This is a genomic window from Amycolatopsis sp. NPDC004169 (assembly GCF_040610315.1).
Classification (GTDB): Bacteria; Actinomycetota; Actinomycetes; order Mycobacteriales; family Pseudonocardiaceae; genus Amycolatopsis.
In genome coordinates this window covers 1-57,070 of the sequence record NZ_JBEXMD010000020.1, presented here as the reverse complement: position 1 = coordinate 57,070, position 57,070 = coordinate 1, and the positions used below count along the sequence as shown (strand labels likewise).

At 73.3% G+C, this 57,070-nt stretch carries 49 protein-coding genes and 1 pseudogene (1 of these 50 cut by a window edge); 25 read left to right on the top strand and 25 right to left on the bottom strand.

All coding sequences use genetic code 11. The annotated features are described in order from the left end of the window. Positions 1-2,214, top strand: the 3' portion of a protein-coding gene (locus tag ABZX11_RS25760) for a BTAD domain-containing putative transcriptional regulator (protein ID WP_354917248.1). The gene continues 630 nt to the left of window position 1, outside the view; 2,214 of the gene's 2,844 nt are visible here — the last part of the coding sequence; its start codon lies off the left edge, out of view; it ends in the stop codon at positions 2,212-2,214. Between the two features lie 128 nt (positions 2,215-2,342). On the opposite strand, the gene ABZX11_RS25755 is transcribed toward ABZX11_RS25760, so the two are convergent. The 4 genes from ABZX11_RS25755 to ABZX11_RS25740 form a co-directional block, all read right to left on the bottom strand. Next, on the bottom strand, positions 2,343-3,611 hold the full coding sequence (locus ABZX11_RS25755; protein ID WP_176176875.1) for a nucleotide disphospho-sugar-binding domain-containing protein: 1,269 nt from the start codon (positions 3,609-3,611) through the stop codon (positions 2,343-2,345). A gap of 228 nt (positions 3,612-3,839) precedes the next feature. Continuing rightward, the gene (locus ABZX11_RS25750) at positions 3,840-4,547 is read right to left on the bottom strand and encodes a class I SAM-dependent methyltransferase (RefSeq protein WP_254897525.1); all 708 of its coding nucleotides are present in this window, start codon (positions 4,545-4,547) and stop codon (positions 3,840-3,842) included. A 187-nt stretch (positions 4,548-4,734) separates the two neighbouring features. Beyond that, positions 4,735-5,976, bottom strand: a complete 1,242-nt coding sequence (locus tag ABZX11_RS25745) for a helix-turn-helix domain-containing protein (protein WP_354917245.1) — start codon at positions 5,974-5,976, stop codon at positions 4,735-4,737. A 489-nt stretch (positions 5,977-6,465) separates the two neighbouring features. Then, positions 6,466-9,597 (bottom strand): tetratricopeptide repeat protein, encoded by a 3,132-nt coding sequence (locus ABZX11_RS25740; protein WP_354917242.1) that lies wholly within the window; start codon positions 9,595-9,597, stop codon positions 6,466-6,468. 280 nt (positions 9,598-9,877) lie between these two features. Here ABZX11_RS25740 and ABZX11_RS25735 point away from each other — a divergent pair, with 280 nt between their 5' ends. Then, positions 9,878-11,032 (top strand): alpha/beta hydrolase fold domain-containing protein, encoded by a 1,155-nt coding sequence (locus ABZX11_RS25735; protein ID WP_354917239.1) that lies wholly within the window; start codon positions 9,878-9,880, stop codon positions 11,030-11,032. Between the two features lie 34 nt (positions 11,033-11,066). Beyond that, complete coding sequence (locus tag ABZX11_RS25730) at positions 11,067-11,537, top strand: MarR family winged helix-turn-helix transcriptional regulator (protein ID WP_176176870.1); 471 nt, start codon at positions 11,067-11,069, stop codon at positions 11,535-11,537. 40 nt (positions 11,538-11,577) lie between these two features. Here ABZX11_RS25730 and ABZX11_RS25725 read toward each other — a convergent pair whose 3' ends face one another. From ABZX11_RS25725 to ABZX11_RS25715, 3 genes are all read right to left on the bottom strand, one after another. Beyond that, on the bottom strand, positions 11,578-11,811 hold the full coding sequence (locus ABZX11_RS25725) for a hypothetical protein (protein ID WP_176176869.1): 234 nt from the start codon (positions 11,809-11,811) through the stop codon (positions 11,578-11,580). Between the two features lie 134 nt (positions 11,812-11,945). Beyond that, positions 11,946-12,614 carry a Rieske (2Fe-2S) protein gene (locus tag ABZX11_RS25720; protein ID WP_354917236.1) on the bottom strand — a complete coding sequence of 223 codons (669 nt, stop codon included), beginning with the start codon at positions 12,612-12,614 and terminating at the stop codon, positions 11,946-11,948. After that, positions 12,611-13,192, bottom strand: coding sequence for an RNA polymerase sigma factor (locus ABZX11_RS25715; RefSeq protein ID WP_176176867.1), 582 nt, complete (start codon positions 13,190-13,192; stop codon positions 12,611-12,613). Before ABZX11_RS25715 ends, ABZX11_RS25720 begins: the two co-directional genes overlap by 4 nt. 111 nt (positions 13,193-13,303) lie before the next feature. Here ABZX11_RS25715 and ABZX11_RS25710 point away from each other — a divergent pair, with 111 nt between their 5' ends. The 5 genes from ABZX11_RS25710 (at position 13,304) to ABZX11_RS25690 (ending at position 20,397) form a co-directional block, all read left to right on the top strand. After that, positions 13,304-14,800: a haloperoxidase gene (locus tag ABZX11_RS25710; protein ID WP_354917232.1), complete on the top strand. Its 1,497-nt coding sequence runs from the start codon at positions 13,304-13,306 to the stop codon at positions 14,798-14,800. Beyond that, entirely contained in the window at positions 14,704-15,846 is a 1,143-nt protein-coding gene (locus ABZX11_RS25705) for a cytochrome P450 (protein WP_354917520.1), read from the top strand. Before ABZX11_RS25710 ends, ABZX11_RS25705 begins: the two co-directional genes overlap by 97 nt. 206 nt (positions 15,847-16,052) lie before the next feature. Continuing rightward, complete coding sequence (locus ABZX11_RS25700) at positions 16,053-18,092, top strand: PQQ-dependent sugar dehydrogenase (protein ID WP_354917517.1); 2,040 nt, start codon at positions 16,053-16,055, stop codon at positions 18,090-18,092. A 28-nt stretch (positions 18,093-18,120) separates the two neighbouring features. Beyond that, positions 18,121-19,125 carry an SMP-30/gluconolactonase/LRE family protein gene (locus tag ABZX11_RS25695; RefSeq protein WP_354917229.1) on the top strand — a complete coding sequence of 335 codons (1,005 nt, stop codon included), beginning with the start codon at positions 18,121-18,123 and terminating at the stop codon, positions 19,123-19,125. Between the two features lie 30 nt (positions 19,126-19,155). After that, the gene (locus ABZX11_RS25690) at positions 19,156-20,397 is read left to right on the top strand and encodes a prolyl oligopeptidase family serine peptidase (protein WP_354917226.1); all 1,242 of its coding nucleotides are present in this window, start codon (positions 19,156-19,158) and stop codon (positions 20,395-20,397) included. Between the two features lie 16 nt (positions 20,398-20,413). Here ABZX11_RS25690 and ABZX11_RS25685 read toward each other — a convergent pair whose 3' ends face one another. The 5 genes from ABZX11_RS25685 to ABZX11_RS25665 all read right to left on the bottom strand — a co-directional run bounded on the left by ABZX11_RS25685 (position 20,414) and on the right by ABZX11_RS25665 (position 25,239). Beyond that, positions 20,414-22,504, bottom strand: coding sequence for a xanthine dehydrogenase family protein molybdopterin-binding subunit (locus ABZX11_RS25685; RefSeq protein ID WP_354917223.1), 2,091 nt, complete (start codon positions 22,502-22,504; stop codon positions 20,414-20,416). Then, complete coding sequence (locus ABZX11_RS25680) at positions 22,501-23,508, bottom strand: xanthine dehydrogenase family protein subunit M (protein ID WP_354917220.1); 1,008 nt, start codon at positions 23,506-23,508, stop codon at positions 22,501-22,503. Before ABZX11_RS25680 ends, ABZX11_RS25685 begins: the two co-directional genes overlap by 4 nt. After that, positions 23,505-24,029, bottom strand: a complete 525-nt coding sequence (locus ABZX11_RS25675) for a 2Fe-2S iron-sulfur cluster-binding protein (protein WP_354917217.1) — start codon at positions 24,027-24,029, stop codon at positions 23,505-23,507. The genes ABZX11_RS25680 and ABZX11_RS25675 overlap by 4 nt, the downstream gene beginning before the upstream one ends. A 62-nt stretch (positions 24,030-24,091) precedes the next feature. Continuing rightward, complete coding sequence (locus tag ABZX11_RS25670; protein WP_176176858.1) at positions 24,092-24,607, bottom strand: VOC family protein; 516 nt, start codon at positions 24,605-24,607, stop codon at positions 24,092-24,094. A 68-nt stretch (positions 24,608-24,675) separates the two neighbouring features. Then, complete coding sequence (locus ABZX11_RS25665; protein WP_354917213.1) at positions 24,676-25,239, bottom strand: DM13 domain-containing protein; 564 nt, start codon at positions 25,237-25,239, stop codon at positions 24,676-24,678. 129 nt (positions 25,240-25,368) lie between these two features. On the opposite strand from ABZX11_RS25665, the gene ABZX11_RS25660 reads away from it, so the two are divergent. After that, entirely contained in the window at positions 25,369-25,833 is a 465-nt protein-coding gene (locus ABZX11_RS25660) for a hypothetical protein (RefSeq protein ID WP_354917210.1), read from the top strand. 80 nt (positions 25,834-25,913) lie between these two features. Here ABZX11_RS25660 and ABZX11_RS25655 read toward each other — a convergent pair whose 3' ends face one another. Both ABZX11_RS25655 and ABZX11_RS25650 read right to left on the bottom strand, forming a co-directional pair. Next, positions 25,914-26,135: a DUF2188 domain-containing protein gene (locus ABZX11_RS25655; protein WP_176176855.1), complete on the bottom strand. Its 222-nt coding sequence runs from the start codon at positions 26,133-26,135 to the stop codon at positions 25,914-25,916. A gap of 261 nt (positions 26,136-26,396) precedes the next feature. Continuing rightward, a pseudogene (locus tag ABZX11_RS25650) lies at positions 26,397-26,627 on the bottom strand (PfkB family carbohydrate kinase); the annotation flags it as partial. 381 nt (positions 26,628-27,008) lie between these two features. Between ABZX11_RS25650 and ABZX11_RS25645 the strand changes: the two are divergent. The 4 genes from ABZX11_RS25645 to ABZX11_RS25630 all read left to right on the top strand — a co-directional run bounded on the left by ABZX11_RS25645 (position 27,009) and on the right by ABZX11_RS25630 (position 29,892). After that, a complete protein-coding gene (locus ABZX11_RS25645) occupies positions 27,009-27,296 on the top strand; it encodes a hypothetical protein (protein WP_176176853.1) in 288 nt (95 codons plus the stop codon). A 264-nt stretch (positions 27,297-27,560) separates the two neighbouring features. Further along, on the top strand, positions 27,561-28,232 hold the full coding sequence (locus tag ABZX11_RS25640; RefSeq protein WP_354917205.1) for an SDR family oxidoreductase: 672 nt from the start codon (positions 27,561-27,563) through the stop codon (positions 28,230-28,232). A gap of 86 nt (positions 28,233-28,318) precedes the next feature. Beyond that, on the top strand, positions 28,319-28,837 hold the full coding sequence (locus ABZX11_RS25635; RefSeq protein ID WP_176176851.1) for a flavin reductase family protein: 519 nt from the start codon (positions 28,319-28,321) through the stop codon (positions 28,835-28,837). Next, complete coding sequence (locus ABZX11_RS25630) at positions 28,834-29,892, top strand: 3,4-dihydroxy-2-butanone-4-phosphate synthase (protein ID WP_354917201.1); 1,059 nt, start codon at positions 28,834-28,836, stop codon at positions 29,890-29,892. The genes ABZX11_RS25635 and ABZX11_RS25630 overlap by 4 nt, the downstream gene beginning before the upstream one ends. A gap of 99 nt (positions 29,893-29,991) precedes the next feature. Here the strand turns inward: ABZX11_RS25630 and ABZX11_RS25625 are convergent, their stop codons facing one another. From ABZX11_RS25625 to ABZX11_RS25615, 3 genes are read right to left on the bottom strand one after another with little or no spacing between them, the layout of a single operon-like run. Beyond that, complete coding sequence (locus tag ABZX11_RS25625) at positions 29,992-30,747, bottom strand: SDR family oxidoreductase (RefSeq protein ID WP_176176849.1); 756 nt, start codon at positions 30,745-30,747, stop codon at positions 29,992-29,994. An 11-nt stretch (positions 30,748-30,758) separates the two neighbouring features. Then, complete coding sequence (locus ABZX11_RS25620; protein WP_354917197.1) at positions 30,759-31,751, bottom strand: LLM class flavin-dependent oxidoreductase; 993 nt, start codon at positions 31,749-31,751, stop codon at positions 30,759-30,761. An 11-nt stretch (positions 31,752-31,762) separates the two neighbouring features. Then, the gene (locus ABZX11_RS25615) at positions 31,763-33,295 is read right to left on the bottom strand and encodes a long-chain fatty acid--CoA ligase (RefSeq protein WP_354917194.1); all 1,533 of its coding nucleotides are present in this window, start codon (positions 33,293-33,295) and stop codon (positions 31,763-31,765) included. 115 nt (positions 33,296-33,410) lie between these two features. On the opposite strand from ABZX11_RS25615, the gene ABZX11_RS25610 reads away from it, so the two are divergent. From ABZX11_RS25610 to ABZX11_RS25600, 3 genes are all read left to right on the top strand, one after another. Continuing rightward, the gene (locus ABZX11_RS25610) at positions 33,411-34,028 is read left to right on the top strand and encodes a TetR/AcrR family transcriptional regulator (RefSeq protein ID WP_176176846.1); all 618 of its coding nucleotides are present in this window, start codon (positions 33,411-33,413) and stop codon (positions 34,026-34,028) included. A 116-nt stretch (positions 34,029-34,144) separates the two neighbouring features. Beyond that, positions 34,145-36,085: an NPCBM/NEW2 domain-containing protein gene (locus ABZX11_RS25605; protein ID WP_354917191.1), complete on the top strand. Its 1,941-nt coding sequence runs from the start codon at positions 34,145-34,147 to the stop codon at positions 36,083-36,085. 349 nt (positions 36,086-36,434) lie between these two features. Then, a complete protein-coding gene (locus ABZX11_RS25600) occupies positions 36,435-37,604 on the top strand; it encodes an MFS transporter (RefSeq protein ID WP_176176844.1) in 1,170 nt (389 codons plus the stop codon). Between the two features lie 221 nt (positions 37,605-37,825). On the opposite strand, the gene ABZX11_RS25595 is transcribed toward ABZX11_RS25600, so the two are convergent. Continuing rightward, positions 37,826-40,657, bottom strand: coding sequence for an AAA family ATPase (locus tag ABZX11_RS25595; RefSeq protein WP_354917187.1), 2,832 nt, complete (start codon positions 40,655-40,657; stop codon positions 37,826-37,828). Between the two features lie 729 nt (positions 40,658-41,386). Here ABZX11_RS25595 and ABZX11_RS25590 point away from each other — a divergent pair. Further along, a complete protein-coding gene (locus tag ABZX11_RS25590) occupies positions 41,387-42,388 on the top strand; it encodes an ABC transporter substrate-binding protein (RefSeq protein WP_354917514.1) in 1,002 nt (333 codons plus the stop codon). A 71-nt stretch (positions 42,389-42,459) separates the two neighbouring features. Here the strand turns inward: ABZX11_RS25590 and ABZX11_RS25585 are convergent, their stop codons facing one another. Both ABZX11_RS25585 and ABZX11_RS25580 read right to left on the bottom strand, forming a co-directional pair. Then, a complete protein-coding gene (locus ABZX11_RS25585) occupies positions 42,460-43,149 on the bottom strand; it encodes a TIGR03943 family protein (RefSeq protein WP_176176842.1) in 690 nt (229 codons plus the stop codon). After that, on the bottom strand, positions 43,146-44,141 hold the full coding sequence (locus ABZX11_RS25580) for a permease (protein ID WP_354917184.1): 996 nt from the start codon (positions 44,139-44,141) through the stop codon (positions 43,146-43,148). The genes ABZX11_RS25585 and ABZX11_RS25580 overlap by 4 nt, the downstream gene beginning before the upstream one ends. 130 nt (positions 44,142-44,271) lie before the next feature. Between ABZX11_RS25580 and ABZX11_RS25575 the strand changes: the two genes are divergently transcribed. The 4 genes from ABZX11_RS25575 (at position 44,272) to ABZX11_RS25560 (ending at position 48,361) form a co-directional block, all read left to right on the top strand. Continuing rightward, positions 44,272-44,946: a class II aldolase/adducin family protein gene (locus ABZX11_RS25575; RefSeq protein WP_354917181.1), complete on the top strand. Its 675-nt coding sequence runs from the start codon at positions 44,272-44,274 to the stop codon at positions 44,944-44,946. Beyond that, positions 44,943-45,896: a carbohydrate kinase family protein gene (locus tag ABZX11_RS25570; RefSeq protein ID WP_354917178.1), complete on the top strand. Its 954-nt coding sequence runs from the start codon at positions 44,943-44,945 to the stop codon at positions 45,894-45,896. The genes ABZX11_RS25575 and ABZX11_RS25570 overlap by 4 nt, the downstream gene beginning before the upstream one ends. Before the next feature lie 169 nt (positions 45,897-46,065). Further along, entirely contained in the window at positions 46,066-46,512 is a 447-nt protein-coding gene (locus ABZX11_RS25565) for a hypothetical protein (RefSeq protein ID WP_354917175.1), read from the top strand. A gap of 205 nt (positions 46,513-46,717) precedes the next feature. After that, positions 46,718-48,361, top strand: coding sequence for a beta-1,3-glucanase family protein (locus ABZX11_RS25560; protein ID WP_354917172.1), 1,644 nt, complete (start codon positions 46,718-46,720; stop codon positions 48,359-48,361). A gap of 84 nt (positions 48,362-48,445) precedes the next feature. Here ABZX11_RS25560 and ABZX11_RS25555 read toward each other — a convergent pair whose 3' ends face one another. After that, positions 48,446-49,273 (bottom strand): leucine-rich repeat domain-containing protein, encoded by an 828-nt coding sequence (locus ABZX11_RS25555; RefSeq protein WP_354917169.1) that lies wholly within the window; start codon positions 49,271-49,273, stop codon positions 48,446-48,448. 101 nt (positions 49,274-49,374) lie between these two features. Here ABZX11_RS25555 and ABZX11_RS25550 point away from each other — a divergent pair, with 101 nt between their 5' ends. Then, complete coding sequence (locus ABZX11_RS25550) at positions 49,375-50,838, top strand: helix-turn-helix domain-containing protein (RefSeq protein WP_354917166.1); 1,464 nt, start codon at positions 49,375-49,377, stop codon at positions 50,836-50,838. A 28-nt stretch (positions 50,839-50,866) separates the two neighbouring features. On the opposite strand, the gene ABZX11_RS25545 is transcribed toward ABZX11_RS25550, so the two are convergent. Further along, positions 50,867-51,379 carry a lytic polysaccharide monooxygenase auxiliary activity family 9 protein gene (locus ABZX11_RS25545; RefSeq protein ID WP_176176835.1) on the bottom strand — a complete coding sequence of 171 codons (513 nt, stop codon included), beginning with the start codon at positions 51,377-51,379 and terminating at the stop codon, positions 50,867-50,869. Positions 51,380-51,652: 273 nt separating this feature from the next. Here ABZX11_RS25545 and lexA point away from each other — a divergent pair, with 273 nt between their 5' ends. Further along, positions 51,653-52,306 carry a transcriptional repressor LexA gene (lexA, locus tag ABZX11_RS25540; RefSeq protein ID WP_176176834.1) on the top strand — a complete coding sequence of 218 codons (654 nt, stop codon included), beginning with the start codon at positions 51,653-51,655 and terminating at the stop codon, positions 52,304-52,306. A gap of 1 nt (position 52,307) precedes the next feature. Here the strand turns inward: lexA and ABZX11_RS25535 are convergent, their stop codons facing one another. Then, a complete protein-coding gene (locus ABZX11_RS25535; protein WP_354917163.1) occupies positions 52,308-53,510 on the bottom strand; it encodes a cytochrome P450 in 1,203 nt (400 codons plus the stop codon). A gap of 95 nt (positions 53,511-53,605) precedes the next feature. Between ABZX11_RS25535 and ABZX11_RS25530 the strand changes: the two genes are divergently transcribed. Next, positions 53,606-55,036 carry an MFS transporter gene (locus ABZX11_RS25530; RefSeq protein WP_354917160.1) on the top strand — a complete coding sequence of 477 codons (1,431 nt, stop codon included), beginning with the start codon at positions 53,606-53,608 and terminating at the stop codon, positions 55,034-55,036. A 148-nt stretch (positions 55,037-55,184) separates the two neighbouring features. Here ABZX11_RS25530 and ABZX11_RS25525 read toward each other — a convergent pair whose 3' ends face one another. Both ABZX11_RS25525 and ABZX11_RS25520 read right to left on the bottom strand, forming a co-directional pair. After that, complete coding sequence (locus ABZX11_RS25525) at positions 55,185-55,439, bottom strand: DUF4287 domain-containing protein (protein ID WP_354917157.1); 255 nt, start codon at positions 55,437-55,439, stop codon at positions 55,185-55,187. Between the two features lie 64 nt (positions 55,440-55,503). After that, positions 55,504-56,256 (bottom strand): class I SAM-dependent methyltransferase, encoded by a 753-nt coding sequence (locus tag ABZX11_RS25520; protein ID WP_354917511.1) that lies wholly within the window; start codon positions 56,254-56,256, stop codon positions 55,504-55,506. 94 nt (positions 56,257-56,350) lie between these two features. Here ABZX11_RS25520 and ABZX11_RS25515 point away from each other — a divergent pair, with 94 nt between their 5' ends. After that, positions 56,351-56,947 carry a TetR/AcrR family transcriptional regulator gene (locus tag ABZX11_RS25515; protein ID WP_354917154.1) on the top strand — a complete coding sequence of 199 codons (597 nt, stop codon included), beginning with the start codon at positions 56,351-56,353 and terminating at the stop codon, positions 56,945-56,947. Positions 56,948-57,070: the final 123 nt, after the last annotated feature.

Sequence of the window (57,070 nt, the reverse complement as noted above, 5' to 3'; positions counted from 1 at the left end):
CGGCTGGCCGACGAGCTGGGCACGGACCCCGGGCCCGGCACGGCCGCGCTGCACCTGGCGATCCTGCGCGACGAGCCCGGAGCGCCGGGTGGCAACCTGCCGCACCCGGTCGGGATCCTGTTCGGACGGGACGCCGACCTCGGCGGCGCCGGGCGGCTGCTCGCCGAACGGCGCCTGGTCACCCTGACCGGGCCGGGCGGGGTGGGCAAGACGCGGGCCGCCCGCGAGCTCGGGCACCGGCTGCGCGGCCGGTTCCCCGACGGCGTCTGGCTGGCCGAGCTGGCTTCCGTCGCCCGCGACGGCAGCGTGCTCGACGCGCTCGCGGCGACGCTGCTGGACGGCGAGCCCGCGGCACCCGCCCGCGACCGGCTGCTCGCCCACCTCCGCGACCGGGAAGTCCTGCTGGTGCTGGACAACTGCGAGCACGTCGTCGAGGACGCCGCCGCGGCCGCGGAGCTGCTGCTCGGGCAGTGCCCGCGGCTCACCGTGCTGGCCACCAGCCGCGAACCGCTGAACATCGAGGGCGAGCGCCCGGTTCCGCTGGCGCCGCTCGCCCTGCCGGACGCGATCCGGCTGTTCCGCGACCGCGCACCCGGTGTCCGGGACGGCGACGCCGCCGTGGGCCGGCTCTGCGCCCGGCTCGACGCGCTGCCGCTCGTGCTGGAACTGGCCGCGGCGGGCACCCGGCTGTTCTCCCTCGGCGAGATCGAAGCCCGGCTCGACGACCTCGCGAACGCCTCCCGGCGCGCGCCGGCCCGGCACCACTCGGTCCGCGCCCTGCTCGACTGGAGCCACGCGCTGCTGTCGGAGGCCGAACGCCGGGTGTTCGCCGGGCTTTCGGTCTTCCGGGACGGCTGCACCTTCGCCGACGCCGAACGCGTGTGCGGCGCCACCGCCGGCGTGCTCGCGGCGCTGGTGGACAAGTCACTGGTGGTCGCCGGCCACGACGGCCGGTTCCGGCTGCTGGAGACCGTCCGCGGCTACGCGGCGTCCACCATGGACACCACCGTGTTCCACGACCGGCACGCCGAGGTCCGGATCGCGTTCGGCCGGGAGGTCTACGCCGGGCTGTCCTCCCCGCGGCAGCAGGAACTGCCGGCCCGCTTCCTCGCCGAGCTCCCCAACGTGCGGGCGGTGACGACCTGGCTGCTGCGACGCGGCGACGGGCCCCGCGCGCTCGTGCTGCAGGGCCTGCTCGGCTACCTCTGGTACGTGTGCGGGCGCGAGGCGGAAGGCGCGCGGTGGCTCGGCCGGGCCGTCGGCTGCTTCGACGCCGGCCCGCGGTCCGGGTGCGACGGACCGCTCGCCGTGGCGCTGGCCTGGCACAGCTACCTCGGCCGGGCGTCCGGGGTGCTGCCCGATCCGTGGGCGCCGGCGGAGCGGGTGCGCGCGCTCTACCGCACCACGACGGACCGCGACGGCGTCCGCATCGCCCTGCCGGCGGTCGCGGCGGTGGCCGTGCAACTGCGCCCGGGCACCGAGGCGCGGGCCTGCCTCGACGAAGCCGAAGAGGTCATGGCGGAGTTCGACCACCCGTGGCTGCGCGCGATCCTGGACGCGGTGTGGTCCGAGCAGCACCGCCGCGAGGGCAACCTCGCGGCCGCCGTGGCCGCGGCGGAGGCGAACCTGCGGTACTTCGAGGGCATCGACGACCGGTTCGGCGTCGTCTTCTCCCACCTGCGGCTCGGGGACGCCGAAGAGCAGGCCGGCCACCGCGCCCGCGCCCGCGCGCGGTGGGCGCGGGCCCGGGAGGTCGCGCGAGCCGGGCAAGCGCCGGTCAAACGGGGGTACGCCGAGCTGCGCCTCGCCTACCTGGACCTCGACGACGATCTCCCGGCGGCGGTCGCGGCGCTCGACCGGATCCGGGCGGAGGCGGCCGCCCTCGCCGCGGCCGACCTCGGCGCCGCGGCCGCGAACCTGCTCGGGCTGGCCCACGTCCGCCGTCGCGACGAAACCGGTGCGGTGACGTGCTTCCTCGAGGCAGTGGCGGCCGAGCGGGCGCTGCCGATCCGCACCGCGGTGGCCGCCGCGCACCTCACCGCGTTGGCGGGTCCCCGGTGGAAGCCGCCGGCGGAGGAGGCGGTGGGGCGGATCCCCGACCCGCTGCACCGCGCCGCGCTCGGCGTGCTGCTCGGGCAACTGACCGGAGTGGACGACCTCGGGCGACCGCTGCCAGGTGGGCCGGTCTGCACACCGCTCGCCGCCCTCGTCTGACCGCGCTCGGCGTGCCACCCGCACGCGGCGTGCCGCTCCACCAACCGACCGGAATGACCCACCTCAGGCGACCGCTGCCAGGCGGGCCGGGCTGCACACCGCTCGCCGCCCCCATCCGACCGCATGCGTCACACCCGCACGCGAGCCAGTCCTTCGACGTGGTCGGCGCACAACTCTCCCGCGTCGAGCCCGCGGTACTCCGCAGCCAGCTCCCCCGCCCGCCGCCGGTGGGACTCGCCGTCCAGCAGCTTGCGCACCGCCGTCTTCAGTGCCTTCTCCGACGGGGTCGCCGTGCGCAGGTTGAGGCCCGCGCCGGACCGCTCGACCCGGGCGGCAACCTCGGGCTTGTCTTCGGTCGCCCCGGCGACGACGAGCGGCACGCCCTGGGCCAGGGCCAGCTGCACCCCGCCGAAGCCGCCGTTGGTCACCATCGCGGACAGTTCCGGCAGCAGCCGGTCGTAGGGCAGGAACGGGGCGGTGAACGCGTTGCCGGGCAACGGGCCGAGCTCGTGCGCGCCGGTGCTCGCCACGACGGTGACGTCTTCGTCCGCCAGCGCGCGGATGGCGGGCCGCACGAGCTGTCCCAGGTCCGTGTCCGCGACCGTGCCCTGGGTGACGTGCACGATCGGGCGGCCCGCGGCGATCATCCGGTCCCACCACTCCGGCAGCTCCGTCGCCGGCGCCGGGTCGACCAGCGCCCCGACGAACTTCACCTGCGGCGGCAGCTGCTCGCGCGGGTGTTCCAGCCCGGCGACACCGTTCTGGAGGTGCAGGTGCGGCGAGACCCCGGACAGCCCGCGTTCCCCGGCCGGCAGGCCGAGCCCGGCGAGGATCCGGTCGCGGTGGTCGTACACCGGCTTGAAGACGACGTCGTCCAGCAGCCGGCGCACCACGCCGTTGCGCAGGCGGGCGAGCGCCCCGCGCCGGTACCGGAGCCCGGGCCCGAACGGCGGGACCTCCGGCGCCGGCAGCATCAGCGGCGTGACCCCGACGCTGACCGCGCGCGGGCCGCCCAGTTGCTCGAGCACCGCGGCGCCGACGTGGGCGGCGTCGTGCAGCACCAGGTCCGCCTGCCGCCGGCCGAGCTCCCGGCGCAGGTCCGCGACCTGCGCCGGAATGGGTTCCAGGAACACCGAACGCATGTCGTAGCGCAGTTTCGCGATCCCGTTGAGCCGGGTGCGCTCCGGAAAGAGCTCATCGACGTTGCGGCCCCGGTGGTCGATGGCCGGGTCCATGGCCACGAATTCCGCACCGGTGGCGCGGATCCGCTCCGCGAACACCTCACCGGAGCACCACCGCACCCGGTGCCCCCGCGCGGCGAGGGTGCGGGCGATGGGCAGCAGGGGGCCGACGTGGCCGGGCACGGGCATGGTCGCGAAGAGCAGGTCCAAAGGCATGCGGCACAGCCAACCAGTGCCCCCTTTCCGGATCCTGTCCGCCTCGCGACGAGGTGGACAGCGGGGTGCACCGGGACCGGCCGGCCGCGGGGCTCAGCCGGTTCCGGTCCACGCGGAACGGGTCGGTTCCTCGCACGTCGAGGTGTTCTCGACGGTGAAGTCGAACCGCAGGCCGCGCGCCAAGGCCTTCGGGCGGTGCGGATCGGCGGGCCGGTCGCGCGGAGGCGGCTATCCGGTGATCCGGACGACCACCTGCTCGTCGGCGTAGGAATACCCCTCGTAGCTCACGGAAATCCCGGTGCGGTCGAGGTACTCCCGCCACGCCCGGTACTCGTGCTCCTGCCAGCCGGGGAAGTTGAAGAACTCGTCGAACACCAGCACCGAGCCCGGGCGCAGGCGCGGGCCGACCAGGTCCAGGACGGTCTTCGTCGAGCTGTAGAGGTCCGCGTCGACGTGGACGAAGTCGACCGGTCCCGGGTGGGCGGCCAGGAAACCGGGCAGGGTGTCGGAAAACCAGCCGACGACCAGTTCGGCTCCGGCGACCTCGGGCCGGTTCTCGACGCTGAACGTCCCCGCCGGGAAGTCGATGCGCCAGTCTTCGGGCAGGCCCTGGAAGGAGTCGAAGCCGAAGACACCGCCGGAAGCCCGTGCGGCGGCGATGATTTTCAGGGTGGCGCCGGTGTAGACGCCGAACTCGAGCGCCATGCCCCCGGTGGGCGCGAGCGAGAGGGCGTGTTCGAGCGTGCCCTGCGGGTGGTCGAACCGCGGTGCGTCGGGCATGTGGGACCGGACGAACTCGGCCGACTCGAGGGCGGCCCGGCGGTCGGCGGCGTAGACGACGTCGCGCCGGGTCCGGATCTCGAACTCGATGAGCCGGTCGTAGATCCGCCGGTTCTCGGCCCGCAGCTCGGCGAGTTCCCGGTGCTGCCGCACCATCAGCGGTGTGACGGCTTCGGTCACGGTGTCTCTCAACCGCACCCGGATCGGTTGCAGCAGGCGCTGGCGCCAGGACGCACGCATCGCAGCGGGATTCCTCTCCTCGGAGGCTGCGGAGTGTAGGACATCGGCGGGGGCCTGACGCAGTGATCGATCGACAAAACTCCGGTGCGCACTCAGCGTTCTCTCAGGAAGGTGAAGTCCGCCGCAGCGCCGTGGCGCGGAGCACCATCTCCATGGTGAAGCGGGTCTTCGGGTCGTGGAGGCGGTCGCCGAAGACCTGCTCGAGCTGGCGCAGGCGGTAGCGGACGGTCTGCGGGTGCACCACCAGCTCGGCCGCGATCTTCGGGACCTTGCCGCCGTGGCCCAGCCACGACAGCAGCGTCTCGGCCAGCCGCAGCCGCGTGGCCTCCGGGAACCCGGCCAGCGGACCGAGTTCGTGCCGGGCGAGCTGGTCGACGAGGTCCTCGTCCGACAGCAGCCACAGGGTCGTCAGGTGCTCGGCGCACCAGGTGATCCGGGTCCCGGGCAGCACCTCCGCCGCCACGAGCCGTTCGGCCGCGCGGGCCCAGCGCAGCGAGTTCGCCGCCTTGTCCAGCGGGGTCGGCGGCCCGACCACGATCCGCACCCCGAGCTCGGCGGCGATGTGCTGCAGGCGCTCGCGCTCGACGGGGGCCGGCAGGAGCAGGTGCGGGTGCGGCAGCTCCAGGTTGCTCAGCACGTCCGGTCCCCACGAGGCCACCGCGGCCCGGCTCACGGGGGTGTGCGGCTCGACCGCCACCGCGAGCACGGTGTCGGGCAGCGGCCACCCGACGGCCCGCGCGGCGTCGGCGATCACTTCGGCCGGGACGGCCGGCCGCTCGAGGACCAGCTGCAGCAGCCGGCGGCGCAGGCCCTCGCGGGCGCCTTCCAGCTCGATCTGGGCTTCGCGGTGGCCCTGGAACGACATCTTCGCGAGCTCGTCGGCGTAGCCGAACAGCATTTCGCCCAGCCGCCCCATGGCCATCGACGACAGGTGGTGGCGCTGCCCGAGCCGCATGATCCCCTGCCAGGCGACCCGGGAACCCACGCGGTACGCGGCGTGGAGGTCGTCCAGGGTGCGGCCCGCGCGCGCTTCGAGGGCACCGAGCCGGCGGCACGTCTCGTGCAGCTTGTCCCGCGTGGTCGACGGGTCCTCGATCAGGTCCACGAACTGCCGGACGGCACAGTCGACGCCCTCACGGGTCACGTGGTTGTACCGGCCCTCGTCCGGCCGGGCGTAGACCGGCACCGCCCGCCGGACCTCGCGGACGATCCGGTCCACCAGCTGGGGCAGCGCCGGCCGCATCAGCCCGGCGAGCTCGTGCGCCTGAGCCGGTCTTCGGAGATCGTCGTCGGCCGGGCGCCGGGCGGCGGTGGTGAGCTGGTGACCGTTGTGCCGGGGCGTCAAGCGTGTCCTCCACCTGTCGTGCTGGCCTTCCGAGCTTTACCCGGCAGTAAAGCAGCGGTCGCGGAGGAGGGGACACCGCCAAGGGGCGGCATTTTTCTCAACCGATCAAGAGCGTGACACCGCCACGGGGCGACCGGCTGCCGCGGACCGGCGCCGCCAGCGGGAAGCCGTCGGATCCGAGTGTCCACATCGGACTTCCTGTCACCCGGTGGCACGCTCGGTGAGCAGCTACGCGGTGAACCGCCCGGCCGACCTCGGCGAACCGGCCTCGGTCCATCCGGTCGGCGGGCCGCGGCGTCACCGGCGTCCACCAGAGCCGCACCAAGGACTACTGCGCCGACGGCGATCCCCTCTGCCAGTTCCTCGGCGCGAACATCCTGGCCCACTTCAGCCACGGCGGCGACGCGGCCGAGTTCGCGGCCGGTCAGCTCTGAGCTGCGGTCCTCTGTGGACCACCAGATCCAGTCCACAGAGGACGCCAGCGAGCTTTCACCCTGGTTCGCGGAGGTGTTCCCGCACCTCGGCGGCGTCCGGCATCCCCAGCGCCTCGTAGATCGGGAGGGCCTCCGCCCACCTACGGCGGGCCTCGGCGGCCGCGCCCTCTCTCGCGTGCGCGGCCGCCATCCCGTCGAGCGAGTGCGCCTCCTGCTCGCGGTCCTCGATGGCCCGGGCGTGCGTCAGGGCCTGCTGGTGGTAGCCGAGCGCTTCGGTGGTCCGGCCGGCCGCGCACGCGACCCGGCCCTGCCCGTTCAGCGCCGTGCATTCGAGCCGCCGGTCGCCGAGCTTGGCGGCCAGGGTCTGGGCCTGCTGGTGCGCGTCGCCCGCTTCGGGGTACCGGTCCATGCGTTCGTACGCCGTGCCCAGGTTGACCAGCACCTCCGTTTCACCGACCGGGTCGCCGATCTCCGAAAACACGGCGAGGGCCTCGTGGTGGTGTTCGAGCGCTTCGGCGTGCCTGCCCCACCGCGAAGCGATCCGGCCGAGGTCGGTGTGCGCGACGGCTTCGGCCGCGCGGTCGCCGATGTCGTGCAGGATCCGCAGCGCCCGCTCGTGGTGGTCGTGGGCCTCGGTCAGCCGGCCGCGGCTCTGCAGGGCGTTGCCGAGGTCGTTGAGGATGCGGCCCTGGCCGACGCGCTGGCCGGTCTCCGCGTAGATCGCGGCGGCCTGCCGGTAGCACGTCACCGCCTCCTCGTGGCGTCCCAGGATGTGCTGCACCTGCCCGATGCTGGCCAGCGCGACGGCTTCCTGGCCGCGGTCGCCGATCTCCCGGCCGATCGCCAGCGCCCGGCCGTAGAGGGCCAAAGCCTCGTGGTGGCGGCGGACGCGGCCTTCGTTGTGCCCCAGCGCGATCAGCGTCCGCACCTCCCCGGCGCGGTCCCCCAGCTGCCGGAACAGCCCCAGCGCGCGCCGGTAGTGGTCGTCGGCGTCCCCGTAGGCACCGGACCGGGCGTGCGAGCGGCCGAGTTCCAGCAGGCCGCGCGCCTGCCCGGCCGGGTCGCCGAGCCGCTCGGCCGCCCAGAGCGCGCGCTGGTGCACCGAGAACGCGTCGGCGTTGTGGTAGCCGACGCTCAGGTACTCGTCGATCGCCCGTGCCAGCTCGACCGCGTACCCGGCGAGCTCGCCGTCCGCGGTGCGCGTGATCGCCACGAGGGTGAGCCGTTCGGTGTCCAGCCACGCCTTCGCGGCGACCGACGACATCGATCCGGGCCGGTCCGGGCCGCCGTCGTCGCGCCGCCACCGGACGGTTTCCGGGAACAGCGCGTCCATCGCGGCCAGTGCACGGGCGAGGTAGTGCTCGTAGAGGTTCTTCAGCGCACGGCGCCGTTCGGGTTCGGCGAGCTGCCGCTGCGCGCGTTCGCGGGCGAAGGCGCGCAGCAGGTCGTGCATCGTCCAGCGGTCCGTGCCCGACGCCTCCACGAGGTGGGCGCCCTCCAGCACGCCGAGCAGCCGGCGGCCGTCGCGGGCGTCGGCACCGGCCAGCGCGGCGGCCGCTTCGCCGTCGGTGTCGCGGCCGGGGTGCAGGCCCAGCAACCAGAACAGGCGGTTCGCCGCGGGCGGCAGGTGCCGTTCCGACCAGGAGAACACCGCCCGCACGGCGGTTTCGGCGTCCGCCCCGGCGTCCAGCAGGTCCAGCCGGTGCCGCTCGTCGGCGAGGTCCTCGAGCCCGACCCGGCCGCGGCGGGCGACGAGCTCGGCGGCGACCCGCAGGGCCAGCGGCAGCCGGGCGCACTGGACGGCGAGGTCCGCGAGCTCCGCGGGCGCGGCGATCCGGTCGCCGACGAGCCGCCGGAGCAGCGCGACCGCTTCGCCGGGCGCCAGCACGTCCAGCGCGATCCGGCGGGCGCCGTCGCGGGCCACCAGCCCGGCGAGGTCGTCGCGGCTGGTGACGACCACCGCGCAGCCGGGCCCGGCGGGCAGCAGCGGGCGGACGTGCGCGGCGTCGCGGGCGTTGTCGAGCACGACCAGGACGCGCTTCCCGGCGGTCAGGCTCCGGTACAACGCGACCTGGGCCTGCAGCGTGTCGGGCTGCCGGTCGGCGGAGACGCCGAACGCGGTCAGCACCCCGCGCAGCGCCTCCCCGGCCGCCAGCACGCCGCCGGGGTCGAAGCCCTGCAGGTTGACGTAGAGCTGCCCGTCGGGGAACCGGGCGGCGACGCGGTGCGCCCAGCGCACGGCCAGCGCCGTCTTGCCCACGCCCGCCGTGCCGCAGATCGCGAGGACGACGACCTCGCCGTCGATCCCGGCGGCCGCGGCGTCGAGGGCGGCGAGTTCCGGCGCGCGCCCGGCGAAGCCGCCCACCGCGGGCGGCAGCTGGGCCGGCCGCGTCGCCACGGGCACGGGCCCTGTCGGCGCGGCCTGCAGCCGGGGGTCGTGCGCGAGGATGCGGTGCTGGATGGCGGTCAGCTCGGCGGACGGCTCCACGCCGGCGTGTTCGACCAGCTCGTGGCGGGCGCGCCGGAAGGCGTCCAGCGCGTCCGCCTGCCGGCCCGCGCGGTAGAGCGCGGTCATCAGCTGGCCCCACAGCCGCTCGTGCCCGGCGTGGGCCGCGGTCAGGTCCGTCAGCTCGGCGACGAGCTCCCCGCCCGCCCCGGCGGACAGGTCGGCGTCGACGCGGTCCTGGACGGCGTCGAGGCGTTCCCGCACCAGCCGGGTCCGCTCCAGCTCGAGGGCGGCGATCCCGTCGAACTCGTCGTAGGCCCGGCCGCGCCACAGGTCCAGCGCCGCCGTCAGCCGTTCGCGGGCGAGCAGGGCCGCGCCGCCGGTCAGCGCCGCGCGGCCGTCCCTGGCCAGCTTCCGGAACCGCACCGCGTCCACGGTGTCCGGTTCGAGCAGGACGTACCCCGGTGCCCGGGTGCCGATCAGCCCGGCGGCCGCCGGCAGCGCCCGCCGCAGCCGGGAAACGTAGGTCCGGACGGTCCGCTCGGCGTCCGGCGGCGGTTCGGGGCCCCAGAGCTCGGAGACGAACAGCGACACGCTCACCGGGCGGCCGGCGTGCGCCGCGAGCAGCGCCAGCATCGCCCGCAACCGCGGCCCGCCGGCGTCGAGCGGGCCGTCGCCGGCGTCGACCTCGAACGGACCCAGCACCCGGAGCTCGATGCCCGGCGCCTGCCGATCCGCCATCCCGGCCCTCCGCACCGCCCCGTTCCGCCGTGCTCAGGACGCGCCGGCCCGGCGCGGGGATACGCCGTTGCTCCGAACAGACCAGCCGGCCGCCCACACCGCCCGGCGACCCGATGAGCTTAGCGGCACCGCGGATCACCTTGCCAGGAGCGCAACCGCGTCGAATCGGGTCCACAGTGGACGCATCACCAGCACCGGCGGGAACCCGGGTCTGGCATTTAGTCACGATCTATGACTATCATGAATCTTGACCAACTGAGGGAGACCCGAGGAGCTGACGATGTCGGTCATCGAGCTGACCACGTTCACCGTGGCACCGGAGAACACCGAGGCGATGCTGGCCGCGCGCCCGGGCATGGTGGCCGCGTTCCGGGAGGACCGGCGCGGCTTCCTCGCCGCGCGCCTGGTCCGCCTCGACGAGCGGACCTGGCTGGACTTCGTCGAGTGGACCGACGACGCCGCCTGGGACGAGTCGAAGACCAAGGGCGCCAACCTGCCCGCGATCGGGGCTTTCTTCGCCACCATCGGCGGCCTGGTCGGCGCCGAGCGCGGCGTGCGGTACGACGACGCCGAAGACGGCACCCGGCGGGTCCGGACCGTCGCCTACGGCCCCGAGCCGTCCCAGGTCGGCGAGCTGTACCTGCCCGAAGGCGACGGCCCGTTCCCCGTCGTCGCCGTCCTCCACGGCGGCTACTGGACCGCCATGTGGGACCGCCGCCAGATCACCGACGTCGTCGACGACCTCGTCGGGCGGGGCTACGCGGTGTGGAACGTCGAGTACCGCCGGATCGGCGAGCCCGGTGGTGGCTGGCCGGGCACCTTCCTCGACGTCGCCGCGGCGATCGACGCCCTCGACGGCCTGGACCCCGCCCTCGACACCACCCGCGTCGTCCTCCTCGGCCACTCCGCCGGCGGGCACCTGGCCACCTGGGCCGCCCACCGCGGCGCGCTCCCGCCCGAAGCACCCGGCGCCCACCCGAAGATCACCCCGGTGGGCCTGGTCGAGCTGGCCGGCGCGCTCGACCTGCGTGCCGCGGACGCAGCGGGCTTCGGGAAGGTGCTCGCCGACCCGGACGCCGAGCCGCCGAAGGACGCGCCCGAACCGGCCCGGCCCGAGGTGTGGCCCGCGGTGGCCGACGCCGTCGGCGGCGGGATCGTGCCGCTGCTGGCCGCCGGGCACCACGCCTGGACGTCACCGCTGGAGCTGGCCGGCCCCGGCGTCCCGGTGCTCGCCGTCCACGGCACCGCCGACGAAGCCGTGCCCGCCGAGTGGAGCCGCCGCTACGCGGAGAAGGTGACCGCCGAGGGCGGCACGGCCCGCTACCTCGAGGTCGAGGGCGGCACCCACTTCGACGTCGTCCACCCCGGGCACCCGGTCTGGGCGGAGATCGCCGGGTGGATCCGGGAAACCGTCACCGGGCGGGCTGATCGTTAGGCTGTCCGCGGAAGGCGACGGCGAGGAGCGGCGGATGGTGACCCGGGCGGAACGCAACGCGACGAACCCCGACCTGGGCGTGCTCGCGGGCCGGCTGCTGTTCGCGGTGCAGCGCGAGCTGTTCTCGACGCTGGCCGAGCGGGGCTTCGCCGACCTGAAGCCCCGCCACGGCGCGGTGCTGGCCTACCTCGACCCGGACGGCGTGCGGGCGACCGACCTGTCGAAGCTTTCCGGCCAGCACAAGCAGAACATCGGCATCCTCATCGACGAGCTGGAGTCGCTGGGCTACGTCCGCAGGCTCCCGGACCCGCGAGACCGCCGGGCGAAGCTGATCTGCCCGACCGACCGCGGGCTCGCCCAGATGCGCACGGCGGACGCGATCATGGCCGACATCCAGCGTCGCCACGCCGAACGGATGGGAGCCGCCGACTACGAGCGGTTCAAGCGCCGGTTGATCGACATCACCGAACACCAGCGCGCGCAGTTCGGCGCCGCCGAAGACTGAGCCGCGGCTCCTTTCCCCACAGCCGGATGCGCCGGCAACGCTATTCGCCGGAGAGTTTTCCTTCGACGGCCATCCCGGCGACCATTCCGCCGGCGACGATCAACGGCGCCACCGCGATCGCGGGCGGGAAGGCGATCGCGGCGGCCGTGGCCACCGCGCCTCCGGCGATGGCGCCGAGTCCCATTCCGGGACTGTCCCTGGTCTCGCTCACATCCGGCTTCGGCAGGCTCATCGGGCCGAATTCCATTTCCATGATCCATTTGTCGTCGCTCATGCCACCAGAATATCGCCGCGGAAACCGTTTTCCGGGGCTCCATCGGAGTGTTCGAACAGCGGTACCGACGGTGATTCACCGGCTGACCCGAGTCCCGCGACCCGGATTTCCCCGTGCCGCGGACCCCGCGACGGTCACGCACCCTCCGGCGGCACCAGGACTTCGACGACTCCCCCGGCCTCCCGCACCACCAGCTGCGGCAGCGGTGGCGGCGTCACCGGCAGCTGGTGCAGGAGGACCGCACCGTCGACGGCGAACGACGTCCGGTGGCACGGGCAGTTCAGCCGCCGGGCCGGGGCGTCGAGGTTCAGCCGGCAGCCGAGGTGGGTGCAAGTTGCCGACACCCCCTGCACCTCGCCGCCGGTGCGGCGCACGAAGCCGGCCACGGCGCCGAAGTCGAACGGCAGCACGCCGCCCTCGGGCAGGTCGTGGGCCGCGGCCACGGCCCGCCACCGCCCGTTCTCCGGCCGCAGGGTTTCCTCTTCCGGTGGCTCGGCTCCGGACGTCACCAGGTACTCGACGCCCGCGCCCGCCGCGGCCGCCACCGCGGCGGCCGAGGACACCTGGATGAACCGGCGCCGGGTGCCGCCCCGCTCCGGCGCCGGTTCCCCGAGTTCCCGCGCGAGCCGGCGGTGCAGCCCGGCCACGAACTCCTCGCTCGCCGCCGCGGCGCCGGGGCGGGCGGCGCGCAGCAGCACCGCGGTCCGCAGCTCGGCCTCGTCGCCCGGACCCGCCGCGAACGGGCGCGGCCGTCGCCGCCGCAGGAGGTCCTTGACGAACCGGCGGACGCCTCGAGTGCTCACGTCTCCATCCCTTCCGCCAGCTGGGCCGCCTGGCGCAACGCCCGGTGCTGCAGCACCTTCGCGTTGCCGACGGTGATGCCGAGCTGCTCCGCCGCTTCCTTGAGCGAACACGCCTGCAGGAAACGCAGCCGCAGGATCTTCGCGTGCCGCTCCGGCAGGAGCGCGAGGATCGCCTCGGCACGGGCGAGGGTGCCCGGGTCGACGGCGCCGGCTTCGAAGGCGGCGACGTCGTGCTCGTCGTCCAGGGTGGTGATCTCCCGGCCGAGCGTGCGCCGCCAGTGCCCGGCCAGCACGGTCCGCGCGGTGGCCAGCAGGTACGCCCGCACCTCGCCCACGCTCGCCGAAACGCGCAGCGGCCGCAACGCCGTCAGGAAGACCTCCGTCGTGAGGTCCTCGGCGTCGGGCCGGTTGCCCACCTTCGCAAACATCAGCCGGTGGACGCGGTCGACGTTGTCGCGGTAGACCGCCTCCCAGTCCGGGTAGACGTCCGGCCCGACCGCGTGCAGCCGCGGACGGGGCGCCGCGCCCGCTTCGTCCTGTTCGGCGCGCTTGCGCCGGAACCGCTGTGCCACCGGCACCGCCCGCCTTCTCCCCGCCGACCGTTCCCGCCACCGAGGGATACGCGCCCGGGTTACGCCGTAACCCGTGACCGTATCGGCAAGCGACCCCTCCGACGACCTGGGAGCGCCATGACCACCACCTCGATGTCGCGCCGGACGCTGCTCGTGACCGGCGGCGCGGCCGCCGCCGCGCTCGCCACCACCGGCCTGCCCGGTCCGGCCACCGCGGCGCCCGCGCGGGCCGGCGGCGCGGACGTCGTCCTCGCCTGGAACCGGCAGCTGCTGGCCATCGTGCGCACGGCGGGCCTGCAGCCGGCCACCGTGCACCCGACCCGCAGCTTCGCCCTGCTGCACGCGGCCATCCACGACGCCGTCGTCGCCACGACCGGCACCGGACGGCCCTACCTGTTCACCGTCGACGTCCCGGACCGGGCGGCGCCCGAAGCCGCCGCGGCGCAGGCGGCCCACGACGTCCTGGCCGCGCTCTACCCCACCCGGGCCGGCGCGCCGGCGGACCTGCTGGCCGGGCAGCTGGCCGGCGTGACGCCGCCGGCCGCGCGGGAGGCCGGTACCCGGGCCGGGCGGCTCGTCGCCCGGCTGCTGCTGGGCCTGCGGGCCGACGACGGGTCGGCGGCGGTCCCGCCGGTGCTGCCGCCGGGCACCGCACCCGGGCAGTACCGGCCGACCCCGCCGGCGTTCGCCCCCGCCGTGTTCACCCACTGGGCCGCGGTGACGCCGTTCGTGCTCGACCGGGCCGCGCAGTTCCGGCCCGGCCCGTACCCTTCGCCGGGCAGCGCCCGCTACGCGCGTGCCCTGGCCGAAGTGGCCGCGGCCGGCCGCGACACCAGCACGACCCGCACCGCCGACGAGACCGTGCAGGCGCGGTTCTGGGCCGCGCCGATCTGGAACTACTGGAACGAGATCGCCCAGTCGGTCGTCGGCGGCTCGCGCAGCGGCCTGCTCGTGGCGGCCCGGGTGTTCGCGCGGCTCAACCTGAGCTTCGCCGACGCCGTGATCGCCTTCTACGACGCGAAGTACCACTACCGGATCTGGCGCCCGATCACCGCGATCCGGCTGGCCGCCGCGGACGGCAACCCGGCCACCGACGGCACCCCGGACTGGTCGGGCCTGGCGACCACCCCGGCCGACCCGGCGTACCCCGGCGCGCACAGCGTCATCGCGCAGGCGGGGGCGCTGGTCCTGCGCCGGGAGTACGGTCCGCGGTGGCCGTTGGCCGTCACCTCCGAAGCGCTGCCCGGCGTGGTCGGCGGTTCCCGTCGTTCCAGGGCGCCGCCGAAGAAGCCGGCCTCAGCCGGATCGCGGCCGGCGTCCACACCCGGCTCGACCACGAAGCCGGCCGGCAGCTCGGCCACGACGTCGCCGGGTTCGTCCTCCGCTCGTGATCACTCCATTGTGGACATTTCGGGGTCCCGGGGAGGAGCCGCCGTTGGGCGGTATTCGCCGCTGCCCGGGTGCGCCACGATGTGCCGATGGACGTCCAGCCCGTCCCCTACCCCTTCGGGGACGCCGTGGCCCTGCGGCTGCACCCGCGGTTCGCCCGGTTGCGGAAGGCCGGCGCACCGGTCCGCGTCACGATGCCCTACGGCGGCGACGCCTGGCTGGTGACGGGCTACGAGCAGACCCGGTTCGTGCTGTCGGACCCGCGGTTCTCGCGGGCCGCCGCGGCCGGGGCGGACGTGCCGCGCGGCCGTCCCGGCCTCGAACCGGCGGGCAACCTGCTGGCCATGGACCCGCCGGAGCACCACCGGATCCGGGCGCTGGTGGGCACGGCGTTCACCGCCCGCCGGGTCGAGCTGCTCCAGCCGCGGATCCAGGCCATCGCCGACACGCTCCTCGACGGCGTCGCACCGCCGGCGGACTTCGCGGCGGCGGTGACGTGGGAGCTGCCCGTGCTGGTGATCTGCGAACTGCTCGGCGTACCGGCGGAGCAGCGCCGGTTGGTGCGTGAGTGCACCGAAACGCTGGTCGCCTCGGACGTGACACCCGAGGACGTCACACGGGCACGCGGAAAGCTGGCGGGCGCACTGCAGACGCTGATCGCGCAGCGCCGGGAGCAACCGGCCGACGACCTGCTGACCGCGCTCGTCGCCGCCCGCGACGAAGACGACCGCTTGACCGACCGCGAACTGCTCATGCTCGGCGTGGCCCTGCTGACCGGCGGCCACGAGACGACGGCGAACCTGGCCGGCAGCTTCCTGGTCGAGCTGCTGTCCGACCGCGACCGCTGGACGACGCTCGTCGCCCGGCCCGAGCTGATCCCGGCCGCGGTGGAGGAACTGCTGCGCTACGTCCCGCTGTCGACGGTCGCGGACTTCGCGCGGATCGCCCGGGAGGACCTCTCGCTCGGCGGCCAGATCATCCGGGCGGGCGACGCGGTCCTGGTCCAGCTGGATGCGGCCAACCGCGACGAAGAGGTGTTCCCCTCGGCCGCCGAGCTGGACTTCAGTCGCGCGGTCAACCACCACCTCGCGTTCGGCTACGGCGTGCACCACTGCCTCGGCGCCCCGCTGGCCCGGCTGGAGCTGCGCATCCTGCTGTCGACCCTGGTGCGCCGGCTGCCGGGGCTGCGCCTGGCGATTCCGGCCGAAGGGATCGGCTGGCGTCGGGGCGGGTTGCTGCGGGGTGTCACCAGCCTGCCTGTCACGTGGTGACGCGCGCCCCGGTTGGATACCCGCTCACCACCCCTGTCATCGGTCAACGATTTGCGCTACGGTGACCTGGGAGCGCTCCCAGCCGCGTGGGCCGACCAGCCCGCGACGCCCAGTACGCACCCCTGCTCGCAAGGAGGCGACGCATGGCTCTACGTGCGCGAAAACCGTCCGGTCCGGCACCGCTCCGCACCACCGAACGCCGAGCACTGGCCACCACCCTGCTCGTGGGCCTGGGCTTCCTGCTCCCCGCCCCGGCCGCATCCGCCGCCACCGTGGACACCGGTTCTTCCTACGTGCTCGTCAACCGCAGCAGCGGCAAGGCGCTGGAAGTCTCCGGCGGTGCCACCTACGACGGCGCCCGGATCACCCAGCGCACCCGGGACGACCGCGGCCCGCAGCAGTGGCAGTTCGTCGACTCCGGCGGTGGCTTCTACCGGATCAAGTCCCGGCTCAGCGCGCTCGTCCTGACCTTCCCCTCCACCGCCGACCGGGCCGGGCTGGTGCAGAGCGCCGACGCCGGCCGCTCCGGGCAGCAGTTCCGGCTCGCCGGCTCCGCCGGTGGTGACGTCCGGTTGCTCAACCGTGCCAGCGGCAAGGCCGTCGCCACGTCGAGCTCCGCCGACGGTGCGCGGATCGTCCAGCTGCCCGATTCCGGCGGCGCCGACCAGCGGTGGCAGCTGGTCAAGCTCGACACGACGCCGCCGACCGCGCCCTCGAACCCGCGGGCCTCGAACCTGACCTGCACCGGAGTCGTCTTCTCGTGGTCGGCGTCGTCCGATGACGTCGGGGTCGCCTTCTACGACGTCTACCACGACGGGCAGCTCATGAAATCCGTGCCGGGCACGGACCTCTCGGCCGAGCTGACCGTCGTGCCCGGGGCCTCCTGGGGCCTGTACGTCAACGCGCGTGACGCCGCCGGCAACGTCTCGCAGGCCAGTGCCACCGTCCCCATCAGCGTGCCGCAGTGCCAGGCCGACACCGAGCCGCCCAGCACCCCCGGCGGCGTGACGGCGACCGCGTCGGGCACCACCGTCACCGTGCGCTGGGACCCGGCCACCGACAACGTCGGCGTCACCGGCTACGAGATCCTGCGCGACGGCACCGTCGCCGGCTCCACCAGCGGCGCGACCTCGTTCACCGACAGCGGCCTGGCCCCGAACACCGGCTACCGGTACCAGGTGCGGGCGCGCGACGCGCAGGGCAACCGGTCGGCCGCGGGCACCGCGGTCACGGTCACCACCGGTTCTTCGTGCGCCACCGCGTTGTGCTCGGTCACCCGGGTCACCACCGACACCGAGCTGCCGTGGGGCCTGACCACCCTGCCCGACGGGCAGGTGCTCTACAGCCGGCGCGACAGCTTCGAGATCGTCCGGCTCGACCCCGCCACCGGCACGAAAACCGTGGTCGGCAAGATCCCGGACGTCGCGGGCACGGACGGCGAGGGCGGCGTCCTCGGCATCGCCGTGGCCACCGACTTCGCGGCCGACCCGTGGCTGTACGTCATGCACACCAGCTCGACCGACAACCGGGTGGTGCGCGTCCGGTACACCGGCGGCGTGCTCACCGGCACCCCGCAGGTGCTGCTGACCGGCATCCCGCGCAACAAGTACCACAACGGCGGCCGGCTGCGCTTCGGGCCCGACGGGAAGCTCTACCTCTCCACCGGCGACGGCCAGAACGGCGCCTGGGCCCAGGACCTCACCAGCCTCGCCGGCAAGGTCCTGCGGATCAACCGCGACGGCAGCATCCCGTCGGACAACCCCTTCGGCACGGCGGTCTGGAGCTACGGCCACCGCAACCCGCAGGGCCTGGCCTTCGACGCCCAGGGCCGCCTCTGGGAGCAGGAGTTCGGCAACTCCGTCATGGACGAGACCAACCTGATCGTCCGCGGCGGCAACTACGGCTGGCCAGCCTGCGAGGGCACCACGGGCAGCTGCGGGCAAGCCGGCTTCATCGCCCCCAAGCACACCTACCCCGTCGCCGAGGGTTCGTGCAGCGGCATCGCCGTGGTCCGCACCGGCCTCTACGTCGCCTGCGAACGCGGAACCCGGCTGTACCGGGCCGAAATCTCGGGCAACAGCCTGACCGACGTCCAGCAGTACCTCACCGGCACGTACGGGCGGCTGCGCACCGTCGAGCCGTCCGCCGACGGCGGCCTGTGGCTGACCACCAGCAACTACGGCGACAAGGACAGCATTCCCTACAACAGCAACGAAAGCATCTTCAAGGTCGTGCTCGGCCGCTGAACCCCCGGCTCACGAAAGGAGAGCCGTGATGGCTCGCAGGACACTCCACCGTCGCAAGTGGACGGTGACGGCGGCGGCGATCGCGCTCGCGGGCGCGGCGGGCCCCGCGGCGGCAGGCACCACCGCGGACGCCCCGTGCACCCCGGGCGCGACCTACGGCTCGCCGCTGCCGGGCCCGTCGGTGACCGCCCAGCTCGTCCGGGGCGGGTTCACCTTCCTCGAAGGGCCCACCTGGGACCGGCGGACGGGCACGCTGCTGCTGTCGGACATGAGGAACCCCACGGGTCCCCAGGGCGTGCAGCCGTCCACGATGCTCCGGTACACCCCGCCGGCCACCTTCGAGACGTTCATCGCCGACGCCGGCAGCAACGGACTGGCGATCAGCGCCGACGGCACGCGGGTGCTCGCCGCCACCCACGACAACCGCACCGTTTCCGCCTACCGCCTGAGCGACCGCAGCCGGACGACCGTCGCGGCGGGCTACCTCGGCCGCGCGTTCAACTCGCCCAACGACCTGACCACCGGCCAGGACGGCACCACCTACTTCACCGATCCCAGCTACCAGCGCGGCAACCGCGCCGACGAGCAGGGCGGGCGGACCAGCGTCTTCCGCGTGCGCGACGGCGTGGTCGGCCTGGTCGACGACACCCTGCCGCAACCGAACGGCGTCGTGCTCTCCCCCGACGGCAAGACGCTCTACGTGGGCGCCACCGGTGCCGACGTGATCATGAAGTACACCGTCAACGCCGACGGCAGCACCGGCAACCGCACGGTGTTCGCGAACATCCGGACACCCGACGGCGCGACCGTCGACTGCGCGGGCAACGTGTACTGGGTCTCCAACGGCGAAGGGCTCGTGCACGTCTTCTCGCCGTCGGGCGCCCCGCTCGGCACCGTCTCCGCCGGCCGCACCAGCACCAACGCGGCCTTCGGCGGACCGGACGGCCGAACCCTGTACGTCACCTCCAGCGTCTCCGGCGGCGGGTACGGCCTCTACCAGGTGCACCTCGGCGTTCCCGGCCACCCGTACTGAAGTCACCCCGCCCCGGACAAAGGAGTTCGCATGGGGACACCGTTCAGCCGCCGCACCGCACTGGCCGCCGGTGCGGGCCTCACCGCCGGTCTCGCGTGGCCCGGCGTCGCCCACGCCGGTCGAACCGGCGACGTGGGCTTCACGCTCGACGCCGAAACCCTCGACGGCGGCGAGCAGATCACCTCGCTCACGCTCCGGACCGCCCGGTTCGGGCCGATCGACCCCGCGAGCCTGACCACCGGCACGTTCGGCGTGCACGCGCGGGCCACCAGCCCGATCGACACCGGCGGCCAGGACGTCGGCTACGACCTCGACCGGCCCGTGACCGCCGCCCGGCTCGACCACCGCGGCGACGTCGTGCTCGAACTCGGCCACGCCGAAGGCGCGACCGGCGGCAACACCCTCGGCTACGTGAACAGCCGGAGCCGCAACGTCCGGCTCGACTTGGTCTACACCGTCACGCAGAACGCCCCTCTGCGCCTGCGCAATGGCCGCCCGGTCACCTTCACCTCGTTCACGCAGGGCCGGCTGGGCAACCCCGAAGCCGACGCTTTCGGCTACCACACTTCGGGTTCGGGGATGAAGTACCGGTTGTACTCGCCGGCTTCCGGCCGCGGCAGGCGCCCGTTGATCGTCTGGCTCCACGGCGGCGGCGAAGGCGCTTCCCTCCCCGACGGCTACTACGACAACGAGACGACGCTGAGCGCCAACCGGGGCGCGCTCGGCTTCGCCACCCGGGAAGCGCAGTCGATCTTCGGCGGTGCCTACGTCGTCGTCCCGCAGAGCACGTCCGCGTGGATGGACGACGGTCCCCGGTTCGCGCCGCTCATCCGGGAAATCATCGGCGAGGTGCTCGGCACCCGGCCGGTCGATCCCGGGCGGGTCCTCGTGGCGGGCTGCAGCAACGGCGGTTACATGAGCCTGAAGATGACCACGGTCTACCCCCGGACGTTCGCCGCGTCGGTGCCGATCTGCGGCGTCGTCGCCGCCCGGAAGGCGGGTGAACCGCCGCTGATCCCGGACGCGGAGCTGGCCGCGATCGGCACGCCCACCTGGCTGGTCGCCTCCCGCGACGACGACACGGTGGACCCGCAGGCGAACACCGTCCACGCCCACGAGCTCATCCCCCGCTCACTGGTGACGCTCTACGACCAGGTCGTGTGGGACGGCCACCGGTTCCCGGGCCACTGGTCGTGGATCTACGTGGCCCGCAACGACCCGGCCGCCGGCGCCACCCACGTCTGGCAGTGGATGGCGCGGCAGCACCGCTGAAGCGGCCGGGTGTTCGTCACGGAAGGGCGGGCAGCAGCGCGTCGAGGGTGATCGGCAGCTTTCGCACCCGTACCCCGGTCGCGTGGTACACCGCGTTCGCGACCGCCGCCGCCGTTCCGACGATGCCGATCTCGCCGACGCCCTTGGTGCCCATCGGGTTGAGGTGCGGGTCGTGCTCGTCGATCCAGTCGGCGCGCAGGTCGGCGACGTCGGCGTTGGTGGCGATGTGGTACTCGGCCAGGTCGTGGTTGACCACGTGCCCGGTGCGCGGGTCCATCGTGCCGGTCTCGAACAGCGCCATGGACAGCCCCATCGTCATCCCGCCGAGGAGCTGGGACCGGGCGGTCACCGGGTTGACGATCCGGCCGGCCGCGAACGTGCCGTACAGCCGGGGAACGCGGAGCTCGCCGGTGTCGGCGTCCACCCGCACCTCGGCGAACTGCGCGCCGAAGGCGTACATCGAGTACTGCTCCTCGGCCGGGTTTTCCGGCGTCTCCGCGCTCGCCTCCGCGCCCTCGCCCGGGTCGGTGCCGAACTTCTCGCGGAACGCCCCGGCCGCCGCGACCACCGCGGCGCCCCAGGACGCCGTGCCGGACGAGCCGCCCGCGACGGTCGCCTTCGGGTAGTCCGTGTCGCCGATGCGGGCTTCGACGTCCGACGCGGGCACGCCGAGGGCGTCGGCGGCGATCTGCGGCAGGATCGTCCGGGCCCCGGTGCCGAGGTCGGCGGCACCGATCTCCACGGCGTAGCGGCCGCCTTCGAAGCGGATCAGCGCCGTGGACCCGGGCGAGCGCTTCGCCGGGTACACCGACGCCGCCACCCCGGTCCCGGTCAGCCAGCGGCCGTCGCGGCGGACGCCGGGCCGCGGATCCCGTTCGCCCCAGCCGAAGCGCTCGGCCCCGGTGCGCAGGCAGGCGACGAGGTTGCGGCTGGAGAACGGCCGCCCGTTCTCCGGGTCCCGCTCGGGCTCGTTGCGCACCCGCAGCTCGACCGGGTCCACGCCGAGGGCCACCGCGAGCTCGTCCATCGCGACCTCGGGCCCGAACATGCCCGGGCACTCCCCCGGCGCCCGCATCCACGACGGCACCGGCACGTCCAGCGCGGCGAGCCGGTGGCTGGTGGCCCGGTTCGGCGCCGCGTACATCATCCGCGCCGGCACACCGGTCTGCTCGGCGTACTCCTTGATCCGGGACGTCTGCTCGACGACGTCGACCCGCAGCGCCCGCAGCCGTCCGTCGCGGCCGGCGCCGAGCCGGACGCGCTGGATCGTGGGCGTGCGGTAGCCGGTGAGGGTGAACATCTGCTGCCGGGTCAGCGCGAGCTTCACCGGGCGGCCCGGCACCGCGCGGGCGGCCAGCGCGGCGAGCACGACGTTCGCGTGCGCGGTGCCCTTCGAGCCGAACCCGCCGCCGACGTGCGGGCAGCGCACCCGGATCCGGTCCTCGGGCAGCCCGAACACCCCGGCGAGCGCCGAACGCACCGAGTGGACGCCCTGGGTGGAATCCCACACGGTCAGCACCCCGTCGGCCCACAACGCGGTCGTCGCGTGCGGTTCCAGCGGGTTGTTGTGCTGCATCGCCGTCGTGTACGTCTCGTCGATGGTCACCTCGACCCGTTCGAGCTCCGCGTCGGCGTCGCCCTGCCCGGTGTCGGTCGGGAAGCCGGCGTTCACCGAATCCGGCGCGTACAGGTCGGACCGGCCGGCGTCGAGTTCGACGTCGTGCGGCTCGGTGTCGTAGCCGACCGTCACCAGGTCCGCCGCGTGGCGGGCGGTTTCCGGGGTCTCGGCCAGCACCAGCGCGACGGCGGACCCGCGGAAGGGCACCGCGGTGTCCTGCAGCACGGCCAGCTCGGCGTCGTCGGTGCCGGCCAGGCGTTCGGCGGTGAACGGCGTGAGCACCGCCACCACGCCGTCGAGGCTTTCGGCGGCCACGGTGGCGATCCGGGTGCAGCGGCCGCGGCCGACCGTGGCCTGCACCGGGTGGGCGTACAGCGGCCGGTCCGCCGGGGCCTCGAAGGCGTACGGCGCGGTCCCGGTCACCTTGGCCGGGCCGTCGCGGCGGGTGGTCGCGGTTCCGATGGCGTGCGGTTCGAGCAGCTCGGTCACGGGTTCGGCTCCCCTGCGGTCAGCTCGCGCAGCACCGCGGCCAGGGTGCGGCGGACGAGCGGGATCTTGAAGGCGTTGCCGCCGTCGACGCCCTCGAGCGCGCGGGCGCCCGCCAGCTCGGCGGCCGCGGCGGCCGCGAACGCCTCCTCGTCCGGCCGCGCTCCGCGCAGCACGGCTTCCGCCTCGGTGGCCCGCCACGGTTTGTGCGCGACACCGCCGAGTGCGAGCCGGACGTCGTCGATCCGGCCGTCCACAAGGGACACTCCGGCGGCGACCGAGACGAGCGCGAACGCGTACGACGCCCGGTCCCGGACCTTGCGGTAGGCCGACCGCCGCGCCCACGGCACGGCCGGCAGGGTGAAGCCGGTGATCAGCTCGCCGTGGGCGAGGACGGTGTCGCGTTCGGGGTGGTCACCGGGCAGCCGGTGCAGGTCCGTGAAAGCGATTTCCCGCTCGCCGGCCGTCCCCGTCACGTGGACCCGCGCGTCCAGGGCCACCATGGCGACGGCCAGGTCGGACGGGTGCGTGGCCACGCACGACGGGGACGCGCCGAGGATCGCGTGCTGCCGGGTGGCGCCGCCGATCGCCGAGCACCCGGTCCCCGGTGCGCGCTTGTTGCACGGCGTCGTGACGTCCTGGAAGTACAGGCACCGCGTGCGCTGCAACGGGTTCCCGCCGGTGGTGGCCATGTTGCGCAGCTGGGCCGACGCGCCGGCGAGCAGCGCTTCGGCCAGGACCGGGTACCGGCGGCGGACCACGCCGTCGGCCGCCAGGTCGCTGTTGCGGACGCCGGCCCCGACGTACAGGCTGCCGTCGTCGTTCTCGCGGATCTCGCCGGACGTCGCGGCGGTGACGTCGACGACCCGGCCGGGCCGGGCCACGCCCAGCTTCAGGTGGTCGACGAGGTTGGTGCCGCCGCCGAGGAACACCGCGTCCGGGTCCGCGGCCACGGCCCGCACGGCCTCGGCGACGGTGCCGGCCTTGGCGAAGGCGAAGGTCTTCATCGCGACTCCCGGACGGCGGCGACGATCCCGGCGTAGGCCCCGCAGCGGCAGAGGTTGCCGCTCATCCGTTCGGCGATCTCCTCGTCGGACCACTGTGGAGCGCCGCTCACGGGCGAGGTGACGTGGCTGGGGAACCCGTCGGCGAACTCGGCCAGCAACCCGGCCGCCGAGCAGATCTGGCCGGGCGTGCAGTACCCGCACTGGAAGGCGTCGTGGTCGAGGAAGGCCTGCTGGATCGGGTGCAGCCCGCCGTCCCGCGCCAGCCCGGCCGCGGTCGTGACGTCGGCGCCGTCGCAGGTCACGGCCAGGGTCAGGCAGGCGAGCACCCGGCGGCCGCCGGCCAGCACGGTGCAGGAGCCGCACTGGCCGTGGTCACAGCCCTTCTTCGCGACCGGCTCGCCGAGCTGGTCGCGGATGAGGTCGAGCAACGTGCGCCGCGGGTCCACCGCCAGCCGGTGCTCGGTGCCGTCGACCCGCACCGTGATCGTGGGTTCGGTTCCGGTGTCTTCGCTCGCCGCCATGAAGCCGCCCTCTCGGTGGGATCATTCGGCATACCCGCCGGGAGCGGGACGAAACCGGGTCGCTACGAGGTGATCACCGCGCTCGCCCGGCCCCTGGCCCGGCCGCTGAGCTCCGCGTCGAGGGTTTCCTGGGCGTAGCGCATCTGCTCCTGGTACCGCGGCTCGGCCAGCCGCCGCATGCCTTCCTCCGGAGCGACCGCCTCGGCCACCGCGGTGATCCACCAGATGTTGCCGAACGGGTCGCGCACCCGGCCGCCGCGCTGGCCGAAAGCGTTGTCGGTCAGTGCCGTCACCTCGCGGGCGCCCGCCTGCAGGGCGGCGGCGAACGCGACGTCGGCGTCGGGGACGAAGACGCGCAGCAGGGACGGCATCTCCGGCCAGTCGTCGCGCTGGTCGAACGCGAGCACGACGGTGTCGCCGACCCGGATCTCGGCGTGGCCGATGCTGCCGTCCTCCAGCGGCACCCGGCCCAGTTCGACGCCGCCGAAGGCCGCGGTGACGAAGTCCAGCAGCGCACCGGTGTCCGGGGTGACGACCCAGGGGGCGACCGCGGTGTAACCGTCGGGGGTGGCAGTCATCGTGAGTCCCTCTCGCTCGTTGGTGAACTCACGCTAACGGCGATATAGGACAGTTCCCGTCCGCACGGTCAGGTCGCCGTGCGGGTCAGCTCCGCCGCGCCGAACGACACGTCGAAGCGGTCGCACCACAGGCTCACGCTCGTGTAGCCGGCCAGGTCGGTACCCGCGGGCAGCGGGTAGTTCTGGTTCCCCTTGTTGCCCTTGAGCTTGCCCGCGTCGAGGTGCTTCCCGTCGTCGAAGACGCCCCAGCCGTCCTTGCCCGGTTTCACCGGTGCGTCGGTGAGCCAGACGTGCACGTCGGGGCCGCTGCTCGTCGCGAGGTTCTCCAACCGCAGCACGAGCGAGCCGTCGGCGGCGCGGATCACCCGGACGGTACCCGCGGTCCGGTGCTCGTGGCTGATCAGCGAACCGGCCGCCACCTCGGCCGGCGAGGACGGCGCGGCAGGCGCGGAAGGTGCGGCCGAGGACGGCGGCGCCGAGACCGCCGGAACCGGCAGACTTTCTTCGACCGTCTCGTCCACCCACAGCTGCCACGGCTGGAACCAGTACAGGCCCGCCGCGACGGCGATCAGGCCCGCCACCAGCGCGCCGGCCAACCAGGGCCAGGTCGGCAGGCGCCGCGTGCGGTTCATCCGGTACTCCTCCGTCGTCGAGTTCGAACCGTATTGAACCGGAGAAATCGCCCGGCCGGGCTCCCGCGCGCGGTTACCGATCTCTTACGCGGCCGGTTGTGCCGGCCCACCCCGGGGTACGCGGGGCCGATGACCGACAACCGGGATCCCGCGGCGGGCGTGACCGCCCGGCAGTTCACCGACGACCTGCTCGACGCCGCGGCGGACGGTGCCCATGACGAAGTCACGGGGGCGGTGGCCGTCCTGGCCCGCGCCGGTCCGACGCGGGTGGCGGCCGAGGTGGCCGACGAGCTGGTCGGCCGGTGCGCGGCGGCGATCGGCCCGCGGTGGAACGACGCCTTCTTCACGGTCGTCGTCGAAGACGCCGCGGGGAGGGCTGCCGAGGTCGAGCGGCTGCCGCCCGGGCCCCGGGCGGCGTTGCGCGCGCTGCTGGCGGCGCTCAACGACGACCAGCCGAGCCGGGACATCCACATCGAGCTGGCGACGCGCGGCCGTCCGGCTGATCTGGTCGCCGTGTTCACCCACCTGGTGGTCTGGTACCTGGAACTGTCCGGTCCGGCCGACTTGCCGTTCCTCAGCTGCTTCACCGAGTGAGCCCGGGTGATCCGCTCGGCAGGGTCCCGCTTCCGCTCGGCGAAGGCCGGGGGGACGACCTGCGAGCGGAAGCGGGAGGCTCAGCAGGCCGGTCCGGCGCGCGGCCGGTAGTCGCGTTCGCTTTCGACGTCGCCGTCGGGGGTGTGGACCAGGTGCCCCACCCGGCGCTTCCGCGCCGCCAGCCGGCCGGCCACGACCGCGTCGACGCGGCGCGGGGAGGTGTTGGAGGCCCGGGTGCCGCCTTCGACCCGGTTCTTCCACACACCGTCCTCGTACACGGTGTGCACGTCTCCATCGGCCACGGGATTTCCCTCCAGCGCAAGGCAGTTCGCCGGTCCCGGGTGGTCGGTGGCCGTCACGGGCACGGGTTCCCCCGGGGTCGGCGGTGGCACGGCCCGCACCGGCGTCCGGAAATCGCGGGGGGTACCTCCGGACGGCGGCGCGGCACGCGCGGGCAGACCCGTCGCCAACACGTGTGACGGGCCGGCACGTCCGGAGGGGCTGAAGACGAACCAGCCGACGGGTACCCGGCCGCGGCGGAGGTCGAAACTCCGCCATTCGGGTCACGCGCGCGGGCTGACCTCTCCGGCCAGGACCCGCTGTTCGACGTCGGCCGCCGCGGCCTCGCCGTACGTGGCGCGCAGCCGGGCGAGGAACTCCTCGGGCTCGAACACGTACTCCTGGCCCCCGGCCGATCCGAGCGCGATGGCGGCCAGCGCGGCGCCCATCCGGGCCGCCTGCTCGATCCCGGTTCCCCGGCTGAGCCCGGCCAGGAAGCCGGCGCAGAAGGCGTCGCCGGTGCCCGCCGGGGTCGACGACCCCGGCGGTCGGCACGGCGAGGATCGTCAACGGCGGTTCGGTCGCGGATTCGATCCGGACGCCGTTCTCGCCGAGCGTGGTGACCCAGCGCCCGACCCGCAGCAGGACGTCGCGGCCGGTCCAGCCGGTGGCCGCCAGCAGCAGGTCGTGCTCGTATTCGATAGCCGTGCGCGCGGCAGTCGCGGGTGTGCCGGAGCATGGCGTCGGGATCGTTGGGGGCGATCAGCACCAGGTCGAGGCCGCCGTGGTGGGCGGCGACGCGGGCGAGGTCGATGTCGCGGGCTTCGCTCATCGCCCCGGCGTAGAACGAGGCGATCCGGGGTTCTGGGACCGCGCTGCGCCACATCCGCGCGCTGGTGAAGACGAACTTCCTGGTCGCCGAGCCGGTGTGCACCGGCGAAAACGGCGCGCTGCAACGGCCTTACCGCGCCACCGCGCGCACCTGGGGCCTGACCATCATGCCCGACGACGCCGGCCTGGCCCAGCAGGTCGACCTGGCCGTGCTCGGCGCCCACCACGCCGAGCTGATCGCCGAGTTCGAGGACGAGCCCGACGGCGAGCCGCTGAGCTACCTGTGGTCACTCGCCGCGCAGGCCCAGCTCGACCTCGACCCCCGGGACAGCGGGGGCGCCGACCCCGATTGACCGAACGGCCGGACCGGTGGTTGACTGTTTTCGTCCGCCACCGAAGAAGATCTGTTTCGGTTGTCCGAGAATCGCCCGTCCGTCCGATCGACGCGTTCGCCCCCGGCGGCGTTCGCCCGTCGATAACCGGTTCGGACCACTTCGTGCTGGGCTCACGAAAGCGCTTTCCCGTCGCGCAGAAACACCCGATCAGAGCAATTGCGAAAAGGGGTCTCCCCGGTGGCGTTGCCACCCGGGGCAGTCCGCCACGAGAAGGGGAATCGAATGAAGATCGTCATCGCCGGCGGCCACGGCAAGATCGCCTTGCGGCTGACCCGGCAGCTCGCGCGGCGGGGTGACTCCGTCGTCGGCATCGTCCGCAACCCCCGCCACGTCGACGACGTCGAACGCGCGGGCGGGAAGGCCGTGGTGCTCGACCTCGAGCACGCCACGGTGGACGAGGTGGCCACGGTCCTCGTCGGCGCGGACGCGGCCGTCTTCTCGGCGGGCTCGGGCAACGCCGCCACCGCCGCCCGCCGGGACCGGATGGACCGGGCCGCCGTCGTGCTGGTCATGGACGCGGCCGAACAGGCCGGGGTGCGCCGGTTCGTGCACGTCAGCTCGATCAACGTCGGCTGCGCCGACGACCGCGGCATCGGCGAGGGCTACGCCATCTACCTGCAGGCCAAGCGCGCCTCCGAACAGCACATCTTCGAGCGCGACAAGCTCGACTGGACGGTGCTGCGGCCCGGCGTGCTGACCGACGGCGACGGCGACGGCACCGTCGAGCTCACGCCGGGGAACCGGGTCGCCCCGAAGCGCGCCCGGTTCGACCAGGTCGCGCGGGAAGACGTCGCCGCCGTGCTCGTGGGGCTGCTCGACCGGCCCGCCACGGCAGGCCGGATCTACGTGGTGGTCGGCGGGAAGACCCCGATCGAGGCCGCGATCGACGCCTGACGCCGTCGCCGGAAGGCGAGGCGAGCTCCACCCGTATCGGCAGCGAGTGCCCCGGTCCTCACCGGCCGGGTCCTGGGGAGGCTACCGTGACCACCGTCCCTTCCACCGGCCACCGCGCGGCGGTCCTGCGCCAGGCCTTCGCCTGCTTTCCCAGCGGGGTGACGGCGCTCGGCGCAGTGGCCGGCGGCGCACCGGCCGGCATGGCCGTCAGCTCGTTCACCTCGGTGTCCCTCGAGCCGGCACTGCTGTCGGTCTGCGTGCGCAACGCCTCGGCGACCTGGCCGCAGCTGCGGGCGTCCCCGCGGCTCGGCCTCAGCGTGCTGGCCGAGCACCAGGCCGCGGCGGGCCGCCGGCTGGCCGGGAAGACCGGCGACCGGTTCGCCGGGGTGGGCTGGTGGGCCAGCGACGACGGCGCGCTCTTCGTCCTGGGTGCCTCGGCCTGGTTCGACTGCTCGGTCCGGGCCGAGGTGCCTGCCGGCGACCACACGGTCGTGCTGCTGGAGGTCCACGGGCTGCACGCGAACCCCGACGTCCCGCCGCTGGTCTTCCACGGCAGCCGGTTCCGCCGCCTGGAGCTCGGCGAGCTCGCCGTGGGGGCGTCATGAGCGTCCGGCTCACCCCCGCCCGCCCGGCGGCCGCGCCGATCGGCCCGGCGCTCGCCGCCGTGGCGGCAGGCGAACCGGTGGTGCTCGTCGACGACCACGCCCCGGCCGGTTTCCTGGTGGCCGCCGCGGAAACCGTCACCACCGCGGTGACCGCGTTCCTGGTCCGGCACTCGTCGGGGCTGCTGTGCGTCTCGCTGCCCGGTGCCGAGTGCGACCGCCTCGACCTGCCCCCGATGCCGCGCGCGAGCCGGTTCGAAGCGTGCGTGACGGTGGACGCGGCCACCGGCATCACCACCGGGATCTCCGCCCACGACCGGGCGCGCACCGCGGCGCTGCTCGCGGCCGCGGGCTCGACCGGACACGATTTCACCCGTCCGGGGCACGTGATCCCGGTGCGTCACGCGGCCGGCGGCGTGCTCCACCGCCGGGGCGTGGCCGAGGCGGCGGCGGACCTGGCCCGCGCGGCCGGACGGCGGCCGGCCGCACTCTTCGCCGCCCTGGTCGGGCTCAGCCGGCCCACCGAGCTCGCCGGGCCATCCGAGCTGGCCCGGTTCGCCGAGGACCACGGCCTCGCCGTGGTGTCGGTCGGCGACCTGGTCACCCACCGGCTGAGCCGCGACCCGCTGGTCACCCGCCGGGCCACGACCGGGGCGGTCTCGGACCTGGTGCGCGCGATCGGGTACACCGGCGCGTTCGACGGCGCGGAGCACCTCGCCCTGGTCACCGGCAGCCTGGCCGGAGCCGACGACGTCCCGGTGTACGTCCACCGCGAGTGCCCGGCCGGGGACGTGCCGGGCTGGCTGCGCTGCGCGTGCCGTCCCGGGCTGGACACGGCCTTGACGGCCATCACGGCCGAGGGGTGCGGCGTCGTCGTGCACCTGAAGCCGAACCGCTTCCGGGCGGGCGAATCCGGCGAAGAAGAATTCCGTTCCGCCGTCGCGGCCGTCATCGTTCAGGATCTGGGCGTGCGCTCGGTGCGATTGCCGGCCGGTCAGGAAGCACATCGGGCCGCGTTCGAACTCCGTGGCGTTCCGGCCGGCCGGTTCGGCGGCTGATTTCCGCCGCTTCCGGAAACGGTTTCCCCGCGATTCGGAATGCGGGATCCGGCCCGGCGGGAAACGGTGGGGCCGCCGGGAGCGGCCCCACCCGCCCCGTCACACGAGGGACGCGGTCAGCCCGCCGTCGAGGACGTAGTGACTGCCGGTGACCCAGCTCGCCCGGTCCGACGCCAGGAACGCCGCGACCTCCGCGATGTCCTGCGGCGTGCCCAGCCGGCCCTGCTTGGCCGCGACCAGGTCGCCGAACGGGACCTGGGTCGCCGCCTCGAAGTCGGGGACCAGGCGCTCGACCATCGCCGTGTCCGCGAAGCCCGGGCAGACCGCGTTGACCCGGACGCCCGTCGGGCGCATCTCGACCGCCGCCACCCGGGTCAGCTGGATGACCGCGGCCTTCGTCGCGCAGTACGAACCGAGCAGCGGGCTGCCGCCGATGCCCGCGATCGAGGCGATGTTGACGATGTTGCCCTTGGACTCCACCAGGTGCGGCGTCGCCGCCTTCATCGTCACGAAGGTGCCGCGCACGTTGACCGCGAAGATCTTGTCGAAGCTCTCCGTCGGCTGCTGCAGCAGCGGGGACGACACCTCGATGCCGGCGTTGTTGACCAGGACGTCGAGGCCGCCGAGGAGGTCGACCGTCTGCTGGATGGCCGCCTGGACCTGGGTTTCGTCGGTGACGTCGCAGTTGGCGACCCCGGCCGCGCCGATCTCGTCGGCCGCCTGCTTGGCCGAGAGGGAGTCGAGGTCGCTCACGACGACCCGGGCGCCGCGTTCGGTGAACAGCGCCGCGATCGCCTTGCCGATGCCGGCACCGGAGCCGGTGACGAAGACGCGCTTTCCTTCGAGTTCGGACATGCTGGTCCCTTTCACATCGCTTCGATCTTGGGGAGGATCTCTTCCTTGAGCCGCTTCATGTCGTCCAGCGTCTTCGCCACCGGGACGTCCTGGAAGGGCGGCCACAGGAACGGCATCGTCAGCCCGGCTTCCCGGTAGCGCTTGAGCTGGTCGGTGATCTGCGCCTGCGAACCCACGAGCAGGTTGGTGCCCTTGCCCAGCGGGCTCTGGTCCATGTCCTCGTCGGTGATGACGAACCAGATCATGCTGGCGATCTCGAGGTCGTCGACCGAGCGCGGGGTGTCGAGGGCCTCCAGCTCGCGCTGGATCTCGGCGCGCCAGCGCCGGATGTCCTCGGGCGAGTCCTGGATGCCGATCCAGCCGGACAGCCCGTACTTCGCGATCCGGGCGGCCGAGCGCTTGGCGTCCTTGAGGCCGCTGAAGAAGATCGGCGGGTGCGGCTTCTGCACCGGCTTGGCGCCGAACCCGCTGCGCTGGAAGTCGGCGAACTCGCCGTGGTACTCGAACAGGTCGTTGGTCCAGATGCCCTGCATGATCTCCAGGGTTTCCCGGACGTGCTTGTGCCGCTTGGGGAAGATGTGCGACGCGCTCGCGGCGGCGAACTCCTCGGGCATCCAGCCGGAGCCGACGGCCACGTTCAGCCGGCCGCCGCAGAGGTGGTCGATGGTGGCCAGCTCCGCGGCCAGGACGCCGGGCGCGCGGTAGGGCGTGTCGATGATGCTCATGCCGATCCGCACCTTCGACGTCTTCGCCGCCAGCCACGGGATGAGCGGCATGCCCTGGAGGAACTCGCCGCGCGAGCTGACCGGCAGGCCCTTGGGGAACCCGTCGATCATGCCGAAGGCGTACTGCATCTCCTGGGTGTCCGACGTCTCCGGCACGATGATCCGGTCCAGCGTCCAGACCGAGTCGAAGTCGAGGTCCTCGGCCAGTGCGGTGAGGTCCTCGAGCTCCCGCACGGTCACCTTGTCGCGGAAGTTCGGGAGGTAGAGCGCGAGTTTCATGATGTTTCCCTTCAGCGGGTGGTGAGGGTCGTGCGGATCTCGGCCTTCAGCACCTTGCCGACGGTCGAGCGGGGCAGGTCCGGCCAGACTTCGATCTGCTTGGGCGCCTTGACGCTGCCGATGCGGTCCTTGACGAACGCGATCAGCTCGGCGCTGTCCAGCTCCCGGCCGGGGCGGAGCTGGACGACGGCGGTGACGCGCTCGCCCCACTTCTCGTCGGGCAGGCCGACCACGGCGCAGTCGCGGACCGCGTCGTGGGCCAGCACCGCCTGCTCGACCTCGGCGGAGTAGACGTTGAACCCGCCGGTGATGACCATGTCCTTGGCGCGGTCGACGATGTGGAGGAAGCCTTCGCCGTCGAGGAAGCCGATGTCACCGGTGTGGTGCCAGCCGTGGGCGGAGGCTTCCGCGGTGGCCTCCGGGTTGCGGTAGTAGCCGGCCATCACCAGCGAGCCGCGCACGCAGATTTCGCCGCGTTCGCCTTGCGCCACGGCGTTTCCGCCGTCGTCCAGGATCGCCACGGTGACCAGCGGTGACGGGCGCCCGGCGGAGGCCAGCCGTCCGGTGTGGACAGTCCCATCGGGACGGCGGTGCTCGGCGGGCGACATCGTCGAGATCATCATCGGGGCCTCGGACTGGCCGAACAGCTGGGCCATCGGCCCGATCCGGTCGAGGGCTTCGGCCAGCCGGGTCACCGACATCGGGGCCGCGCCGTACCAGAAGCACTGCAGCGACGAGAGATCCGTGCGGTCCAGGGCTTCGTGGCCGAGCACCAGGTAGATCAGCGTCGGCGGCAGGAACGTGTGGGTGACGCGGTGGCGTTCGATCAGCTCCAGGAACCGGCCGACGTCGGGCTTCGGCATGATCACCACCTCGCCGCCGCGGGCCAGCACCGGGAAGCAGAGGACGCCGGCCGCGTGCGTCAGCGGGGCCAGGGCCAGGTAGACCGGGCGCCCCTCGAACGGGTAGCTCATCAGCGTGATCGCCGACATGACTTCGAGGTTGCGGCCGGTGAGCATGACGCCCTTGGGCCGGCCGGTCGTGCCGCCGGTGCCCACGAGGGCGACGACGTCGTCCGGTGGGGCGGCGACCGCGGGCGGGCCGGCTTTCGCGGCGTCGAGCCAGTCGTCGAAGCCGGGGGCGAAGCCGTCGCCGTCGCCGAGGCGCACGAGCGTGGTCAGCTTCGGCAGCTGCGGGGCGATCCGGCGGACCAGGTCTTCGAAGGCGGGCTGGAAGACCAGCGCGGTGCAGTCGAAGAGGTCGAGGAGCTCGGCGTTCTCCGCGGCCGCGTTGCGCGGGTTGATCGGGCACCACACCGCGCCGGCCCGCGAGATGCCGAAGACGCAGGTGAACGCGGTCGGGTCGTTGGCCGAGAGGATGCCGACCTTGTCCCCCGGGGCGACACCGGAACGCCGCAACGCCCGGGCGACGGCCTCGGCGAGCTCGACGACCTCCGCGTAGGAACGGGACACCCCGTCGAGGGTCAAGCAGGGCGCTCCGGGGTCCACGGAGACGCCTTTCTCCAGGTAGAAGAACAGAGACATCGTCGTCCCTCCCGACTTCGCCGGCGGCTGGTGACGACCATGACGGCCATTTGGACGAATGTCAAGATTTTCTTGGACGATTGGTCAGAAACACCTCGGGTGGTACCTTGGGGCGGTGACCAGCGCACCCGCCGTGAGGCGCCGGACCCCAGCCGACAAGTTCGAGGACCGCCGCCGGGAACTGGCCGACGCGGCGCTCCTGGCCTTGGCGGACCTCGGCTACGCCCGCACCAGCCTGCGCACGATCGCGGAGCACACGAAGTTCTCCCACGGGCTGCTGCACTACTACTTCGCCGACAAGGTCGAGCTGATCACCTACTGCGTGCGCCGCTACAAGGCCGCGTGCGTCCAGCGCTACGAGGGCGGCGTCGGCGAGGCGGCCACCGCGGCCGAGCTGGCGGCCGCCTGCGCGGACGGACTGGCGGCCGCGCTCGGCGAAGCGCCCCTGATGCACCGGATGTGGTACGACCTGCGCACGCAGTCGCTGTTCGAGCCGGCGTTCCGCGACGATGTCGCCGAGATCGACGCCAGCCTGCAGGACATGATCTGGCGCAACGTGAGCGCGTACGCCGGGCTCGCGGGCGCCGAGCCGACCTGCTCGGCGGCGGACGCGTACGCGTTGTTCGACGGGCTGTTCCAGCAGGCGCTGCTGCGGCACCTCGCGGGCGAGGAGACAGCCCTGGACGATTTGCGGCGCGGGGTGCGGGAGCTGTTCCCCCGTCTGGTGGGCTGATCGCGGCCAGGCTCTCCCCGCCCGAAAGGGCACCGGGCAGGGCACATTTACCCGCCTTGACCTCGCCGCACCGCCCGGTGATCCTGGGAGTCTTGTCCGGTTCCGGAGGGGGATCCATGCGACGACTTCCCGTACTGCTCTGCGCCCTTTTCCTGCTCGCCACCGCCACCCCGGCCGCCGCTGATCCGCCGCCCGAGCCGGTTCCGGGCGAAAGACCTCCGCTGGGGATCACCTGGGCGACCGGGGACCCCTACTGCCTCTACAACTCCGGCGAAGACGTCGTGAAAGCCGCGGCCGACCAGCTGGTCGGCTCGGGCCTGCGGGACGCCGGGTACGAGTACGTCATGCTCGGCGACTGCTGGCAGGCGGCGCAGCGCGACGCCGACGGCAAGCTGACCGCCCGCACCACGTTCTCCGCGAGCATTCCCGCGCTGGTGGACTACGTGCACGCACGCGGCCTCAAGATCGGCTTCTCCAGCGGCACCGGCGCGAAGACCTGCAGCGGCCAGGCGGCGGGCTCCCTCGACCACGAGGACCTCGACGCACAGACCTTCGCCGGCTGGGGCGCGGACTACCTGCGCTACGACACCTGCTACAGCGTCAACGGCGACGCACCCGCGCGGGTCAAGAAGATGGCCGACGCGCTGAAGCGCACCGGACGGCCGATCACCCTGGAGGTCGACGACTACGACCGCAACCAGAGCCCGTGGCTCTGGGCCCGTGGCGCGGGCGCCCAGGTCTGGCGCACCTACAAGAACGCCACCTTCAACTTCGGTTACTCGGCCGGGAGCCTCGACAAGCAGTACGGCCTGGAGGGCTACGCCGGCCCGGGCGGCTGGAACATGCCGGGCTCCTTCACCTTCAGCTACCTCGACACTGCCGAACGCCAGGCCAAGCTCGGCCTGTGGGCGGTGCTCAACGCGCCTCTGGTGGCCGACATGGCGCTGACGGCCGACACCACGCTCCCGGCGGACGTCATGGCCAACCCCGACATCATCGCCGTCGACCAGGACTGGGCGGGGGTGGCCGGGCACAAGGTCCGCGACACCGGCTGGACCGAGGTCTGGACGAAGCCGATGTCCGACGGCTCGGCCGTGCTGGTGCTGTTCAACCGCGGCGAACTGGCCGCGCCGATCACCACCTCCGTCGCCGACGCCGGGCTGCCCGCCGCGTCCGGCTACCGCGTGCGGGACCTGTGGACCGGCGAGGAAACCGAGACGACGGGCGCGCTCGGCGGGACCGTCGGACGGCACGCCGCCACCGTGCTGCGCGTGTGGCCCGCGAACACGACCGCCGCGCCGCGGACGTCGCTGACCGTCGAACTGCCCGACTCCGTGCCGCCGGACCGGCCGGTGACCGCCACCGTGCGGTTCGCCAACGCCGGTTCGACGCCGGTCACCGGAGCGCACCTGCAGCTCACCGCGCCCGCGCAGTGGCAGTTCGACTCCCCCGCCGAGGCCGACGCGGCGACCGTCGCCCCCGGGGCCACCTGGGAGACCGCGGTGACGCTGCACCCGGTCTCGACGGCCACCGAGCCGTTCAGGATGCCGGCCACCGTGACGTACACGACCGCCCAGGGCACCCGGACCACGTCCGCGCGAGCCGAAGCACCGCTCCTGCTCGCGCCGAACCCGCCCTACACCAACGGGTTGCTCAACACGCAGCCGTGGATGTCCAGCGAGAACGGCCTCGGCCCGGTGGAACGGGACAGCACCGACAACGGCCACCCGCTCACGGTCAACGGCAAGACCGACGCGCACGGCGGGCTGGGCGCGCACGCCCCCTCGGTGGTGCGCTACTACCTGGGCGGCAAGTGCCGGCAGTTCACCGCGACGGTCGGGGTCGACGACCGCGGGCCGAACGGGACGCTCGGGTTCCGCGTGCTCGGCGACGGCGTCGAACTGGAAGCCACCGGGGACATGCGGCACGGGGATCCCGCGCAGCACCTCGCCGTGCCGGTGACGGGCGTGCAGGTGCTCGCGCTCGCCGTCGACGACGCGAGTGACGGCTCGGCCGGCGACTGGGGCGACTGGCTGTCGCCGTACGTCACCTGCTGATCCGCCGCCGAGGCCCCTCCGCCCGCACCCGGGCGGAGGGGCGCTTCCACTGTGGACCCCGGCACGATCCGCAACGATGACACGCCGACGTTGCTCCGGCCGGGCGGCCCACCGCCCCGGCCGGGCCCCGCCCACCACGGACCGTGATCGGATCGGCCCGCCATCCGGTGCCGGAGGCGTCCGGCCGTGCCGATGCACGCCCATCCGCAGGGCGCATCGGAACGCACAGATTCGTTGAGGGGCAACAAAAGTCCGTTCATCCGTCAGGTGACGGATGTCTGTGGCGCGCCGACCGCGAAACATTGTTCTACGGAGTAGAACGCTCCGGCCTCGACCCCGAGGAGGAGCGATGTCGCGTGCTACCACCACCGTCTCCACTCTGGTCATCTTCGTTCTCGCGCTCAACCTGCGGCCCGCGGTGACGAGCCTGGGCGCGGCCCTGCCGGACATCTCCATCGCCGGCGGGCTGGTCGCCGCGGTGCTCGTGGCCCTGCCCCTGTGGGCGATCGGCCTGGGTGGCTGGGCGACGCCGTGGCTCTGCGCCAGGGTGGGAACACACCGGACGGTCACCGTGGCCCTTCTCGGGCTGGTGCTGTCGCTGGCCGGACGGGTGTTCGGCGGCCCGGTGGAACTGCTGGTCGGCACGGCGCTGGCGTGCCTGTCCATCGCCGTGCTGGGGACGATGCTGCCGTTGCTGGCCCAGGGGTCCGCCGCCTTCACGTTCGGGCTCGGGGTGGGCAGCACGGCAGGCGCGCTGGTCACGCCCACGGTGGTGATGTCGTCGTCGTGGCGGCTCGCCCTCGGCGTGTGGGCGACCACGGCCCTGCTGGCCCAGCAGGTCTGGCGGCGCACGCCCGGCGAGTTCGTGTCGCCGCGGGCGTCATCGGGCGCCGGGCGGGCCTCGGCCCTGACCATCCACTTCGGACTCATCTCCACGGTGACGTTCCTGGTCATGGGCTGGCTGCCGGGCATCCTGCGCAGCGCGGGCGTCCCCTCGACGACGGCGGGGGCGTGCCTGGCGCTGTCGATGGCGATGGGGTTGCCGATGATGTGGCTGGTGCCGGGCTGGACCCGCCGCTGGCGCAACCAGACACTGCTCGTCATCACGTTGGCCACGCCGAACGTCATCGGCGTGGCGGGGCTGCTCCTGGCGCCCGCGGCGGCACCCTGGCTGTGGGCCGCGGCGACCGGGGCGGGCATGGGGTCGCTGGCGTTCGCGCTGACGACGATTTCGCTGCGCAGCAAGGACAGTTCGGTGGCGCTGTCGGCGGTGGTCCAGGGCGTGGGGTACGTGATCGCGGGCTTCGGCGTGCTGGTGTGCGGCTGGCTGCACACCGGGACGGGGGCCTGGCGAACGCCGCTGCTGCTGGTGCTCGCGGTGCTGATCGGCCAGGTGGTCAGCGGGCACCTGGCGGTGTTCCGCCGCGCCCCGGCACCGGCCCCCGCTCCGGCGCCGGCGGTGGCCCCGCCGCTCACCGTGCACCCCCAGGAGGACGACGCACCGGAGGTCGCCGCCTGACCCGCGGCCGGTCGTGAGTGGTGGGCCCGCCTTGCCACCCACGACCGGTGCCGCGGCGTGGCGCGAGAGCGTTTTCCGGGCGGTCTCGGCGTGGCTCGGCCGGACGCCACTTCGCGACCGGCCCGGCAACGCACCCACCGGCGCGAGAGCGTTTACCCGACGGCCGCGGTGTGGCTCACCCGCACCCACTCACCGGCGCGACAGCGTTTCCCGGGCGTGGCTCAGCCGGAGGCCGACTGGTGCCGGGCCGCCTCGCGGGCGATGTCGATGCGCGAATGCACTCCCAGTTTCGTCAGGATGTGCGAAACGTGCGTGCCCACCGTGCGCGGTGACAGGTACAGCCGGGCCGCGATCTGCGGATTCGACAACCCTTCGACCACCAGCGCCGCGATCCGGCCTTCCGTCGGGGTGAGGCTCTCCCAGCCGTGGGTGGCTTCGCGGTGCTTGACCGTCGGGCCGCGGCGGATGCCCAAGGCGCGGAACTGTGCGCGCAGCCTCGCCACGTCCCACTGCGCGTCGAGTTCCGCGTAGAGGTCGATCGCGTGGATGAACGCCGCCCGCGCCGAACCGCGGTCCTCGGTCCGGGCTTCGGCGAACGCGATCGCCGCCGCCTCCAGTGCTTTGGCGCGGGACAGCGGGCGGCCCGCGTCGGCGTACCCGTCCGCCGCCCGCAGCAGCATCGTGCCGTCCCGCTCGAGGAGGCCGCGGCAGTACAACGCCAGCGCACGGCGGTGCGGCACCGACGACTCGGCCGCGATCGCGCGCGCCCTCGCCTCGATCTCCGTCGCCGTCCGGACATCGCCGATCGTCATCGCCAGGCGGACCGCGTCGCCGAGGCGCTCCTCCCCCGCGTCTTCGCCCGCCGGGACCGCCGTCAGCACCGCCAGGGCCCGCTCCGGCGCGCCCGCGTGCTCGAAGGCCAGGCTGCGCGCGCGGACCAGGGACTCGACGACCTCGTCGCCGGCGCTCTCCGAATGCCGGGCCGCGACGTCGAGGTGGCGGTGGGCCGCGGCCGTCTCGTCGCGGTGGAAGTGGATGATCGCGGCGACGCCGTGGTCGCCGCACACCACGTCCGGGTCCTTGCGGTCGTCCGGGACGACGTCGACCTCGGCCAGCGCGTCGTCCCACCGCCCGGCGCCGAGCATCAGCTGCCCGATCGCGCTCTGGACCTGGGTCAGCCGGGCCACGCTGCCGGTGCGCTCGGCCAGCTCGCGGGCCTGCCCGGCCGCGGTGAGCGCGTCGGCGTAGCGGTCGAGCGCGCCGTAGGTGACCGACTGGTTGATGCGCAGCAGCAGGGTGAGGTCGATCAGCGTCGGGTCACCGCGCACGATGGCCATCGCCCGCTCGAACAGCGGCAGCGCGGCCGCCCACTCGCCGCGCATCATCGCGCACTGGCTCAGCACGTGCAGCGCCCACCCCGACGCCCAGCGGTCTTCGTCCGTGCCGAGTTCCGCCAGCGCCGCGGAGGCGGCCCGGCCCGCGGAGTCGACTTCGCCCAGGACACGCCGGATCCGCGCGATGAGCACCAGCAACCGGGCCCGGTGCCGGGCCTGCAGCCCCGGCTGGTTCAGCGCCTCGTTGAGCGCGGGCAGCGATTCCGCGGCCCGCCCGGTCGTCCCGCGGCTCTGCACCACCGTGGTGTGCAGGTCGACGCGCACGTCGGGGTCGCGGACGCGGTCCAGTGCGCGCAACGCGATCCGCTCGGCCTGGGCCACGTTGCCGACCCGGTAGTACGCGTCGGCCAGCCGGCAGGCCAGCGCCCCGGTCACGGCGTCGTCGAGCGGCGCGTCCCGGACTGCGCGGCGCAGCAGGGCGACGGCGACCACGGGTGCCTGGCCGATCAGCGGCATGGCCACCTTCAGCAGCCACCGCACGGCCCAGTCCGGCACCGGCATCCGAGTGTCCGTTGTGGACACCATGGGCAGCAGCTGCCGCGCCACCCGTTCGACCGGGGCGCTCGCCTCGGCCAGTGCCCACGCGGCGGACTGGTGCCAGGCGACCCGGACCGCGGTCGGCATCTCGTCGTACAACGCCGTGCGGATCAACGGGTGCCGGAATTCCAGGTCGTCGCCCGCCGCCACCAGTACCCCGGCCGCGCGGGCCTCGTCGAGGGCCGGCAGCAGCTCGGCGAGCGAGGAGTTCGTCACCGTCACCAGGTCCGCGACCGAGAAGCCGACGCCGAGCACCGCCGCTGTGCGCAGCACTTCCCGCGCCGCCTCGGTGAGGAAGCCGAGCCGGTCCGCGATCGCCTCCGGCAGCGAATCCGGCGTCGCCGCACCGGTCAGCTCCGCGATGCCCGCGTGATCGACCTCCAGGCAGGAACTCCTGGTCAGCGCGTCGACGAGTTCGGTGAGGTACAACGGATTCCCGGCGGCCCCGGCGGCCAGCTCCTCCAGCCGGGTGCCCGGCTTGCCGCCGGCCAGCGCGGCCACCAGCTCGAGCACGGCCGGTTCCGCGAGCCTGCCCAGCCGCAGCCGCTCGGCCGGCCGGACGATCCGGAACAGCGCGCGCAGGTCGTCGCGGCGCGGCACCGGCCGCAGCACGCCGATGAGCAGCAACGGAAGCTGCCGGACCGAGCGGGTGAGCCGGCTCCACACCGCCACCGTCGTGCTGTCGGCCCACTGCAGCTCGTCGACGACCAGCACCACCGGGCCGTCCTGGCAGAGCTGGTCCACCAGCGCGATCAGCTGTTCGGCGGCCGCGGCGGCGAGGTCGGCGCCCTTGCCCGCGACGGCGCCGCCGCCCAGCAGCTCGTAAACGGCGTCACGGCGGGGATCCCGGGTGGCCGGCGTGATCTCCAGCGCGTCCAGCAACGGCAGCAGCGGCAACGCCTGCCCGAGCTCGTCGCCGGCGCCCCAGTACACCTGGCAGCCCGCGTCGGTGGCGGCCGCGCAGGCGGACCGGACCAGCGCCGACTTGCCGATCCCCGGCTCGCCGTCCACCAGCACGGCCCGGCCGCGGCCTTCGGCGACGTCACGGATCCAAGCGACCAGCCGGGACAGCTCGCTGTCCCGGCCGACCAGCAGCTCGGTACCGTCCGTAAGCGGTCGCACACCGCGAATTCTAGAAGTAAAACCTGTTTCCCAACAAGAGGTCCACTTGGCGAGCGCCGAACACCGGCCGTCAGTCCGGCGTTCCCCGCCCCGATACCCGCCATTCGATAAATGCGCCGATTCGTGATCTCGGCGTGCTTCACCCGCACGGCATTCGCAGGCCTCGGTAAGCGTTGCCGCAGGCCCGGCCGCCCCGGACAGGCCGGGGCGCGACCGGCACCGGACGGGTGAAGCAGGTTGCGAGACAGCGGTTCCGGCGTGACATCCACGGCCCGCACCCCGATCCGCCGTCGGCCGCCTCTCGCCGGGGACGACGGGCCATCGACGACTTCGACACCGCCGCGACCATTGCCTGCCTTCGCAGACAATCGGTGAATAGCGGCAGCCGGTTCGATTTCGGGGAGCGGCAACTACACCGGGTTCGCCCCCTCCGGATATGACGGCCGGACCGTTGTTTTCCGCTTTGCCGAGGGGCGGCGGGCCACGTTTTTCGCACTACGCCACCGTCAACGGAGAGCCACCCGCCCGCCGGCCCGGCGACCAAGAGCGGCCCAAGATCGTCGATCAAGTATTCGTGCCGCCATTCTGGTGAATTCGCTGATCCAGCGGCATCACGCATTGTCAAGGCCAGCCGGGGTCCCTACAGTGGCCCGCCTGACGCCGGGAAGTGAATCACGCACTTTCCTTGGAGCCGGTACATCAACTGTCATCTCCTTCGAGGAGCAGACCTTGTTCGGAATAGTCAGGAGCCGTGGCCGTGTTCGTGCCGCGCTCGCCCTCGCGGTCGTCACGGTCGTAACCGGTTGCGGTGCTCTCGGCGCCACCGGCTCGAGCTCGCTGCCGAAGGGCAGCGGGCTCGAGAAGACGACCCTGAAGGTCTCGATCCTGCCCACCACCGACCTGGCACCGTTCTGGCTCGCCCAGGACGAGGGCTACTTCCAAGCCGAAGGCCTCACCGTCGAGTCCGTGATCGCCGCCAGCGGCCAGGCCTCGCTGACGAAGTCGATCTCGGGTGACGCCGACATCGCGTTCTCGACCTATCCGCCGTTCTTCACCGCGCGCAGCACCGGCGCCGCCGATATGCAGCTGGTCGCCGACGCGACCTCGGTCAACGCGAAGTCCAATGCGATCGTCACGGTCCCGAATTCGCCGGTCAAAACAATCACCGACCTCGCCACCGCGAAGATCGCCATCACGGCCAAGAACACCGCTTCGGATCTCCTCACCCGTTCGGTCATGCAGGACCACAACGTCGATTTCAGCAAGGTGAAATGGGTGCTCATCCCGCTGCCCGGCATCGCGGCGGCGCTGCAGCAGGGGCAGGCCGACGCCGCGTACCTGCCGGAGCCCTACATCACGCAGGCCGCCAAGACGGCCGGCGCGATCCCGATCATCGACATCAACTCCGGCGCCACCCAGGACTTCCCGCTCACCGGCTACGGCGCGACCCGGAAGTGGGTGAAGGAGAACCCCAAGACCCTCGCGGCGTTCCAGCGCGCGATGCAGAAAGCCACCCACGACGCCATCTTCGACCGCGCCAAGGTCGAGCCGCTGCTGGTGCGCTTCGCCAAGATCGACGAGGACACCGCCAAGCTGCTGACCCTGCCGGGTTACGGCGCGGTGCTCGATTCCCGTCGCCTGCAACGGGTTCCCGACCTGCTGCTGCAGCTGGGCGCCATCCCGTCGCCGATCGACGTGAACTCGATGATCGGCCCGCAGGCGGGCCGGTGAACCCCACGGCACGAGGTCGCGAGTGGTGACGCGGCTTCCGGATCGGATTCACCACGCCCGGCCCGCAACGGCTAGCCGAGGCTTTCGTACGGATCGGCGGGCGGAGCCACGGGCCGGGCCACGCCGACGTCGAGGAACGGGATGGTCCCGCCGTTGACCGGATCCTGCGCCTGCCGGTCGGTGAAGCCACCGGTGACCTCCAGCCACGCATCGGGTGGCAGCACCGGCGGCACCCGGCCGGCCAGGCCGACCTTCACCGGCTGGGCGTCCGCCGCGCAGCAGTTCAAGAGCATGCGCACCAGGTACGGCGTGCCGCTGCCGTCGAAGGCCACGAACCCGGTGAGGGTGACGGTCCGCCCGGCCAGCGACCGGCCGTGGTCGTAGACCGCGCGGTCGGCGTAGTCGATCACCGCCAGCCGGACCGGGTTGCCGTCCGGGAGCGGGGTGAGGATCCGCGGAGCCGTCACCGCCGTGCCGGCGCGCATCGCGCTGTAGGAGCCCAGAGCCGGCGGCGCGGCGAGGATCAGCGCGAACACCGGCAGCACCAGCAGCCAGGAGACCCGGGGCGCGGCGTGCCCGGCCGGGCGGCGGCGCGCGTACCAGACGGTCGCGACGGCCGCGAGCACCAGCACCACCCCCGCGGCCAGCACCAGCGGGCGCAGGCCGGCCTTGACGTACCGCAGGTACAGCCCGGTGACGCCGGCGTGCAGCAGGACGCCGCCGACGAGGAAGAGCAGGATCGCCTGCACGGTCCGGTTCACCCCAGCACCGCCCCGGTCACGACCGCGGCCGCGACGGCCACGAGGAAGGTCGCCGGCGCGAACCGCAGCGCGAACCCGCGGCCGAACGTGGCGGCCTGCATGCCGAACAGCTTGAGGTCGATCATCGGGCCGACGACCAGGAACGCCAGCCGCGCGGTGAGCGAGAACTGCGTCAGCGAGGAAGCGACGAACGCGTCGGCCTCCGAGCAGATCGACAGCAGCACGGCGAGGCCGGCCAGTACCAGCACCGCGACCACCGCGTGGCCGGCCGCGGCGTGCAGCCAGCTCGCGGGCACCACGGCCTTGAGCGTCGCGGCGGCCATCGCGCCGCCGACGAGGAACCCGCCCGCGTGCAGGACGTCGTGCCGCACCGAGCCCCAGAAGACCGCGCCCTTGGTCCCGCCTTCGCCGTGCTCGTGCGGGCGCGGCCGGAGCCAGTCCGGGCGGCCGAGCCGGTGCCACAGCCAGCCCATCACGCACGCCGCGGCGAGGCTCGCGGCGAACCGGGCGAAGACCATCTGCGGCTGCCCGGGGAACGCGACGGCCGTCGCGGCCAGCACCACCGGGTTGATCGCCGGCGCCGACAGCAGGAACGCCACCGCCGCCGAAGGCGTCACCCCGCCGCGCACCAGCGCGCCGGCAACGGGCACCGAGGCGCATTCACAGCCGGGCAGAACGGCTCCGGCCAGCCCGGCGACGGGCACGGCCAGCGACGGCCGCTTCGGCAGGGCGCGCGTGAAGAACGAAGGGGGCACGAAGACCGCGAGCGCGGCGGAGAGCAGGACGCCGAGGACGAGGAACGGCAGCGCCTGCACGACCACGGCGACGAACACCGTCATCCAGCTCTGCATGACCGGGGCCGACAGCAGGCGCCGGACCGGGCCCTGGGCCAGGAACCCGGCCAGCAGGACGAGAACCAGGATCAGCACGGGATCGACGTTCCAGCCGGCCGGTTTTTCGTGCTCCCGGCGGCGTTCCTCGATGGCAGTCACCAGACGTTCTCCCGTGCTTCCGCTCCACACCCGTCTCCTACACGGGACACGAGCCGGTCCGGTTCACCGCGCACCCCCCCCGGACAAACCTGAACGTGACTTTGATTCATGTTTGATCTACCCTGAGCCGATGACCCAGGGCACCGCGCTCCTGCAGGCCGAACGGCAGGCCGTCGTCGACGCCTGCCACCGCCTGGCCGGAGAAGGACTGCTGATCGGCACCGCAGGCAACGTGAGCGTGCGCGCCGGCGAGCACGTCGCGGTGACCGCGACCGGCGTCGTGCTCGGGCGGGTCACGCCCGCGGACGTCACCGTCGTCGACCTGGCCGGGAGCGTCGTCGCCGGTGAGCTCGCGCCGACCTCGGAACTGGAGCTGCACCTCGGGATCTACCGCCGCTGGAACGCCGGCGCGGTCGTGCACACGCACTCGCCGCAGGCGACCGCGATCTCGCTCGTGCTCGACGAACTCCCGTGCGTGCACTACCAGCAGCTGCTGCTCGGCGGGGCGGTGCGGGTCGCGCCGTTCGCCGTCTTCGGCAGCGACGAGCTGGCCGAGCACGTGTGGACGGCGCTGGACGGCAAGTCGGCGGCGCTGCTGGCCAACCACGGCGCGGTCGTGCACGGCCCGACGCTGCCCGCGGCGGTGGACAACGCGCTGCTGCTCGAGTGGGCCTGCGAGCTCTACCGGAACGCCGCCGCCATCGGCTCCCCGCGGGTCCTGGACGAGGGCCAGCAGGCCGCGGTCGTGGAAGCGGCCATGCGACGCGGTTACGGCCGCACCCACCGGATCGAGGAGGATCTGTGACGCAAACGGTGATCACGCTCGGCGCGCACGTGTTCGACGTGCAGGTCCGGCCGGTCGAGGCCATCCCGGAAGGACAGGGCGCGGCGCTGGTCGAGCAGATCCGGTTCGGCCCGGCCGGAACCGCGGCCGGCACCGCGCTGACGCTGGCCAAGCTCGGCGCCGCTGTGCGCACCGCCGGCGCGATCGGCACCGACCCGATCGGCGACCTGCTGCTGGCCATGCTGGGCGAGCACGGCATCGACACGTCGCTCGTGGTTCGCCGCGCGGGCGTGCAGACGTCGGCCTCGGTGCTGCCCATCCGCCCGGACGGCAGCCGTCCCGCCTTTCACGTCCCCGGCGCGAACCTCACCTACGGGCCGGACGACGTCCCCGCGGCCGACGTCGCCCGGGCGACCCACCTGCACCTCGGCGCGCCCGAGCTGATGGGCGGGGAGAACGCGGCGAAGATCCTCGCTCCCGCACGGGAGGCCGGCGTGATCACCTCGGCCGACCTGCTCGCCCCCGGCGATCCCGGCGTGCTCACCTGGATCGCCCCCGCCCTGCCCCACCTCGGCTACCTGCTGCCGAACGAGCAGCAGGTCGTCGGGCTCACCGGCGCCGGGACGCTCGAGGAGGGCGCCCGCGCGCTGATCGCCCGGGGGATCGGCTGCGTGGCCGTCACCCGCGACGCGCGCGGTGCCCTGGTGGTCACGGCGGAGGAGGTGTTCGCCGTGCCCGCGTTCGCGGTCGACGTCGTCGACACCACCGGCTGCGGTGACGCGTTCTCCGCCGGCTTCCTCCGCGGCATCGGCCTCGGCCGGTCCCCGCGGGAGGCCGCCGTGCTCGGCTCGGCCGCCGCGGCACTGGTCGCCCAGGGCCTGGGCAGCGACCACGGCGAGTTCGACCTGGCCGCCGCCGACGCCTTCGCCGCGGCCACGCCGGTGCTGGAGGCCGCCGATGCGCCGCATTGACGTCGTCCGTGGTCGGCGCGGGACTGGCCGGCCTCACCGCGGCACGAGCGGCGGCATCCCAGCAGCCAGCCGGGGTGTTTGTCGGACAAGCCCCAGTCCACCGCCCGGCCGTGCAACCCGGCGGCCGGGCCGTTCCGTCTCCCGGGCAACGGAACGAAGGAGGCACCCCATGCGCCGGCCGTTCGCTGTCCCCGCCGTGGTCCTGGTCGCCCTGACTGCCGTGGCCTGCGGCGGCAGCGCCCGGCCCGGCTCGGCGTCGCCGCTGTGCTCCGCCTCCTACGAACCGCGCGAGCTCGTCGAAAGCGGGCCGCTGTACCCGCCGTTGCCCGCTCCGGGGAAGAGCCGCGGCGAAACCCGCACCACCGACGTCGCCGCCATCAAGAAGGTCGTCGCCGCGGCCTGCGATCTGCCGGAACCGCCGTCGGACGTGGCCTGCACCGCCGAACTGGGCCCGGCCTTCGCGCTCCGGTTCGTCGACACCCGCGGACAGACGACCGATCTCACCGCGGCCGCGTACGGCTGCCAGTTCGTCGAGGGCCTGGACACCCGGCGGTACGACGCCCGCCCGCTCTGGGACGCCCTCGCCGCCGCCGGGCTCCCCGCGCCGCGCCGCTGACCCCCACCGTCCACTTCGGACCGGGACCGGACCACGGCCGGAACTGGTCCGGCTACGAAAGGGCACCGTCGAGGGCCGTCCGTACCCGAGCCGGGCCGCCGGATGTTGACCCCCGCCGGAACGCGTCCCTACCGTCCGTTCACCGTTTCCGGTGACCACGGGGCCGTCCGGCCGCGGGGACACCGCCCGCCCTCGAGGAGGTGCCATGCTGTCGAGGCGAACTTTCGTCACCGCCGGCCTGGTCGCCGCCGCGGCGAGCACGCCGCTGTGGTCCGCCGTCACGACGCCGAAAGCCCGCGCCGCCGCGGCGCTGCCGTTGACCCTGAAGAACAATTCGGGCAGCGGCACCGTCTACGCCTACATCAGCGGCGCGGACACCGCGGGGCGCCCCGGCTTCGTCACCGCCGACGGCCGGTTCCAGCCGCTGGCCAACCCGTCCGCGCCGGTGACGCCGATCCCGGACTACGCGATCCCGCTCAGCGGCGCCGGCGCGCAGGTCACCGTGACGCTGACCGACTACCTCATCGGCGGCCGCGTGTGGTTCTCGGTCGGCAAGAAGATCCAGTTCTTCGTCAACCCCGGCCCCGGCCTGGTGCAGCCCGGGTTCGCCAGCGCGGACCCGAACTGGCAGACGAACTGGACGTTCTGCGAGTTCACCTACAACAGCGCGAACCTCTACGCGAACATCAGCTACGTCGACATGGTGGCGCTGCCGGTGTCGATGGCCACCACCGGCGCGGCGGGCGCGCAGTCGGTCAGCCCGCTGCCGGACGGTGCCCTCGCCGGCATCGCCGACGGGCTGCGCGCGCAGCACAACACCGACGGCGCGCCGTGGGACCGGCTGGTCGTCACCGACTCGGGGGGGCAGGTGGTGCGGGTGCTCGCGCCCGGTCACTCCCCCGTCGACTTCGGCGGCTACTGGACGAACTACCTCAACGCCGTCTGGGACCACTACCGCTCGACGCCGCTGACCGTCAACGGGCAGGGCGGCATCGGCTCCTACACCGGCACGGTCAGCGGGGACGCGATCGTGTTCGCCGGCCTGAACACCAACGGGGTGCCGTTCACCAAGCCGAGCGCGGCGGACATCTTCGGCTGCGCGAGCGGGCCGCTGTACAACTCCGGCAGCGACGCCCGCGGCGCGGTCGCCGCCCGGCTGGCCGCCGCGCTGAACCGCAGCAGCCTCCTGGTGGCCGGCGGCAACAACCAGCCCGACGGCGTGGCGCCGTCGGAGTACTACCGGGACGCCACCACCAACCACTACGCGCGCCTGGTGCACCAGTACGCCTCGATCGGCTACGCGTTCCCGTACGACGACGTCGGCCCGACCGGCGCCCAGCCCGTCGACGGCCACCTGCAGGACCCGGCCCCGACGTCCTGGACGGTCGCGCTCGGCCCGGGCGCGGGCGGCGGCACGACCCCGCCGGGCTCCGGCGGCACGAGCGCGTACTCGACGATCCAGGCGGAGGCCTACAACGCCCAGAGCGGCACGCAGAACGAGTCGTGCGCGGACACGGGCGGCGGCGTCGACGTCGGCTGGATCGCGAACGGCGACTGGCTGAAGTACGCCCGCGTCGACTTCGGGTCGAGCTCCCCGAACCAGTTCGTGGCCCGCCTCGCCTCGGGCGCGCCGGCCGGGGTGAGCGGCGCGATCAAGGCCCGCCTGGACAGCGTGACGGGCCCGGTGATCGCCGAGATCGACTTCGCCAACAACGGCGGCTGGCAGCAGTGGCAGACGGTGCCGGCCAACATAGTCGCGCCGGCCACCGGGGTGCACGACTTGTACCTGACGTTCTCGGGGAGCGCGTCGGACTTCGTCAACGTCAACTGGTTCACCTTCACCCGCTAGGCAGACGGCCTCGCCGCCCTTCTGGTGCAGGGCGGCGAGGCCGTCGGTCGCCGGCGATCCTTTGTGGACCGGGCAGGCGAACCGTCACGGGCCTTTCCGGACCTCCGCGGGCCGGTGGCTGTAGTGGGGTGCTCCGCGTTCCAGCGCCACCTCGGGCAGGTCCAGCAGCGCACTGAGATCGCCGTCGCGGAACGTCGTCCGGCCGCCGAACGCCACCGTGCGCAGCGCCGGGTGTCCCCGCACCGGCGTCACGCTTTCGACCTCGCCCGCGTTTTCCAGGAACAGTTCGCGCAGCCGCGGGAGGTCGCGGACGAAATCGAGGGACGCCGTCTTCGTGCTGTGCAGGCGCAGGACAGTCAGCTCGGGGAAGGTGCCGTCGAACGACACCCGGCCGTCGTACAGCCAGAGTGTCCGCAGGTTCGGCGCGGCGAGCCCGGCCGGAGTCAGCACCGTCGTGCGGATCAGCTCCAGCCGCAGGAACTCCAGTGCCGGCTTGTCCCCCAGCAGCCGCAGGGACGGCTCGGTCCGCGGCCAGCCCCACACCGTCAGCTCCCGCAGCGCGCGCAGCGGCGTCAGGTCCGCGACCGCCGGGAGGAACGGCATCCCGAGCACCTCCAGCCGCGTCAAGCCGGCGAGGCTCAGCGGCCCTCGGTAGTCGGAGGCGAGCGTCAGCTCCGTCAGGCCGGGCACGCCGGCCACCGCCGAACAGTCGGCCACCCCGCGCAGCAGCCGGATCCGGGTCAGCCCGGGCAGGTCGCGGACGAACCCGAGGTCCGGCAGCACGGGTCCGCGTGGCGAGCCGACGAGCAGGCTCGTGCAGCCCTCGGCCGTGAAGCGGTCGCTCAGCGAGCGGGTCCACGGCCCGCTGTCGACCTGGAGTTCCTTCGCGCCGTTGACCGTCCGGACCCGCATCCCGGCAACGATACGGCGCACCGGCCACGCCTGGCCGGTCGGCGGCCTGGTCTCCGGCCCTCCTCACGGCCATCATGGAACCCGTGGGAGGGGGAGGGCGATTGGCCGAACGCTGGGGCGCGTCGCTGCGCCGGTACCGGACGCGCGCGGGGCTCACGCAGGAGCAGCTGGCCGAAGCCGCCGGGGTGTCGATCCGGACCCTCCGGCGGTGGGAAACCGGCGACGGCGGGCATCCGCACGGGCCGTCCGTGCGGCGCGTCGCGCGGGTGCTGGACCTCACCGGCGGGGAGCGCGACCGGCTGCTCGCCCTCGCGGACGAGCCGGACCCGACCGCCGGCCGCGCCGTGGCGCCGCCGCGGCTGCGCCCGTTCGAGCCCGGGCCGTTCGTCGGCCGGGAGGCGGAACTCGACGCGCTCACCGCACACCTGACCGGGACGCCCTGCCGGAACCTCGTCGTGGTGGACGGTCCGCGCGGCATCGGCAAGACGTTCGTCGCGCTGCGCTGGGCCGACCGGCAGCGCGGGGCGTTCCCGGACGGCCAGCTGTACGCCGACCTGTGGGGGTCCCGCACCGATCTCGCCTCACGGGGGCCGTCGGAGGTGCTGCACGACTTCCTCCTCGAGCTGGGGGTCACCCCGGAGGAAATCCCGGGTGGCGCCGAAGAACGGGCCGCGCTCTACCGGACCGTGGTGGCGGGCAAGCGGCTGCTCGTCGTGCTCGACGACGCCCGGGACTCCAACCAGGTGCGGCTCCTGCTCCCGGAGAGCCTGGAAGGCGCGGTCCTGATCACCGGCCGGCACCGGCTCAACGGCCTGGTCGCCGGGTCCGGCGCCGGGTCCGTGACGCTCGGGCCGCTGCCGGAGGCCGCGGCCCGGCAGCTGCTGGCCGCCTCGATCGGGGCGGACCGGGCGACCGGGGACGGCGCCGGCGAGCTCCTGGAGTTCTGCGGCGGGCAGCCGCTGGTGCTCTACGCCGCCGCCGCGCGGGCGGCCGCGCACCCGGAGCGTGACCTGCACGAGGTGACCGGAGAGCTCCGCGAGCTGGCGGCGGCTTCGCCGGCGCTGCACGACCGGACCTCCGGGCTCGCCGCCGTGCTGGGCGAGTACCACCCGGACGTCGAGCTGATGGAGCTGGGCTCGGACCTGATGACCCAGGCCTACCGGCTCAACGACCTGGGCCGTCCGGATGCCGCGCTGTCGGCTCTCACCGACGCCGAAGCGGTCTACCGGCAGCTCGACCGGCAGACCCCGCGGTTCTACCGCGCCGGGCCACTGGCCGACTGCCTGATGACGAAGTCCCTGCAGCTGCTGGACCTCGGCTTCGTCGAGGAAGCCGTCCGGGCGAGCGCCGAGTCCGTGGAGCTGCGCCGTCCCGGGGACGACGACCTGCTGCCGACCGGAGCCGTGCTGAGGATGCTGGCGAGCAGCCTCGGCAACCACGCCATGCTGCTGTGCGCCGTCGGACGGCCGGAGGAGGCCGTGGCGGCGCTGACGGAAGGGGTCGAGCTCCGGAAGCGGTTCGTCGCCGCGAAGCAGGCCGGGCGGACCGTGTCGTCGAGGGGGTGACACGGCCCGTCCGGCCACAGTGGACGGTTCAGCTGACCTGCAGGTCGATGCAGGCGTAGAACGCGTTCGCCGTGTCGGCGATGTTCCACACCGCGAGCACCGTCTGGCGGCCGGTGTGGCTGCCCAGGTTCACCTGGTGCGCGACCGTCGCCGGCGGCTGCTGGTTGTTGCCGCTGACCTCCGCGATCTTCTGGCTGCCGATGAAGTACTGGTAGTTCGACGTGCGGTGGCGAGCGGTGAAGGTCCAGGTGAAGGTCACCGTGCGGCCGACGCTCGCGGCGCGCCAGCCCTTGTTGTTGTCGTTGAGCTCGGCGAACTGGGAGACGCCGCCGTTGCACGAGCGCAGGCCCTTGGGTCCTTCGACGCTCTGCGGTTCGTACTGGATCTGCCCGCACTGCACGGTGTGCTGGGCGCACTGCGCCTGCCGGCTGGCGGGCGAGCTGACGTAGCCGTGCGCGCTCGCGATCCCGGCGGGGTTGAGCACCACGAGCACCGGGGCGAGGAGAGCACCCACGGCGGCCGCGACCAGTTTGCGGTTCATTCCGGCTCCTTCGGGGACGGGCTCGCCTCCCGCCGCCGGGCACGGCGCAGCCGCGGCCCCGGCCTCGCTGGAGGTCCGCCGCGACGGGAAGGGTTACGAGCGAAGGAAAATTGTGGTCTAGACCATACTTCGGATCGTTACCCAGGTCAACGGCTGGCAAAGTAACGGATGGTGTTGGTAAGGCGCCAACCGTCACCCGGTGTTCCGTTGAGCGGGACCGCGGTGGTGAGACCGGCGGCGGGGCGCGGGGCGCGTGCCTCTAGGATCACGCCCGTGACCACCTACGACGACACGTTCGAGCACCTCGACCCCTCGGCCCTGCCGGAGCGGCAGCAGCGGATCCTGGTCGCGATCCGGGACTGGGTGGTCCAGCACGGCTACTCCCCCAGCACGCGCGAGATCGGCGAGGCCGTCGGCCTGCAGTCGACGTCGTCGGTGTCGAAGCACCTGGCCAGCCTCGAAGACAAGGGCTTCCTGCGCCGCGGCGCGACCGTGTCGCGCCCGATCGACGTGCGCGCGTTCCTCAACGGGACGGCCGCCGCCGAAGACGGCGATTCGGTGCCGGTGCCGGTGGTCGGCGACATCGCGGCGGGCACGCCGATCTCGGCGGTCGAGCACACCGACGACGTCCTCAAGCTGCCCCGCGACCTCACCGGCCGCGGCACGGTCTTCGGCCTGCGCGTCCGCGGCGACTCGATGATCGACGCGGCGATCTGCGACGGCGACATCGTCGTGGTCAAGCAGCAGTCAGAGGCCCACTCGGGCCAGATCGTGGCGGCGATGATCGACGAAGAGGCGACGGTCAAGGTCTACCGCCGCCGCGACGGCCACGTGTACCTCGAGCCCCGCAACCCGGCCTACGACGTCATCGACGGCGACCGCGCGGTGATCCTGGGCGCGGTGGTGTCGGTGCTGCGCAGCGTCTGACTCACCAGGTGACCGGCAGTTCGTACACGCCGTACACCGATCCGTCGTGCTTGAACGGGATCTCCCCGAGCCCGACGGCCGGCGCCAGGGTCGGGATCCGCCGGTACAGCGTGCTGTACACGACCTGCAGCTCGAGCCGGGCCAGCGGCTGACCGAGGCACTGGTGGACGCCGAAGCCGAAGGCCACGTGCCGGTGCGCGTCGCGGGTCAGGTCCAGCCGGTCACCGTCCGGGAAGGCCGCCGGATCGCGGTTGGCGATGTCGCTCGCCATGATCAGGCCCTCGCCCGCGCGGATTGTCTCCCCGGCGATTCGGATGTCCTCCAGCGCGACGCGCCGGCGTCCGTTGTGCGTGATGTTCAAGTAGCGCAACAGCTCTTCGACCGCCGACGCGACCAGCGCCGGATCGCCGCCCTCGCGCAGCAGCGCCAGCTGGTCCGGGTGCTCCAGCAGGGCCAGCGTCCCGAGCGCGATCATGTTCGCCGTCGTCTCGTGACCGGCGACGAGCAGCAGGACACCCATCTGCGCGGCTTCGGGCCGGGTCAGCTCGCCCGCCGCGACCCGGGCGGCGAGCCCGGACAGCAGGTCGTCGGCGGGCTGGCCGAGCTTCGCCCCCACCAGCCGGTCGAGGTAACCCGCCAGCGCCCGGAGCGCGGCCGCCCGTTCCTCGGGCTTCGTGTCGCGGTGGACGACGACCTTGCTGTGGTCCTGGAAGAAGCCGTGGTCGGCGTAGGGGACGCCGAGCAGCTCGCAGATCACCAGTGACGGCACCGGCAGCGCGAACGCCTCCACGAGGTCCACCGGCTTCGGGCCGGCCAGCAGCTCGTCGATCAGGTCGTCGACGATCCGCTGCACGGCCGGGCGCAGTGCGGCGACCCGGCGGATCGTGAACGGCGCCGTCACCATCTTGCGCAGCCGCGCGTGCTCCGGGTCGTCCATCAGGATGAAGCCGAACCCGGCGCCGCCCTTCGGCAGCGGCGCGGGGCTCGGGTACCCGGGCCGGGTCGCGTCGGCGCTGACCCGGGGATCCACCAGCAGCGCCCGCTGGTCGGCGTAGCGGGTCACCAGCCACGGCGTGCTGCCGTCCCACAGCCGGACCCGGGTGAGCGGGGTTTCCCCCTGCAGCGCACGGGCGGCGGGCGGCGGGTCGAACGGGCAGCCCGCGGCCCGGGGCATCGGGAACTCGGGGATCTCCGTGGTCGTCATCGTTCCTCCGCGGTGGCCGTCGGTTCGTCAGCAGTCAACCGAAGGCTGCTACGGTGAGTCAAGCAACTGATTTAATCTCCCCCGGAGGGCAGTTCGTGTCCGAGCCATCCAGCGCACCGCGCGCGAACCTCGTCGTCGCGGTCCTCGCCCTCGCGGGCATCACCGTCTCGCTGATGCAGACGCTGGTCATCCCGCTGATCCCGGCGCTGCCCGGGCTGTTGCACGCCTCCGCGGCCGACGCCACCTGGGCCATCACCGCCACCCTGCTCGCGGGCGCGGTGGCCACGCCGACCATGGGCAGGCTCGGCGACATGTACGGCAAACGGCGGATCCTGCTCGTCGGCCTCGGCGCGCTGGTCGCCGGCTCGACCGTCGGCGCGCTTTCCGACAGCCTGGTGCCGATGGTCGCCGGGCGCACCCTGCAGGGCCTCGCCGCCGGCGTCATCCCGCTCGGGATCAGCATCATGCGGGACGAACTGCCGGCCGAGCGGCTCGGTTCCGCGACCGCGCTGATGAGCGCGTCGCTCGGCGTCGGCGGCGCGCTGGGCCTGCCCGCGGCCGCACTGCTGGCCGAAAGCGCCGACTGGCACGCGCTGTTCTGGACCTCCGCCGGGCTCGGCGTGGTCGTCACCGCGCTGGTCGTCGCGCTCGTGCCGGAGTCGCCGGTCCGCACCGGCGGCCGGTTCGACGTGCCGGGCGCGGCCGGGCTGTCGATCGCGCTGGTGTGCCTGCTGCTGGCCATTTCGAAGGGCGCCGACTGGGGCTGGGGCAGCCCGGCGACGCTCGCCCTGTTCGCGGCCGCCGCCGTCGTCCTGCTGCTGTGGGGCCGCTGGGAGCTGCGGACCGCGCGGCCGCTGGTGGACCTGCGGACGACCGCGCGGCGCCAGGTGCTGCTGACCAACATCGCCTCCGCGGTGTTCGGCTTCGCGATGTTCGCGATGTCCCTGGTCCTGCCGCAGCTGCTGCAGCTGCCGGCGGCGACCGGGTACGGCCTCGGCCGCTCGATGCTCACGGTGGGCCTGGTGATGGCACCGTCCGGCCTGGTGATGATGGCGCTGGCGCCGGTGTCCGCCCGGATCTCGGCCACCCGCGGCCCGAAGACGACGCTCATGCTCGGCGCGGTGGTCGTCGCCGCGGGCTACGCCCTCGGCATCGTCCTGATGAGCGCGACCTGGCAGCTGGTGCTGGTCTCGAGCATCATCGGCGCCGGGATCGGGCTGGCCTACGGCGCGATGCCGGCGCTGGTCATGGGCGCGGTGCCGGTGTCGGAAACGGCGGCCGCCAACAGTCTCAACACGCTGATGCGCTCGATCGGCACGTCCGTCTCCAGCGCCACGGCGGGGCTGGTGCTGGCGCGGCTGACGATCCCGTTCGGCCCGGCAACCCTGCCGTCGCAGAACGGGTTCCGGCTCGTGCTCGGGATGGGTTCGGCGGCGGCGCTGCTCGCGCTGGCCGTCGCCGCGTTCCTGCCGCGGCGGTCCCCCGCGGCGGCGCCGCCGGAACCCGCGCTCGCGGCCGGCCGCTGACCGAGGCGGGCTCTGATCACGTGTGATGCCTCTTCGAGCACGCTCGATGCCTTGAACAGCAAAGGGAATGTCGCGTTCACCGACCCGATCGCCGGATTGTTCAGCGGCTTTGTATCGGGTCGGCGGGAGGGGTGTGGCCGGTTCGCTCTCAGGGGCGTGGGGCTGCCAGGCCGTCGATGTGGAGTTTTCCTCCTGCGTGCTTCTCCGCCACGAACTCCGGGCCCTTTGCTATCAAGCGGGCCAGTGCTGTTGCGTGGCCGTGGCCCAGGGCGTGGTCCTGCTTCAGCCAGGCCACTATCTCGGCCGGCTTTGTCAGGTTCTTGGTCTTGGCCAGCTCCATGAAGGCTCGGGGAGTGATGCCCGACTGCTTCTCCGCGTTGTCGAGGTACGCCTGGAACGACATGGTGCTCCTCCGCCTGGTTCGTTCTTCCTGGGTGGCTCCAACCTCTCACCGACAACTTTTTTTGTCAAGGGCGTTTCGCTGCCACCGCCAAGGTTGTGTACGGCAGCACGAAGCTTCCGCCCAGTGCGTCGATCGCCTTGCCCACTTCGGACAGGACCTCCGCCAGCGCCTGGGGCGGCAAGCGCGTCAAGCCGCCCGTTGTCGGGAGGAAGTCGAGCCACTCTTCGCGCGTGTACGTCCTCTCCCACTCGAACGTCCAGCGTGCCGGGGCGTCCAGACCCTCCGCCCCGGTGATCGCGTCGGCGAAACCGGTGAACATCACGTCGTAGATCTCTGCCGCCGTTCTCGTCTCGGCCGCGAACGGCATGTCCGGCAGCACCCGGCGGCAGGCCTGCGCGAACGCCTTCGCCACCTCGGCCGGCGGCTGGAACACGTGCGCGAACACGGCGAGGAGCCCTCCCGGCCGCAGGACCCGCGCCGCCTTCGGGGGGCCGGTTCGGGGGTTCACCCAGTGCCAGGCCTGGCCCGCGATCACGGCGTCGAACGTCCGGCCGGACGGGTCCCAGTCCTCGAACTTCGCCACCTCGACGTCGATTCCCCCGCCGCGGGCGAACGCCGCCATCCGGGGGTCGGGGTCGATGCCCAGGACGCGGCAGCCCGCCGCGCGGAACTGGCGGGCCTCGATGCCCGTTCCGCAGCCGACGTCCAGGACGTCGGTTCCCGGGCTCTCGGCGACGATCCGGTTCACCAGTTCGGGTGGGTACGGCGGCCTCGCGCGGTCGTAGCGTTCGACGTCGGTTCCGAAGGACTCGGCCATCGCGCGGGCCTCATGGGGTTGAGTGGGCATGCGCCCACTTTAATGGGCACTTGCCCACTAGGGCAATCACCGGGCGTGCCGGAGAATGAGCTCCATGCCGACCGGGGTCCACCTGCGCGATGTGCGCAAGCAGCTGTTCGACGCGGCCGAGCGGGTCCTCCTCCGCGACGGCCCGGGCGCCCTGACCAGCCGGGCGGTCACCACCGAGGCCGACGTCGCCAAGGGCGTCCTGCACCGGCACTTCACCGACTTCGACGACTTCCTCGCCGAACTGGTCCGCGACCGCCTCGCCCGCCTGGCCGACCAGGCCGCCCTCCTGCACGCCTCGGCCGGCACCCGGACCGTCGGGGAAAATCTCGTCGACGCCCTGGTCGAGCTGTTCGACCCGGTCTCGGTGGCGTTGACGAGCCTGATCTTCTTCCGCGACGAACTCCGCGCCCGCCTGCGCAGGCGAACCGGCCTCCCGATCCTGGCGGAGGCTCGCGACATGCTCACGGACTACCTGTCAGCCGAGCGCGAACAGGGCCGCATCGCCGCGGACGCCGAAGTCGGAGCCCTGGCCCTGTCGTTGATCGGGGGCGGCCACCTGCTCTTCGCGGGCCGGCGCCGGGAAACCCTGCCCGGCAACGGCGAAGTGGAGACGATGGTCCACACGGTCATCGCCGACGTGGTCCAGCGCCGCCTGCTGTAGGGACGGTCCGAAGTGGATCAAAAACCGAGAAGGCCCCGCCGGTGGCGGGGCCTTCTCGGTGATCGGGTGGGCGATACTGGGATCGAACCAGTGACCTCTTCGGTGTGAACGAAGCGCTCTCCC

Coding starts and splice junctions, on each gene's coding strand:
- ABZX11_RS25755 (WP_176176875.1), bottom strand. CDS start 3,611: ATGCCTTTGGACCTGCTCTTCGCGACCATGCCCGTGCCCGGCCACGTC.
- ABZX11_RS25750 (WP_254897525.1), bottom strand. CDS start 4,547: ATGGTGCGGCAGCACCGGGAACTCGCCGAGCTGCGGGCCGAGAACCGG.
- ABZX11_RS25740 (WP_354917242.1), bottom strand. CDS start 9,597: ATGGCGGATCGGCAGGCGCCGGGCATCGAGCTCCGGGTGCTGGGTCCG.
- ABZX11_RS25735 (WP_354917239.1), top strand. CDS start 9,878: ATGTCGGTCATCGAGCTGACCACGTTCACCGTGGCACCGGAGAACACC.
- ABZX11_RS25730 (WP_176176870.1), top strand. CDS start 11,067: ATGGTGACCCGGGCGGAACGCAACGCGACGAACCCCGACCTGGGCGTG.
- ABZX11_RS25725 (WP_176176869.1), bottom strand. CDS start 11,811: ATGAGCGACGACAAATGGATCATGGAAATGGAATTCGGCCCGATGAGC.
- ABZX11_RS25710 (WP_354917232.1), top strand. CDS start 13,304: ATGACCACCACCTCGATGTCGCGCCGGACGCTGCTCGTGACCGGCGGC.
- ABZX11_RS25695 (WP_354917229.1), top strand. CDS start 18,121: ATGGCTCGCAGGACACTCCACCGTCGCAAGTGGACGGTGACGGCGGCG.
- ABZX11_RS25690 (WP_354917226.1), top strand. CDS start 19,156: ATGGGGACACCGTTCAGCCGCCGCACCGCACTGGCCGCCGGTGCGGGC.
- ABZX11_RS25680 (WP_354917220.1), bottom strand. CDS start 23,508: ATGAAGACCTTCGCCTTCGCCAAGGCCGGCACCGTCGCCGAGGCCGTG.
- ABZX11_RS25675 (WP_354917217.1), bottom strand. CDS start 24,029: ATGGCGGCGAGCGAAGACACCGGAACCGAACCCACGATCACGGTGCGG.
- ABZX11_RS25670 (WP_176176858.1), bottom strand. CDS start 24,607: ATGACTGCCACCCCCGACGGTTACACCGCGGTCGCCCCCTGGGTCGTC.
- ABZX11_RS25665 (WP_354917213.1), bottom strand. CDS start 25,239: ATGAACCGCACGCGGCGCCTGCCGACCTGGCCCTGGTTGGCCGGCGCG.
- ABZX11_RS25660 (WP_354917210.1), top strand. CDS start 25,369: ATGACCGACAACCGGGATCCCGCGGCGGGCGTGACCGCCCGGCAGTTC.
- ABZX11_RS25640 (WP_354917205.1), top strand. CDS start 27,561: ATGAAGATCGTCATCGCCGGCGGCCACGGCAAGATCGCCTTGCGGCTG.
- ABZX11_RS25630 (WP_354917201.1), top strand. CDS start 28,834: ATGAGCGTCCGGCTCACCCCCGCCCGCCCGGCGGCCGCGCCGATCGGC.
- ABZX11_RS25625 (WP_176176849.1), bottom strand. CDS start 30,747: ATGTCCGAACTCGAAGGAAAGCGCGTCTTCGTCACCGGCTCCGGTGCC.
- ABZX11_RS25620 (WP_354917197.1), bottom strand. CDS start 31,751: ATGAAACTCGCGCTCTACCTCCCGAACTTCCGCGACAAGGTGACCGTG.
- ABZX11_RS25615 (WP_354917194.1), bottom strand. CDS start 33,295: ATGTCTCTGTTCTTCTACCTGGAGAAAGGCGTCTCCGTGGACCCCGGA.
- ABZX11_RS25605 (WP_354917191.1), top strand. CDS start 34,145: ATGCGACGACTTCCCGTACTGCTCTGCGCCCTTTTCCTGCTCGCCACC.
- ABZX11_RS25600 (WP_176176844.1), top strand. CDS start 36,435: ATGTCGCGTGCTACCACCACCGTCTCCACTCTGGTCATCTTCGTTCTC.
- ABZX11_RS25575 (WP_354917181.1), top strand. CDS start 44,272: ATGACCCAGGGCACCGCGCTCCTGCAGGCCGAACGGCAGGCCGTCGTC.
- ABZX11_RS25565 (WP_354917175.1), top strand. CDS start 46,066: ATGCGCCGGCCGTTCGCTGTCCCCGCCGTGGTCCTGGTCGCCCTGACT.
- ABZX11_RS25560 (WP_354917172.1), top strand. CDS start 46,718: ATGCTGTCGAGGCGAACTTTCGTCACCGCCGGCCTGGTCGCCGCCGCG.
- ABZX11_RS25555 (WP_354917169.1), bottom strand. CDS start 49,273: ATGCGGGTCCGGACGGTCAACGGCGCGAAGGAACTCCAGGTCGACAGC.
- ABZX11_RS25545 (WP_176176835.1), bottom strand. CDS start 51,379: ATGAACCGCAAACTGGTCGCGGCCGCCGTGGGTGCTCTCCTCGCCCCG.
- ABZX11_RS25535 (WP_354917163.1), bottom strand. CDS start 53,510: ATGACGACCACGGAGATCCCCGAGTTCCCGATGCCCCGGGCCGCGGGC.
- ABZX11_RS25525 (WP_354917157.1), bottom strand. CDS start 55,439: ATGTCGTTCCAGGCGTACCTCGACAACGCGGAGAAGCAGTCGGGCATC.
- ABZX11_RS25520 (WP_354917511.1), bottom strand. CDS start 56,256: ATGGCCGAGTCCTTCGGAACCGACGTCGAACGCTACGACCGCGCGAGG.
- ABZX11_RS25515 (WP_354917154.1), top strand. CDS start 56,351: ATGCCGACCGGGGTCCACCTGCGCGATGTGCGCAAGCAGCTGTTCGAC.